The following is a 57,671-nucleotide window of genomic DNA, read 5'->3' on the forward strand; positions in this document are numbered from 1 at the left end:
TTTCTTCCCTGTCATGATAAAGGTGTTTTGCCTGAATTTGTGCATTTATACCCCCCTCTTTTAATTGCAAGTTCATTTTCTGCAAATTATGAGCAACTTCTTCATAACGCTTTTTCATGGGTAATTTAAGATTAAAAATAGCTTCCCGGCACCAGCCATTAACTAACCAATCTGCCATTAGCTGCGTCACTTTTGCTGGTTTTTCCACCATGTCGCATACCAGCCAATAAATGTTTTTTGTCGAAGGCTCAAACTTAAAACCATCAACTTTGTGATGTTTAACTTGCCCCGTATCCATCAAACTTTTCGACATCGTGCCATTATCTACCGCATGAACCATCATACTACGTTTCACCAGTTGGTAAGTCCAACCACCAGGGCATGCACCTAAATCAACCGCATACAAACCGCTAGCCAACCGCTCTTCCCATTCATCATGTGGGATAAAAACATGAAAGGCTTCTTCCAGTTTTAATGTTGAACGACTTGGTGCATCCGAAGGAAATTTCAACCGAGGAATACCCATATAAAATGGCGAATTATTGTTACTGTAAGAATAACCAACATAACAGCAACCCGGAGCGATAAAGAAAACGTGTATCACCGGGCGATTAACGTTTTCCCGAATCTGCAAGATCTTTTCCTGACGCATAGCATTACGCAACGGAACAGTAAATTTTCGACAGAATTTTAATAACTCTTTACTTTCATTAGTATCAGGCACCTCAACCCGTAACTCACCGGCACGCTCAATGACACCATGCAGCATACCTACAATCGGGCTTATCCGATCTTCAGGAGGTAAATCTCGCAATAATTCACCCACGACCAGCATCTGGCGGGCAAAAATCAGCTCCCGAAATGGGATCTCACGAATCAGCCGATCGGCGTCTTCATATTGATAACACTCAAACAGGACATAACCACTGTTGTCTTTCACCCGGGCAAAACCGTAAATCTCTTTTTGACCCGCCTTATCAGTGATTTCTGCTGCACACTCTTTTTCAAAACCAGGGCGGCAATATAAAGCAATTTTATTCATGGCGAAGCGCCGATTTCCTTAGACGCAAAGCGCCAATTAATACTAAAAACCAGCCGATAAGAAAGCTAAATCCTCCAACTGGCGTAATATAAGCGAAAAATTTAACCTGCAATAAAGCCATACAATAGAGACTGCCACTAAACAACAAAATACCTACTGCAAAAAAAACGCCACTCCAGTAAAACCAGAGCACAACTTTACGCATTAGCATGGCAGACATCGCCATCATTGCCAGAGTGTGAATACCCTGATATTGCAGACCGAGATCAATCCAACTTATCTGATATTTTTCCATCATCGGAGATAATAAATGTGACCCTACAGCACCAAACGCCACATAGAAAAACCCACTGAAGCCAGCAAAGATAAGCATTAAGCGACTATTCACTGTTATCTTCCTTTTTCTTCTATCTGAGAGCTCTTACAGCTCGAATGCCTTATTCCACTCTTACTCATTGGTAATAAAGCCCAATTTCTCCTGCTCACTGGCTGCCTGTGCCAAAACCCATTGTCTGAATGCGGCAATTTTCCCCAATTCAGCCTGATTGTCATGACAAACAAGGTAAAATGCATTCTTACTCACTAACACATCATTAAATGGGCAAACTAAGCGCCCCGCATCAATTTCAGTCCGAGCCATGACATTATTTGCCAGTGCAATACCTTGCCCATGAACAGCGGCTTGGATCACCATTGCACTATGGCTAAATATCGGTCCTTGCTGAACATTTATCTGCTGCTGCATATCAAGCTGGCGCACATACGCTTGCCAGTCACGACGAGAAGAATCGTGTAACAACGTATGACGCGCCAAATCTGCGGGGGTCTTCAAAGGATTTTCTCCAGTCAGTAACGAAGGAGAACAAACGGGAAGCAAATATTCTGCGTAAAGGCGATCGGTGCGTAACCCCGGCCAATTTCCACGACCATAAAATATGGCAACATCAACATCATCGGCAAGCTTATCTTCTTCTCTGTCTACCGCCTGTATTCTGACATCAATGCCGGGATAAGCTAAATTAAAGCTGGACAGCCTTGGAACCAACCACTGGATAGCAAAGCTAGGTGAAAGGCTAACCGTCAAAGCACCTTTGGCACTTCGAGCTTGAAGTTTACGTGTTGCTTCATTTATCGCCGTGAATATTTCTTTAATGTCCAGATAGTAGCTTTGACCTTCTTCAGTCAACAATAGTGATCGATTGCGACGACGAAACAACTTCAACCCAAGAAAATCCTCCAGACTTTTCATCTGGTGGCTAACTGCGGCCTGCGTCACAAATAACTCTTCAGCCGCCTTAGTAAAACTTAAATGGCGCGCTGCGGCATCAAAAACCCGCAACGCATTAAGTGGAGGTAAACGTTTGGACATGTGAGCCCTTATGTAATGTTGACGATACCGGTAACTCTTTATATTTAGTTATTAGTTTTTGTAATCCGAATCATTATAAATTGTCCATTGAGGATACACCAGTAAATCCCTATAGTGGCGCCACTTCCTAAGCCGGAACGAAAAGTGAATCAGCTTAACGCTATGAAACTTTTGGCTTTGTGGTTGTGATGTTGTGTTTGCAAGTTGTCTGGGAAACCGGACCCTGTAGCTCAAGCTACTGTTTTTTCACTTCCTGTACATTTACCCTGTCTGTCCATAGTGATTTTTTAATGCACCGCAGTTGCGGTGCTTTTTTTTGGCATAAGGCGTGGAACATGGCAATATTATTCCATGTAATAACCTATCCATTTTCAGCCAGAAATAAATGGTTAAGCACCATCACCACCAAAACAAAATTAATACATCTATGAAAAAGTTCGAACCAGAACAGTTCCGCCAGCAATTTCCAGCGCTACAACAATTGCCATCACAACAATTTTCATCACAACAACAGACGGTATTTCTGGATAGTGCAGCCACTGCACTCAAACCACAAACCATGATAAAGGCAACTCAAGATTATTATCGAAACAGTAGCGCTACCGTACATCGTAGCCAACACAAAGCAGCACTGGAAATTACATCCCGCTATGAACAGGCCCGGCAACGAGTTGCTGAATTCATCAACGCCCCCAAAGCTGAAAATATTATCTGGACAAAAGGAACAACAGAATCCCTCAATCTAGTTGTTCAAAGTTATTTCCGCCCTCATCTCCAGCCCGATGATGAAATTATCGTTAGTGAGCAGGAACACCATTCCAATCTGATACCGTGGTTAATGTTGGCAGAGCAAATCGGTGCCAAGGTTATTAAATGGCCTTTAGGCAATGGCAAATTGCCTGATATCAACATCTTGCCTGAACTGCTAAACAAACACACCCGATTGATAGCCATCAGCCAAATGTCCAATGTGACTGGCGGAGCAGTTGATCTCGCTGCAATAACTGCAATAGCACACCAACATGGTTGCCTGGTCGTTGTGGATGGAGCCCAAGGCATTGTTCATAATCCCATTGATGTTCAACAATCAGATATCGATTTCTACGCATTCTCTGCTCATAAACTCTATAGTTCGAACGGCGTTGGTATACTTTACGGCAAAAGTGAGCTTCTTAATGCTATGTCTCCCTGGCAAGGTGGCGGGAAAATGCTCTCCCACACTTCATTCAGCGGTTTTATACCCGAAGCAGTACCTTTCCGGTTTGAAGCGGGCACACCGAATGTCGCAGGTATTATTGGTTTTTCTGCCACGCTGGAATGGTTGAAAGATATTGATATTGCCAAAGCCGAAACCCATGCAGTCGCACTTGCTGATTATACCGAAGCACAACTCTCCGCTTTACCCGGATTTATCAGCTATCGCATTGCCGGTTCCAGCTTATTGGCTTTTAATTTTACCGACATTCATCACAGTGATTTGGCAGCCATTCTGGCAGAACAAAATATTGCTTTACGTTCCGGTCAGCATTGCGCTCAACCCTTGATCGAAGCGTTAGGCATCAGCGGCTGTTTGCGCGCCTCCTTTATGCCTTACAACAACCAACAGGATGCCGATGCTTTAATTCAGGCAGTAAAATTTGGCCTTTCTCTATTACAGAATGAATGAATTACAGAATGAATGAATTACAGGATGAATGAACTACAGGACGAATGACATTATGACTCAAACCGCTGAAAACCGGATTGCACCACACCCATTTGGCCGGGAAATCAGCCAACAACAGCTCATTGCAACCTTTGACCAATGCCGCCAATGGGAAGATCGTTATCGCCAGTTAATCTTACTGGCAAAGAAACTGCCCGCATTACCAGAGAACTTGAAACAGCAAGACACTGAAATGTCCGGCTGTGAAAACCGGGTTTGGTTAGGGCATCAATTACTGCCAGATGGCTATTTACATTTTTATGGTGACAGCGAAGGCCGCATTGTAAAAGGCCTGCTGGCGGTAATCTTAACTGCCGTAGAAGGCAAAACACCGGAACAAGTTTTAGCAACTAACCTATTGGCACTGTTCCACCAACTAGGGCTGGAACAACAGATAAGTGGCTCACGGTTGAACGGCGTCAAATCGCTAATCAATACTGTGCAGAACGCCGCAACATCTTATATATCTATGGATTTCAAGATGCATCGCGACGGCAAGGGAGTAAATCCCCCGGAGCATGGGTAACTATGTGACCGGGGTGAGCGAGTGCAGCCAACAAAGAGGTAACTTGAAAGATAACGGGTATATCAAAGATCACCCTGACGTTGCGCTTTAGCCACCATTTTTTTCAGAGCATGGGAAACCGCAACAAATCCAAATGTCGCCGTGACCATCGTTGCGGCACCAAAACCAGAAGCGCAATCCATACGCTTAGTTCCCTCTGCGGTACTTTTCGCGGCACAAACAGAACCATCACTCTGCGGATAAACTAATTGCTCGGTTGAAAACACACAATCAATGCCTAATTTACCCTTGCCATTCTTTACAACACGATAATCAGATTTCAGCCTTTCGCGCAGTTTAGCCGCTAAAGGGTCCTGAACCGTTTTTGCCAAATCAACAACCTGAATCTGTGTAGGATCAAGTTGCCCTCCTGCTCCACCGGTTGTCACCAGCGGAATTTTATGGCGACGGCAATAAGCCAACAGCGCAGCTTTCGGCCTGACACTATCGATAGCATCAATCACATAACTGAATCCAGCCGCCATCATCTCTTCAACATTATCGGGTGTAAGAAAATCATCAACACAAGTCACTTTGCACTCTGGATTAATTGCCAGAATACGCTCGGCAATCACTTCAGTTTTTGGTTGCCCAATATGCTGTTTTAAAGCATGTAATTGGCGATTGGTATTGGTGATACAAACATCATCCATATCAATCAGAGTGATCGCACCGATTCCTGTACGAGCCAGAGCCTCAGCCGCCCAAGAGCCAACACCACCGATACCCACAACACAAACATGAGAATGGCAAAACAAAGAAAGCGCTTTTTGACCATATAAACGGGCAGTCCCCACAAAGCGCTGCATATATGCATCAGAAAGAGAAGTTTGCATTACTGAATATCAATCCTGAAAACCTGTTATAAAATTTATGAAAAGCAATCACTGATTTACCATCAACATGGTAGGCTGCGCTTTTTTTAACACCCAAACCCGACCATAGTGGTTATAGAAACCTGCCGCTATACCCGCCGCCCCACCAATACCATGATAGATATCGAAATGATGTCCCTTTATCGCCCCACCAACATCCAATGCAACCATCAGCCGCATCTGGTACTGACCGGTAAATTTACCCTCTCTATCCAACAGAGGTATCTCTGCTAACAGGGTTGTTCCTGGTGGAATAAGCATTTTATCAGCGGCCACAGAAGCTTTTGCAATTAAAGGAACACCACTCGCACCTCGTACCGGCGCATAGTTTTCAGGTTTAAAGAAAACAAATGATGGATTCTGCTCCAACAGCTCACGGACTTCTGCCTCACTGTGAGATTCTGTCCATTTACGAATCGCCAGTATAGAGATATCTTCCTGCGCAATTTCTCCGCGCTCAATCAGCAATTTGCCAATGCTCCGATAAATATGCCCATTCTTACCAGCATAACCCAAAAGAGTCAGTGGCTCACCATCACCAAAATCGACATAACCACTCCCTTGTACCTCCATAATATAATTATCAATCAATGAACGACTATAACCAATAATCAGACTGGGGCTAAGAGCGCCATTGTCTATTTCAGTTCGGCTTGGTAAACGGTATTTACTCTTAGGCGGCATCCGGTACAGAGGATATTTAAATTCCCCCTGTTTAACACGACGAGCTTGTAACACTGGCGTATAGTAGCCGGTAAATTGGACGTTACCGTAATGATCCACACCTTCCATCTGGTAAGCGCGTAAATTAAACAGATTCAACTTACTGGTTTCACCACCCGCTAGCATCCAGTTTTGAACAGCGTCAAAAGTTAAGCTATTACGATTATACAGACGAGGAGCAGACTGGCTAATCAGCGCAACCTGCTCTGAAAAATCCTTTGCATTAACTGGCTTACCCTGCGCATTAGGTTGATTAACCAGCCGTAAATCCTGAGCAATATGACCATCTCTATATTGTTGGCCCTGTTCTGTTGGGCGAGAATGACATCCAACCAACAGTGAAATCACGGTTCCACACAACAGATACTTACCCCAGTATTTCATTGTTGTTTTCTCTCTTACCAACATAACTCTGTGGCGAACAAAATACTAAACCAATAGAAACGATGAAACTTACCATAAAAAAAATAACTTAACAAAACAACGACACAAACGAATAGAAAAACATCGATACGCAGAGTAACTAATCAAAAACGTAACGAAACAAACAATAATTAATAAAAAAACTTGCAACAGATCTTATCCTGAGTATAGTGCCCGCATCGGACGCGGGATGGAGCAGCCTGGTAGCTCGTCGGGCTCATAACCCGAAGGTCGTCGGTTCAAATCCGGCTCCCGCAACCAACACTATAAAGTCGTTCAATATTTGCGAATGGAACCGATTCCAGCAGGCGTTAGTGATGCAGGAAAATACAAAGTAGGTTCTAATACGGACGCGGGATGGAGCAGCTTGGTAGCTCGTCGGGCTCATAACCCGAAGGTCGTCGGTTCAAATCCGGCTCCCGCAACCAATTTTCGCTACTCAGAATATCTATACGGACGCGGGGTGGAGCAGCTTGGTAGCTCGTCGGGCTCATAACCCGAAGGTCGTCGGTTCAAATCCGGCCCCCGCAACCAATTCTCTATGCGTTTCAGCGTACAAACTCCCAAAACAGTTTCTAGACGATTTATCACCGCCACATCCGTTATTCTGCGGCGATAATAAATGCAAGCAGACTCCGCTATAGCCCGAGCACATAAATATTGACGTGCATGGAAAAGCAGAAATAGATAGGAGGACAAGCAATGAAATGCAGATCACACGACGACGCAATGGCTAAGGTGTTCCGCAAAGACCCAACTTACGCGATCGAGCTACTCAATAGCATCCTTGAAGATGACGAACAAGCCGAGTTACTGATTGTTCTTCGCCAGATGACCAAGGCTTTCGGGGGGAGTTCGTAACGTGGCCAAGGAAGCTGAGTTGAATCCGAATCAGCTCTATCGCACCTTGTCAGCCGAAGGAAACCTGGAGGAAGACAGCTTCCCTTTCTTTTAACAGCAAAATTAACTGGTCGCAGTAGGCTCAAATTACCAAACTACCCCCATTCTTAAAATAAGCTTTGATACCCGCAAAAATTGACTCTGCGACTTGCTGCTGGAAACGTGCGGTTTTCAGTTTCCGCTCCTCTTCCAAATTGCTAATAAACGCAGTCTCTACCAGAATAGAAGGGATATCTGGTGCTTTCAGTACCGCAAATCCAGCTTGATCCACCCGATTTTTATGTAATTTATTCACTTTGCCCATACGCTTAAGCACTTCGCTACCAAATTTAAGGCTGTCATTGATTGTCGCAGTTTGTAACAAATCAAACATCGTATGATCCAGATACTTATCACCGCTTTTACTCACTCCGCCAATTTGGTCAGCTTCGTTTTGCGTCTGGGCTAGAAAACGTGCGGTATTACTGGTTGCACCTTTAGTCGAGAGTGCAAAAACCGAAGAACCACGGGCAACTCGGTTAGTAACAGCATCAGCATGAATAGAAACAAAGAGATCAGCTCGCATTTTACGCGCTTTTGCCACCCGGACTTTTAGCGGGATAAACACATCTTCATTACGGGTCATATAAACTTTCATACCCGGTTCACGCTGAATAAGCGTTTTTAATCGACGGGCAATTTGCAAAACAACGTCTTTTTCACGAGTTTTATATTTGCCAATAGCGCCAGGATCTTCCCCGCCATGTCCAGGATCGAGCATGATAACAATTGGCCTGTCTTTACCTGCTTTGCCTGACTTTGGTTTTTCTACTGGCAGATCTTCTGCTAAATGACCTTTATTATACTCTTCAAGTAGGGCAAGCAATGGATCATCATCCGTATTAACCCTCTCTGCCGGATAAATATCCAACACCAGACGATGTTTAAATTTCGCCACCGGTTTCAAAGTAAACATATGTGGGCTGACCGATTGCTTAACTTCAAACACCAAACGAACCGTTTTAGGATTAAACTGCCCTACCCTCACCAGTTTAAGATAAGGATCACGGGATTGAATCTGCTCCCCCATCCCGCTTAGAGTATGATTCAGTTGTATACCTTCAAGATCAACCACAATTCTATTTGGATTTTTTAGCACAAACTGGCGATATTTGAGTGGAATATTGGATTCAAGAGTCACACGGGTATAACTGGATGCTGGCCAAATACGTACCGCTATAACTTTTGCTGACGCTGCGTAACCCACCTGGCTAACACTAAGTAACCACATCGCCGCGGCTCCCTGCAACAAACGACGTCGTGACAGACTATGATCTGAATGACTCATCTACTTAATATTCCATTCATAAAATACAAATACTCAGGTGATATTCACCAAAGAAACGATCAAATTAAAAACTTTAACCAATCGGCATTATGCTGTCATCAATAAACAGCATTTTATATTTTGCAAATTATTAACGTCCACAGGTATATGAAAATGTTTTTATCTGAATTGCCTCTTGCCATTTTCTCTCAAAAGGAATAAAAAAGCATAAATTACGAATAAAAATTCAATCGAGAGTCTGTTATGAAAGAACGCAGCACCGAATTAGTTGAAGGATTTCGTCATTCTGTTCCGTACATCAATGCACATCGTGGTAAAACCTTTGTGATTATGCTCGGTGGAGAAGCTATTGCTCATGAAAATTTCTCTAATATCATCAACGATATAGGATTACTGCATAGTTTGGGTATCCGCCTAGTCGTCGTTTATGGCGCCAGACCTCAAATTGAACAAAATCTTGCAGACCATCATTACAAACCGGTTTACCACAAACATACCCGTGTAACCGATAATAAAACATTAGAATTAGTCAAACAATCCGCTGGTTTGCTGCAACTGGATATTACCGCACGTCTTTCTATGAACCTGAATAATACCCCGTTACAAGGAGCCAATATTAATGTTGTCAGCGGTAACTTCATTATTGCTCAGCCTCTTGGTGTTGATGATGGTGTGGATTATTGCCACAGCGGAAAAATTCGCCGTATTGATGAGAATGCCATAAATAGTCAATTAGACAATGGCGCAATCGTGCTAATTGGCCCTGTCGCGGTTTCTGTCACCGGAGAGAGTTTTAATTTGCCATTTGAAGATGTCGCCACCCAATTAGCTATCAAATTACAGGCTGAAAAACTGATCGGTTTCTGTTCTACTCAAGGCGTACAAGACAAAGACGGAAACATTCTATCGGAAGTTTTTCTTAATCAAGCACCAGAGCTGATTAAAGAGCTCGAAGTTAAAGGTGACTACTATTCAGGTACAATCCGTTTTTTACGGAGTGCAGTAAAAGCTTGCCGCCGTGGCGTTCGTCGCAGCCATTTATTAAGTTATCAGGCAGATGGTTCTCTACTTCAAGAACTATTCTCCCGAGATGGTATTGGCACTCAAATAGTGATGGAAAGCGCAGAACAAATACGCCGGGCTAATATCAATGATATTGGTGGTATTCTCGAACTCATTCGCCCACTGGAACAACAAGGTATTCTGGTTCGCCGTTCAAGAGAACAACTTGAGAGAGAAATTGATAAATTCATCATTATCGAACGCGATAACCTGACTATCGCCTGTGCTGCGCTCTACCCTTATCCTGAGGAGAAAATTGGCGAAATGGCTTGTTTAGCGGTGAATCCTAAATACCGCAGCTCTTTAAGGGGTGAAGTATTACTGAATCGCATTGCGGAACACGCCAAACAGCTCGGACTGGAAAAACTGTTTGTTCTGACTACCCGCAGCATTCATTGGTTCCAAGAGCGAGGTTTTGAGCCCGCAGAACTCTCAATGCTACCGATTCAGAAACAAGTGTTATATAACTATCAGCGCCGTTCTAAAATTCTTATGCTGAATTTGGAACCACAGCCTGGATTCACATAATAAGTGCAACACCGTTAATCTGTTTTTAATTCCACACTGACTGACATACTTGGCGATTAAATAAATGGTTATTTTGTATTTTCCATTCATATTAAATTGTGAAACGCGCCCCAACAGTTAGACATTTTGCCTGTCGAAAGGCAGAAGTCCCCATATGGGGCGCTTACATTTAAACGGCGCAATTCACCTATTTATAAGGCCCGCGATAACCATCGCGGGCCTTGTCACCGATCAGTGCCAGTTGGCTGCCAGCACAGGTTGCAGCCGCTGTTGCTCAACATCGCCGAGCATTGCGGTCGCAGGCGCCGGTGGCGCGAAGGCAGCCATCGCCTGGACAAGATTTTCGACATTACGGTCCATCAACCGATGACCGTCACCCGCCATGATGCTACCGGGTCGTTCGGAAGGACTGGCATACCAATTATGCAGTGTGACCTCCTGCTTGCTGCCAATGACCGATATTTGCAGATCCTGCCCTTCATGCTGGAACCACAGACGCTCAGGGCTGATGTCCTTTCCGAACACCAAGTTCCCCATCTTACCGCTAAATTCCAAATCGTTGTCCCCATGCCCGACTTCTACCGTCGACATAGTACCACTAGTCACAATATGGTTATTACCCTCCCCGACTTTCACTTTCGACATAGTACCGCTGGTCACGATATGGTTATCACCATTCCCAGCTTCCACTCGCGACATGGTACCACTAGTCACGATATGGTTATTACCGTCCCCTACCTTCATTGTCGCCCTCCCTCCTGTACCAGTGATACTATTGTTACCATGTCCGACGGTGAGTTTGTCGATATCTCCGACAATGACGTTATTACCATTACCCAGCGTAATATTTGACATCGATTCTGCCACATTGACTGTATTGTCACCGTTACCCGCAACCATTTTGACACCTACAGCTTTCACATTGACAGTCTTGCTCTCGTCCCCCAAGGTAACCTCGCCAAAAGTTTTTTGGACCGTAATGGAATTAGGGTCAGTGGTCACCGGTGTAGGTTCCACTGCTGGCTCAATTTTCGGAACGTTAAGCGTTGTGCGCGGCTCAACAGGAGGAGTGCTAATCGGCTTCCGGTCAATCAGTGACATCCGGTCAACATTCTGGTTTAAACGCGACCTCAGGTCGACAAGGCCAGTGCCAATTCTAATCGGCTCCAGCTTAACAGGGGTAACTTTAATCATATCCCGGTTAATAGGTGACATCCGGTCAACATTCTGGTCAATACGCGACCTCAGGTCGACAAGGCCAGTGTTAATTCTAATCGGCTCCAGCTTAACAGGGGTAACTTTAATCATATCCCGGTTAATATCAGTAGAAGAAACTTTAGTCAGATTCCAGTCTATAAGGGGAATGCTAACCGGCTTCCTTGGGGGAATACTAATCGGCTTCAGGTCGATAGGGGAAAGTGGTAAAGGCTTATCAACGCCAAGGGGGTCGACAATTGGTGTCAATGAACCCGGTACAGTAATCGTTGGTTTATCAAGAGATTGCGTCACCACTGGCTTGACCGTTGGAACCAAATCCGGCATAGGCTCCGCAAAAAGAAAATCGGCCGCATCGACCTGCGAAATATCCAGAGTATCGAGATACAGCAACTTCACGTTTGAATCAGTACCGCTGGCCCCATTAAAGATCACTTCAACGCCATGAATTTGTGACAGGCCGTTGATCGTGCCACGATTACTCTTAGCAATGGTGAGTTGGCTGAAATCAGTGACGCCGGTTTGACGCAAATCAATTTTATCAATGCCGTGACGGAACCCACGTAATGCATTCTTGTAGTCCTTAACACCCGGTTGGGCTGCCACCACAAAAACGTCTGACGCCGCACTGTCATGGCTATAGATCGTCCCATTCAAGCTAAATTTCATCTGACCCTGAGCATCGCTAGTGAGCATGACGCCCTTGCCGCCGCCCTTAAGGATCACGGTTCCCAAGCCTTCTTGCGGCTGGAGCGTTGAGGCGTCGCTACTCGTATAAGCCACCGGGGCGATAAAGGTGTCCTGGAACTTGAAGTTCGCCGCACCGATCCCGGCGAGTGTCTGATTTTTCAGGACAATGCTCTGCCCCTTACCCAGATCGACCTTAACATCCGCCCCCTGCTGCGTCAGCAACAGATCGGCAAACGTTTTTCCACGAAATCCGACCAGATCGATGATCTCGCCACGAGCCGCCTCGAAGTTGCTAATGATATCGCTACCCGCCTCACGGCGGTGGACCACAAAGAAGTCCTTGCCCGCGCCACCTGCCAGTGTGTTGTTTCCACGCCCGCCATCAAGCAATGCATCGGCATTACCAGCAACCAGCGTATCGTTGCCATCGCCGGTGACGATGTTCTGAATGCCCGATGGATTCTTTATCGTCAACGCTGTGCCGCCAATGCTGGCAACACCTGTCAGCAAGTTGACCGAGGTATCCCGCGAAACAGCCGCCGCATTGAGGGTATTACGCCCTCCCGCCACGCCATTCACCGCATCATCCAACACCGCGCGGTTGGCCTGCCCGACCACCGATTGGATATATTCGTCGGTGTAAAAGTAAGTGTCATCCGGGGTGCTCTTGCTGCCGTACAAACGTAGCGACCAGGCATTTAATGTGACCGGCAGGCCGGAATTCGCATCGCTCACCTGTAGGGTCCAGTTGCCAGCCGAGCGTTCACCCAAATCATGGGTCGACATAAAGCTGTATTTGAACGTCCCCGACTGGCTACTACCTAGATCAGTCGCGCTCGCGCCCGGCATACCGTCTGGAACCTTACCCTGACGATTGAGCAATATGCTCTGAGTGCCATCAGGAGAGATCAGTTTGAGCGTCAGATCGCCAAGACGGCCTACCTGAGCGTCAAAATCGATCTCGACATGTTCGACATTCAGACCGGCATTCATGGCGATGGACGATGTTAGCGTTTCCCCCGCCGCCAAGGTTTTCCCCAGAGGGCCGCTGGATGCGCTATAGACAAACTCGTTGGCAGCGGTGCTTTGAGTCATCCAAGACTCAGCCAAGCGAACAGCGGCTCGCGCATCGATTTGACCGAAACCGTAATCGTTGCTGGTATGCATACCGCCGCCATTCCAGCTATGACTGCTATTATCACTCCATGCGGTAGATGGGTCATTGATCTTGCGAGCGGATAGAGCAAGGATCTGCTGCACATCCCTATAGCCTAAGTTCGGGTTGGCCTCAAGCATCAACGCAACAACACCGGAGACTATCGGCGCGGCAAAGCTGGTGCCTTGCATGCTGGTGTAGTCATTGCCGAAAGTTGAGCCACGTTCGGTTTTCAGCATATAGCTGGTAGACACGACATTGCTGCCCGGCGCCGAAACCAACAGGCTGGCTCCCGGATTGGAGAACGGTGAGGAGCCAATCTGCAAAGTCGACAAATCGCCCTGCGCGTTGATTGCACCGACTTCCACCGAAAAGCGGTTGTTATTGGTCAACGACCCTTGGGCATTGCCGCCTTCCGCACGATTATTGCCGCCCGCCGCCACGATGACGGTACCCAATCCGCCACGACCATTAGCCGCCGCATACTGCGCATTCAGGCTCAGCGACGCGGCAGTATTTATGGAACCGCCCTGAAAGCTGCTGAGCGCGAAATCGTTGGCAAATCCCCAGCTATTGTTGGCAATATCAAAACTGACCATATGCCCCAGTCCCGCAAGATCGGCACCGTCATTGGCCAGATAATAGCCGCCCAACGTCGCATCATGGGCAACCCCGACACCACCTGTATTATTTTTCGCCGCAACCATCACACCCGCCACCATCGTCGCGTGGTTGGAGACCACATTCGGCAAGGCGCCATTGGTTTGTTGAGTCTGCAACCAGGCTTTGTCGACATTCGCCGCAAGGTCGGGGTGATTGATATCAAATATTTCAGGCGCGGTGGCAAACTTACCGCCCGGCTCGAACTGACCAATGCGTACCCCTTTACCGGTGTAGTCCTTCCAGACCGGCAGAATGTTGGCATCGCTCAGATACCATTGTTGAGCAGCCAAGGGATCGAGCGGGACTTCCGGGGTCAATAATGTCGCAACGGCGCGCATCGGCGCGGTTTCCCCACTGCTTAGATCGACTACCGATGCTGATGGATTACCGGCTGCGTCAGTTACACCATATTTAAAGCTAATGACACCGGTGTAATCTGCATCCGGCGTAAACAAGACATCACCCTGGGCTGTGAGGCTGACCGTACCGCCTATCGCATCCCCAACATTGGCAATGCGCAGGGCACCCTGACTGTTAAGATGTTGATCGTTAGCCAACAGACTTTCTGCGGCAATCAGATGTGGCTGAGTACGATCAAAAACCTTGCCGTCCTTGTCGTGAGTGAGGACATCCTCGACAGGCATCGCATTGGGTGTTTGTAAATCAACCGCCGAAATATCTGAAAAATTGAGTTTTTGGATATTTTTCAGCGTAACCGTGCCGTCACGCCCGGCGACCTTATCGGCCACCACATACCCACTGTCGGTACGGGTAATTTGATAGTCGCCGTGGTTACCGTGCAGGCTGACGATGTTGACCCCTCCGTCCCCATCAATCCTAGCATTGCCGTGACCCACTTCGATTACGTCGTCACCAAAGCCTCCAAAAATCTTATCATCGCCGCCACCAGCGTGAATAATGCTGCCGCCTTCGGAAGCATAGATTGTGTCGCCCTGAGGACCGGCATAGATAACCGACTTGCCACTGCCACCAATGATAGTGTTGTGCCCGCTGCCGCCGACCAGGACGTCGTTACCCATGCCACCGACCAACACCGAATCGCCGGAGCCGCCCTTGATAAAGACACCATTGGCTCCACCGCTTCTGATGACATCACTGCCACTCCCGCCTTGAGCCATAGTTAAACCGGCTTGAGCCATGTTCAGCTCTACACCTTTTTTGCCGACAATGATCGCCGTATCGTGCCCGCCATTGCCGTGAATGTTTTTCGTATCGTCAGAAGCGCTGATGACAAAAACATCATCGCCAGCACCACCGACATAGGTATTGCTCCCTGCGCCCCCGACCAGCCAACTGCCAGTTTTTGCCGCAATCAACGTATCATTGCCGCTGCCACCATACAGATTGCTTACTCCCAGTTGCTGCGCATTTAGGATTTCATCTGTTTCACTCTGGCTGGCGTAAGCCGTGGTTGTGATATCGTTGTGAGTGGAGGTCACTCGTGTGCCTGCTCCCTGAGTACTCAAGGTATTACTAACGGGGTCACCAAGAAAGTCGACGGCCAGCACTTCCTGAGTTTTACCATTGATAGTAAACGACCCACTGGCAACGACCTTATTCCCATCACGGACGTCTGTTTTGTTCGAAGCCCGGACGTTTATCTGAGTAATACCCCATTCTGCCAGTGTTTTGAGTTCGCCCGCATCGACTTTTGCATCGTGGGTGCCATCAACCCAGACCCGTAATTTACCCCAGATCGGATCACGTTCATCAATCACGCCATCCTTGTTGGCATCTTCACTGGCTAAAGCACCGAAACCCTCCTTGAATTTTTTCTCGCCAGCGACTCCGTTTATTCCGGCCTTGCCACCGTAGTATTCGGAAAACATCTGGGCGGCATTTTTTATCTGACCACTACCATCGTCGATCACCAGTATTCCCGTATTGCGATCCGCCCAGCCGCTACGCTTAAGCGTGCCACTGTTGTCCATGTCGAACAGCACGCCGTCACGAATGTCAGTCATATGCACACCATTGCCGCTCAGATCCAATAACAGCGGGTCAACATAAGTGTTAAACGTTGTCATCGCCGACAAGCCATTCAACGTCACAGCGTTGCGCAGGCCGAAGTCCAGCTTGCTGATGTCTCCGGGTTGGTAGAAAGGCTTGTAGAATTCCGACAGATAGCTGTTGGGTTTGACATTGGGGTCGAGCTGCATTTCACCGGGACGAATACCACCGGTGGCAAGGCTGGCCATTTGGGTTGAAGTGAAGTCTGTTTTATTGAGCATATCCCCGCGGGCAGATATTTTATGTGTTGCAGAATTTTGTATAAACCCATTGGCAACATCCTGCTGCGCTTTGTTTTCGCCCTGAATATGTTTCTGCGGCTGTGGGGAGGAATTGATATCAATATTAATCAAGTTTGTCGATGGCGGGCGAGGATGTATATCGTCTACGCCAAGCCATAAACATTGCATACCACCTTTTTCTTCATAATACTCACCATGACGAGTCAGGTTGTCACGAATGATTTGAGCTCCATTAACATCTAACAATCTCCGCAAAGGAGCAACATTGTTATTGGGGAACAGATTTCCTTCAAAATCTCTATGATTGTATCCAATGACCTTTAATGATGAAAACACGAAATCTACGCAACTGTTGGTAAACAGATTATAGCGTTTATTATCAAATCTAAATCCAAATTCACCTGACTGCGGGTCTTTTGAAAAATCTTCTAACTTGTTGTACTGATCTTCAGTCAACTCTATGGTGGTTTCATAAGAGGTCTGTTGGTAGGCGGCATTATCAAAAGGCGTTATTCGCCCGGGGCCAAACGCTTGATCAAACTGTGACTCAAAACCGACACTTTTTTCATTCCCGTTCCCGTCACTTAAAACATACCACATATGACCGCCAGTTGAAGAATGTACGTCTCCGGCTTTGTGCTCGTTCTTATCGGCCTGATAAACATACTGAGACCCCTGCGGGGCAACTTTATAGGTTACGGTATATTTCTTTCCCATACTTGTTATTTCCTTGTTTTTTTACAGATGTTGATCAAATTTTTGGATTAAAATAGGTAAACTCGATAAAACTCTCAATGCCATCAAATTCAGGGACATCTTCCAGAGTAGTAATGACAGCAGAGTAACGTCCGGGGGGTAACGAAAATGTTTTAATTTCTCGCACCGCCGTAGTTACCGTTCTTTCTTCGTAATCAAAGGAGTGCCCCCCATCGTATCCCCCTGCGTTTATTTTTTCGTCAAAAAAAACCTGACCGTTTCTAACCAGATGAAGCGAAACGGGAGTTGTCACCCCGTCATCATAAATACTCCCAAATAACTCATCTCGCCTGTTCATTTCATCATGACCATGCCCTCTAGCAAACAACAGGGCAAACTGATAGTCTCCCTTCTTGCTGATTTCAAAATCAATTTTGACTGACTGGTCAGAATGCGACACATCAATCGGTCTGTATATATTAATGGGCTCAGAACATGCCATTAATAATGTACAGCTCATAAAAACAACAATATTTCGCCAATTTTTAAACCTTTCGTGTATACGCAATACTTTCATTTCATCACTCCAAATTTTGATATTTCCTTTGTTTATACTGATACCATTTTAAATCTTTGGATCGTAATGGTTGAATTCAACAAAACTCTCAATACCATTAAAAACTGGCACATCTTCCAGGGTGGTAATTACCGCAGAGTAACGTCCGGAGGGTAACGAAAGTGTTTTAATTTCTCGCACAGCCGTATTTATCCTTCTCTCTTCGTAATTGACGGCACGCCCTCCTTCGGATCCCGCAGCATTTATTTTCTTGTCAAAAAAAATCTTGCCATCTTTAACGATATGGAGTGAAACGGGGGTTATTACTCCGTTTTTATAAACTCTCCCAAACAACTCAAACCTCCTTGCCATTTCATCGTAATCATCCGTAGTAGCAAACAGCAGGACAAACTGATAATTGCCTTCCTTGCTGATTTCAAAATCAATTTTGACTGATTGACCAGACTTCGATATGTCAATCGGTCTGTATATATCAATGTACTTAGAGCAGGCCATTAATAATATACAGCTTATAAAAACAATAATATTTCCCCAGTTTTTAAACCTTTCGTGTACCTGTAATACTTTCATTTCATCACTCCAAATTTTGATATTTCCTTTGTTTATACTGATACCATTTTAAATCTTCGGATTAAAATATGTGAACTCGACAAAACTCTCAATGCCATTAAAAGCAGGGACATCCTCTAGGGTGGTAATTACCGCAGAGTAACGTCCCGGAGGTAACTCAAGTATTTTTATATTGCGCACCGTGGTATTTATACTTCTCTCTTTGTAATAGAAGGATTGTATCCAACCACTGCCCACTGCGTTTATTTTCTCGTCAAAAAAAACCTTACCGTCTTTAACCAGACGAAGCGAAACGGGAATTGCAATCCCGTTCTTATCAATACTTCCGAACAATTTATCTCGCCTTTCCATTTCATAAAAAACCATTCCCATTAGCAAACAGCAGAGCAAACTGATAATCTCCAGCCTTTCTCTTGCTGAGTTCAAAATTAATCTCAACGGATTGCCAAGAATGCGACACATTAATCTGTTTGCGTATAGTCTCAATGTGCTTAGAGCATGCCATTAATAAGGTAAAACTCATAAAAACAATAATATTTCGCCAGTTTTTAAACCTTTCATGTACCCGTAATACTTTCATTTTGTCACCCCAAATTTTTATATTTCCTTTGTTTATACTGATACCATTTTAAATCTTCGGATTAAAATAGGTGAGCTCAACAAAACTCTCAATATCATTAAAAACAGGGACATCCTCCAGGGTGGTAATTACCGCAGAGTAGCGTCCGGGAGGTAATGAAAATGTTTTAATTTCTCTCACAGCCGTATTTATACTTCTCTCTTCGTAATTGAAGACACGCCCTCCTTCGGACCCTGAAGCGTTTATTTTCTTATCAAAAAAAATCTTGCCATCTTTAACGATATAGAGTGAAACAGGGATTATTACTCCATCTTTATCAGCTCTCCCAAACAACTTAAACCGCCTTTCCATTTCATCATAACCCTCCCCAGTTTCAAACAGTAAGGCAAACTGATAATTACCTTCCTTGCTGAGTTCAAAATCAATTTTGACTGATTGACCAGACTTCGATACGTCAATTGGTCTGTATATATCAATGAACTTAGAGCATGCCATTAATAAGGTGCAACTCATAAAAACAATAATATTTCGCCAGTTTTTGAACCTTTCGTGTACCTGTAATACTTTCATCACGTCACTCCAAATTTTGATATTTCCTTTGTTTATATTGATACCATTTTAAATCTTCGGATCGTAATAGGTGAATCCAACAAAACTCTCGATGCCATTAAAAGCGGGAGCATCCTCCAGGGTAGTAATAACCACAGAGTAACTCCCGGGGGGTAGCAAAAATGTCTTAATTTCTCGCACCGCCGTATTTACATATTTCTCTTCGTAATAGAAAGCCTGTCCCCCATCGTATCCCCTAGCATTTATTTTCTTGTCAAAAAAAATCTCGCCATCTTTAACGATATGGAGTGAAACAGGGATTATTACTCCATCTTTATCAGCTCTCCCAAAAAACTTAAACCTCCTTTCCATTTCATCATAACCCTCCCCAGTTTCAAACAGTAAGGTGAACTGATAATTACCTTCCTTGCTGAGTTCAAAATCAATTTTGACTGATTGACCAGACTTCGATACGTCAATAGGTCTGTATATATCAATGAACTTAGAGCAGGACATTAATAAGGTAAAGCTCATAAAAACAATAATATTTCGCCAATTTTTAAACCTTTCATACATACGTAATAATTTCATTTCTTCACTCCAAATAAAGTAAGGCGGCGAAAAACATTAACGGTCATTTATCTCAAACCCGGAAAACGGTGAGTATAGCGAGCCGGGTTCACAGAGCTGCCCTCACGAACCTCCGTTTTCTCACCGCTCTCTCAAACTTTCATCCAGATGCTGCTGCAATGGGCTCAAGAAGTAATCGATTACTCGTCGTTGATCGGTTTTTATCTCTGCCGTGATCGACATGCCCGGAGCCAGTGGGACTCGCTGACCATTGACCATCACGTGATCAGACTTCAAACGAATGCGGCTGCTATAGATGAGCCCATGCTTTTCGTCCTCGATGGCGTCGTTCGACACGTTGAGCACTTCGCCGTCAACGGTGCCGTACTTGGTGAAAGTAAAAGTTTCCACTTTGACGGTGACCGGTTGACCAACATGGACAAAACCCACATCCTTGTTTTCCAGCCTGGCCTCCACTTCTACCGATTGGTCTGCGGGGACGATGACCATCAGCGGCTGAGCGGGTGTCACCACACCACCGACAGTATGGATAGCGAGTTGTTGAACTGTGCCGGCCACCGGGGCTTTGAGGCTGGTCAAAGTTTCTTGATAACGGGCCTTCGCCAGCTCCTGAACCAAGGTCGCTGCCTTTTTGTTGGCTTCCTGTTGCAGGTCGAGCATGGCGCGGCGATTTTGCGCAACAACAGCCTCACGCCGACGCCGCGCCTCGTCCTGAGCGGCGGTGTACTGCAAGACACTGGCCTGTTGTACGCTTAACTGGCGTTGCAGATCCAGCCGCGTCTGCTCTTTTTCCAGATATTCATGCCGCGACACATACTGTTTCGTCAATAACCGTTGGTAATCCTCGGCCAATTGTGTAGCAATCGGCAGCGTTTTTCGCAGGCTAGCCACCTGAGATTGGGCTGACTGGATTTCGGCGCTGCGTTGGAGAATTTCTGCATCCACCAACTCCAGGTTGCTGCGGTATTCCTGGTATTGTCCTTGAAGCCAGCGTTGGGCACTGAGCACCTGCTCAGGGCTGGCATTGGCAATCGTTCCTACCAGCGAAGCCGGCGACTTTTGTTGATTGATCGCGTCGAGCATGGCGGCACTCCGCGCACTGTCGATACGAGCAGCCAACAGCTCGCTCTGAATCCGGCTGACGTCGGCGCTCGCCGCCGTCGGGTCGAGCTCGACTAACAACTCACCAACTTTCACCGTCTGACCGTCATTGACGTGGATCGCTCTGACCACCGCCGTTTCACTGGGTTGAATCAACTTGGTCTTGCCATTGGGAACAACCTTTCCCGGAGCGATAGCCACTACCTCGATTTTGCCGATGTAGGCCCAGAGCAACGCCAATACAGCAAAACCCAGAATGGTCCAGGTGAAAACTCTCGGTGCTGGGTGAACCGGTGTTTCCTGCAACTCTAAAGCCGTCGGTAAAAACTGTAATTCATGAGCCAGTCGCGGCGACACGTCCATGTTTTTACGTTGGTGCCAAGACTCACGCCACGCGTGACGATAACGCTGCAATAAGGAAAGGGTAGCGCTCATTTGAAATTATTTTCCTTGAATCGGAGTATGTTTATCTTGGTCACATCTGCCTCTGATGGTGTTATTAACCATTGATTATGTTATTAACCATTGATTGCGTGATTAGCCGTTTTGATCGTACTTTCCAGAAATGGAAGCCTGTCATCCCTGCTGCATTCGATGCAGTCGTGAATAGTGGCCGTCCTGACGTGCCAGTAACTCGGCGTGGGTGCCCTGTTCAACGATCTGCCCGCGATCCATCACAAGGATACGATGCGCGTCGCGTACAGCGGACAACCGATGAGCGATAATGATGACCGTGCGCCCCTTGCAAATGCTTTGCATGTTCTGCTGAACCACCCGCTCAGACTCGTAGTCCAACGCACTGGTCGCTTCGTCGAAAATCAAAATGCGAGGATTGCCGATCAAGGCGCGGGCAATGGCTACCCGTTGCCGTTGACCGCCTGAAAGTGACGCGCCGTGTTCTCCCACAATGGTGTCGTAACCTTCGGGCAGTTCAAGGATGAATTCATGAGCTCCAGCCATGCGGGCGGCGTGCATGACCACTTCGAGCGGCGCCCCCGGATCGCTCAAAGCAATGTTTTCGCGAATGCTGCGGTTGAATAGCATATTGTCCTGCAACACCACGCCGATCTGCCGGCGCAGCGAGGACACATCAGCCAATGCCAAGTCCATGCCATCGACCATGACCCGTCCGCGCTCCGGAACATAGAGCCGCTGCAATAAGCGGGTCAAAGTGCTTTTGCCGGAACCAGAGCGGCCCACCACACCAATGATTTCTCCCGCGCCAATGACCAGATTGACGCCGCGCAGCACCTCAGAACCATCAGCCCGATAACGAAAATGCACCTGTTCGAACTCTACCTGCCCCTTGAGCGGCGGTACTGTGCTACGTGTAGCCTGAGACAATTCCGTACGGGAATTGAGGATATCTCCCAGGCGCTGCACTGAGACCCCGGTCTGCTGGAAGCTGGTCCACAGTTGCGCCAAACGCATGATAGGGCCGCTGACACGGCCAGCCAGCATATTGAATGCGATCAGTTCCCCCACCGATAGCTGCCCCTCTATCACGAGGCGGGCACCGAGCCAGAGTGTGGCAACCGTCACTAACTTGCCGATAAGCGAAACACTTTCATTGGCGATAGTGGATAAGGTCTGTGTTTTGAAACCGGCGGCAACATAAGCCGCCAGTTGGTTGTCCCACTTGCGGATGGCCTGCGGTTCAACCGCCATTGACTTTAGGGTATCAATGCCATTGACCGTTTCGACAAGGAATGCCTGATTCTCAGCGTTGCGGGTGAAGCTATCCTGTAATCGCTTACGCAAGAGAGGTGTAACCAACCCCGAGACGAGTGCATAAAGCGGCAATGATAACACCACAATGAGAGTCAGCCAGCCGCTGTAATAGAACATCACAAGGATGAACACCAGAGAAAAAAGCACGTCGAGCATCAGGGTAATGGCGTTGCCAGTAAGGAAGCTGCGGATGTTTTCCAGTTCACGTACACGAGCCACAGAATCACCGACTCTCCTGGCCTGGAAGTAAGCCAGCGGCAGATTAATCAAGTGCCGAAAAAGACTCGATCCCAACTGCACATCAATACGGCTGGTCGTATGAGCAAACACGTAGCTACGCAAACCGCTCAAGGCCGACTCGAACAGCATGATGCCCAGCAATCCCGCCGCGACAACATCCAGTGTGGTTAGGCCGTGGTGCACCAGTACTTTGTCCATAACCACCTGAAAGAACAACGGCGTCACCAAGGCAAACAGCTGCAAGGCAAAAGACCCTAGCAAAACTTCCCCCAACAACTTGCGATATTTGACGATAGCCGGGATAAACCAAGTGAAGTCAAAGCGAGAAGTCTCTCCGGACAGACTGTTACTGGAACGCACAAGCACCAGTTGCCCTGTCCAACGCTGCTCAAGCTGCTCGAAGCTGATAACTTCGGGACGCGCCGAACGTGGGTCTTGAATCAGAGCCTGTTCTTTGTCCAGTTTAGCCAAAATAAAAAACCGCCCATCTCGGTCAATGGCAATGGCGGGCAAGGGAGTATGTTCAAGTCTGGCAAGTGTTGTGTGTACAGCCTTGGCTTTCAGCCCTGAATGACGGGCAGCCAGCAGTAGCTCCTTCAGGGTAAGACCTTGGTTGGAAGTGGAAAATTCGTGTGAAAGTTGTTCAGTCGATATAGCTATATTGTGAAACCTGGCCAACATAGCCAGGCAAATCAAGCCGGTATCCAGCTCCGGAGAAGAGTGGGGTGACTCAGTACTCATTTCATTATCCTGCATCAGACAACTTTATCCTTTAAATCAAACACCTGGATATTCATCTCACCCCTAGTAAGCTATCCAGAAATATCCGCAATCCGTTTAGTAAACAAATCACAATTCATGTAATTAAACATTTATATCATTAATTAATAATAAATTTCACTTAAAATATTAACAAATAGTGACATTAACCACAAAATAATATTAACATTTGCTAAACTTATAACGCTGTTGTTTGTATCGAATGAAAAATATAAGCATCAACAATCTGATTCAATAATTGCAACGACTCTTGAATCAGTGAAAATAAGATATCGATCAGTTATTAGCCATCATAATGAAACCAATCGGTATTACCGATCGGATATCACGGCTAATAATTAATCAACCAAAAAACCAAGAAAAGAAATTTCAATTAGAAATTAGCCAAAATTTGGCATACAGGCAGGTTAAAGACACATTCTTCTTGCATAGGTTAGTATAATCGCCAGATCACTACACAAAAACTAATCAGTCATCTAAACGATAACTTTTTACAGAAACAAAAAGATGTATTTACCGAAGTTAGCTCGGCAAATCAGAAAATCCATCAAAGATATTGATAATTTTCTTGTTCAGTTCAAAAGTTTTAGCTCATCACTCGTTCAAATATTGAACAAAAAACGCCATAAAAGATATGACTACATCATTAACATATAAATTTTTTTGCATACGTCAGTCTAACAGAGCAAACGCTAATACCCCTGTAAGTTAAGCCGCTCTGCTAGCCCGCTTCGCCTTTGAGTTGGCGTCTGGATTGCCTGACGCAATACCGTTTCATGTGCATAAAGGGTCAGGTTTTCTCTAGCACGGGTTATCGCTGTGTAGACCAATTCACGGCTGACAACCGGCACAAACTGCGTCGGCAATACCAAAGCTGTGTGGTCAAATTCTGAGCCCTGTGATTTATGTACGGTCATCACATATGCAGTTTCATGTTGTGGTAAACGACTTGGCTGGATTCCTTTAATCTGTCCATCAGGCAACTGAAAATAAGCACGCAGTTCATGATTTTCGTCTCTGAGCATAATACCGATATCACCATTAAACAGGCCCAGTGTGCTGTCATTACGCGATATCATGATGGGCCTGCCTGCATAACCTCGGCTGAAAGTCCCGACCGGGCGACGAATAAACCCCTGACGATGCAGTAGCTGTTCTATACGCTCATTAAGCCCAGCGACACCAAATGGCCCTTCTCTAAGTGCACACAACAAACGATAGCGGTTAAATTCATCTAAAATCTCTTTGACAGGTGCCTGCTTTGCCACCAGACACAAGTAAGCGTGATAACCCGATACCGTTTCTGTCAGCAACCGCTGATAATCTTCATCGTCGGACAATGGGTAAAAACAGATATCCTTCAACGGTTGCTGCAAAATAGAGAGAGCTTGCCGACTCTTTCCCTGATTAACAGCCGCAGCCAACCGACCAATTCCAGAATCTACATTAAAGCGGTAACTTTTGCGTAAAAGACATAAATGTTCACGAACCTCTGGAATATTTTGCTGATCACCCGCAACTAACCAACATCCTGTCAATCTGCTTAGTTGTTGTGCCCTCGTTATGCTGTATCCCAGTTCAGCAAAACGACAAATATCACCCAACACCGCTCCAGCCTCCACTGATGCCAATTGATCTCGGTCACCAAGCAGAACAATTTTCGCTTTCGGTGGCAATGCATCAATCAACCTAGCCATCATGGGTAAATCCACCATTGAAGCTTCATCCACCACCAGCACATCCAGACTAAGTGGATTATCTCGATCATAGCGTAATCGCTGGCTATCAGGCTGCGCTCCTAGCAAGCGATGAATCGTCTGCGCCTGATCCGGCATATATGCAAACTGTTTCTCCGTCAGAGGCAATTTTCTGACCGCGCTATTAAGAGATTCGGTCAATCTGGCGGCTGCTTTTCCAGTCGGAGCCGCCAGTTGGATAACCTGCTTTTTATCAGGATTAAGTTTGATTAAGGCAGCCAATAACTTAGCAACTGTCGTTGTTTTCCCAGTTCCCGGTCCGCCAGAGATAACCGAAATTCTGCTAGTCACCGCGACAGCCGCAGCCACCTTTTGCCAGTCCACCGTTTCCTCAGGCAGCATGAATAATTCATCTAAAACAGTTCTCAGTTGCTGTTCCTGAATATTATCGGTTGGTTGATTGCCGGAAAAGAAAGCCGCCACCTGACATTCACTTTGCCACATTCTCTGCAAATAAAGCCGGTCATGGGAAAGCACCACAGGCGTTGGTTGAAGCCCATCACTAACCGCAGCACAATTTTCCAGCGCTATCAGCAAACTCTGCTCATCAGGTTTTCCCGCAGCTCGCCATAATTGCTCTGCAAATTCACGATGTCGCCCATCAAAAAAATATTCTGGCGTTATCCGATTAACCGGCAGGCAAACATGGCCGGTACCGGTTTCAGCGCTTAACAGCGCCATCACCAACAACAAAACAGGATCTTTATCCTCAATCAATACATGAGCAAACTGTAAGTCCAATGAACGCAAAAGCCTGAGGTTTACTGCTTGTTGTAATAACGAAATCATCAATTTTTCTCTTTCTCAAGCTGTTCACTACCACTGAAAAGCAGATCCAAAGCATCAACAAATTCAGCCGATGGCCGACAATTGAAAATACCATTCCCCGGCTGTTGTTTATCTATCCCCCTGAGAAACAGATAAATCACACCGCCGAAATGTTGTTGGTAGTCATAATTAGCCAACCTGTGACGTAAGTAACGATGTAATGCCAGTGTATAAAGTTGATATTGCAGGTCATAGCGATGCTCAATCATGGCTATTTCCATTGCCTGGCGGGTATAAGATTGACTCTCTTCCCCCAACCAGTTTGATTTGTAATCCAGCACGTAGAATTTGCCTTGCCAACAGAAGACCAAATCAATAAACCCTTTCAGCATTCCTTTCACCTGCTGAAATTCCAGTTGGGGGCAACGAGCAGAAATCGGGTCATAACGACGCATTACCATATCCAATTCCTGAGATCGCAAAAGTTGCTCAACAGGCAGATAAAACTGCATTTCATCCTGTTGATGATGCAGCGGAATTTTTGCCAGTTGCACTCCTTCATCATTCAATGGAATGGTAAAAATGTCGGTCATCCATTGCTGTAATGTCCCACTCCAGCGTTCATCAAATCCGGCTGATTGCAGTTGTTCTGCCAACCATTTTTCATCAGGTCGTTGGCTGAAACTAATTTCTTCTAAAATAGCGTGTAAAAAAGTCCCTGCCGAGGCTCCCCGAGGAAATGTATGTGGCGTCATTTCAGGTTGTTCTGCTAACTGCTTTTCACCACTAGCATCAACATCAAGCTTTGGCGCAATAGACTGGACAATCACGTCAATAGATTCTTCTCCCGCAAAATAAGCAGAAGCATTACCACGATGAACCACAGAGTTTCGTAAACCAGAATAACTGGTAATACGCCACTCATCCTGAACTCTGCGTTTAAATTGCCTGGCCGATAGGACTAAATCATTTTTACTTTGCAATTGCCAGGGATGACCATCTGTCTCATTAATTGATGATACAACAATGCCATCCCCGCTTAATTCTTTAAGCGATGTCGCCAGAAAATCAGCATCCCCTTTCACCCCCTTTTGCAACAGGTAGCCTAGAGCACACTGATGCAGATCCGTATCCCCGATCTTTTTCTTATTGCCTTTTATCAGCGGAGCCACGCCGACACTACAATGGTAAACAGAGCGCGTCAATGCGACATAGAGTAAACGCAAATCCTCTGCCAATCGCTCTTGTTCCGCCAGCTTAATCGTCTCGTCGTCAGGAAAGATATCAAGGCAAGCATTAAAGCTTGTCCGATCATGATATATCGCCCGCTTCTGCTCCCTGAAATTACAGATAAATGGCAGCCATACCAGCGGATATTCCAGACCTTTAGACTTATGGATAGTGCAAATTTGTACCAAATGACGATCGCTTTCCAGCCGAATCTGCTGATTTTCAGATTGTGGATCAGGATGAGAGATTTGCTGAGCCAACCAGCGGGTGACGGCATGTTCACTATCAAGTTGTAAAGATATCTCCTGCAACAACTCACCAATATGCATCACATCTGTCAAACGCCGTTCACCGTCATAACTGGCAAGCAGGTTCTCAGCAATATGATGGTTGGCGATTACCGCTCGTAACATAGGTAACACGCCACGGCGTTGCCACAGACGAAAGTAGCCATCAAACTCATCAACTAACTGATCCCACGCCTTCTCATCATGATTTAGTTTGTCTATCTGTCGAGCGGTCAAACCAAACAAACCACTGGCAAGCGCACTTCTCAAAACCCGCTCTTTCTCTGGTGATAACACCGCTTGCAATAACCAGAGAATATCCTTGGCTTCCGCGGTAGCAAATACACTTTCTCGGTTAGAAAGAAATACAGAAGGAATAGATAACAGGTTAAGTGCATTACGGATCAGTGTAGCTTCCTTCCTACTACGCACCAAAACCGTAATATCAGCAGCCGTCACAGGTCGAGAACCTTCACTTTTATGTAACAAAGCCCGCCCTTCACTACCTGCCTGTAACCAATCTCGAATTTGCGCAGCACAAAGTCGTGACATCGTTTGCTCATAATCTCCGGTAGAAACGCCTTCTCCCGGTTGTAACCAGAAATTCAGTGCGGCCTGTCCTTCACCATCATAGCTAAAAGATAGCTCTCGGTTTTTTTCTGCCGCGGAAACCTCAATAAAAGGGATCTGCTCAAACAAAAATGGGTTTTCCGAACACATAAATAGCTTATTTACTGCCTGTACCATTGAATAGGCTGAGCGCCAGTTTGTTTCCAGAGTATAGTGAGCACTTACCTGAGAACGGGCACGAATATAAGTGAAAATATCTGCGCCGCGAAATGCATAAATAGCTTGTTTAGGATCGCCGATAAACAGCAGCCCATTTTCAGACTGACTGCCATAGATGGTATGAAAAATCCGGTATTGCTGTGGGTCGGTATCCTGAAATTCGTCGATCAACGCAACCGGATAGCGTCGGCGAATTGTCTCAGCAAGCAAATCACTGCCAGGGCCTCTCAGAGCATCATCAAGACGGGTTAATAAATCATCAAACCCCATCTGACCACGCGTTAATTTTTCCTGACAGATTGATTGGCGAATCTCAATAATAGCCTTGGAGATAATCAAATCACGTAAAGTAAGTGGTTGCTTATATAAATCATCTATCGCAACAAAAAGTGAATGTTCAGGCACCTCACCTTTTTTTGTCTTTTCTGCCAATACCGACTGTCGGAATTTCTCCAATGCTTTTGGCAACAGATAATCCTCTGTAGGCGCTTGAGCCCAATCCGAGACACTATTCAACCAATTTGGTAAGTGCTTACTACTGTAACTTCTTTTATCAACACCAGAGCCCGCCATTAAATCGTGCAATTCTCCAGCAACTTCATTCCATTGGTATTTAACATCGCTGATCAACTGGATAATTTTTTCATGGCGACTTAACAACGTTTCATCACTGTCCGGTTCATTAACGATATATGGCATATCCCCTTGTAAATAAGGGTGTAATTCAGCCAACAAGGCTTCCGGCCCACTCCACTCCTGACTGATTACCTGTGCCATTGATAACGGCAATGGATAACAATGGCGCCGCCAGAAATCGGCACACCCCTGTCGTTCTAATGGCTGTTGATCCTGAATTAATGTCTGTTCAAACAAGATCCCAGCTTCAAAAGCATTATGCGCCAACATCCTCTGACAAAAACCATGAATGGTATAAATCGCGGCTTCATCCATTTGCCGCTCTGCGGCCAGTAACCAGATAGCCGCCCTCCCTTTATCTGGGATTTCATCCAATAGCTGTTGATAGGCTGGTTCTGCATCTTCTACTTCGTTTCGAATACAAGCGAGGCGAAGTTTATGAATATTTTCACGGATACGCCCACGTAACTCATTTGTTGCTGCCTCAGTAAAAGTAACCACCAGAATCTCTTCCACACTCAAAGGTCGTGAAAAAGCGGCATCTTTCCCCAGTCCAAGTAAAAGACGCAAATATAAGATACCGATAGTGTAGGTTTTACCCGTCCCGGCCGATGCTTCGATCAGCCGCTGACCATTCAGCGGCAGAGTTAATACATTAAGCCTGTGAACAGATATCTCTGTGATCACTGCTCTCTTACCTCAACAGGTAACCGTTTCTGAAATTCAGTCACATTCTGATAGGTTTTCCAACCTTTCAATTTCGCATATCCATCCAAGTTTCCTGATTTACCAATCACTTGTGAAATTAATGACAGCCCCCGATGTTCGATTACCGCATTCCGATAGAAATTAATCAGTTGCTGCTGTGTAGTTTTCTTTAGAATCTCAAGCATTTTATCTCTGCTATCAAAATTAAAGTTATTGCGGCTGAAATCACCAGAGAAGCGGGCAACTTCGGCATAGAAAGTTTGTGGCGGTTGCTGCTTTTCATTAATCAGCGCACTCTTGTACTGCTCAAAATCAGCTTGAGACATTGCTTTCAATTTATTACCGGCGTTCTGATAGAAATCTTGATAACGCTGATTCAAATATTTTGGTTGCCTACTATTACTTTGTAACAGGAACCCCAACCCCCACTGTTCCCCCACACTGGTATTGAAAGCAAACACCGCATATCCCAGTTGCTCTGTTGTTCTTAATTGATCATAGAACCACGGCTGGAGCATATTGCTTAACAAACTAGAATAAACATAACCTTCTATACGGTTATAACCCGTCGGAATATAAACCTCTGCTAAAGCACCATCTGTGCTGCTGCCAACACGCTGGAAATTAACCGGGTAATTTTTATCAATCACCACCTTATTCCCAATCCACCAGCCCGTTCCTTGATTAGCCAGTTGGTTATGGGCAGATTCAGCAATCACTTTGCTCTGCTGTTCGGTCAAGTTCCCAATGATCATCATCTGCAAGGCAGCGTTTTTTATCATTTCATGACGATACGTAACAATATCCTGAACCGTGATAGTCTCCAGCGCTTCCAGGCGAGTGGATTGTTCTGTGTAAGGCACCACAGAAAGGCGCTTCAATGGCTGCATAGCCATGTCATAAGCTTTAGCGTTATTAGAAACCGCTATCTGCTCACGATACCAGGACTTAGCCTGTGCCAGTTGCTCCTCAGTTGGCGTGAATGCCATGTAATTACTGATTAAAGAGGTTAAAAGCGCTGGCAGATTCTGAGTGTAACCACTTACTCCCAATTGCAGCCCCTGGGATGAACCCGTAGAAATATTCATTCCTGCAACAGAAGCCTGATAACTAAGCTGGTCAAGGGAAAGCCCTGCCAAATAATCAAGTAAAGAGGAAGTGACCTGCTCACGAGCGTTATTCAAACCCTCTGCGTTGTGCAAATTAAGCGTAATGCTGGCTTTAGGTTCATCAGCAAAATATTGGCTCGGCATGTAGAACAGGCGGACATTCTGCTGTTCAAGGATCATGTCTGGATGTTTTTGATTTTTACCGGCTTTTATCAGCTTCAAATCGTCAGGAATATAAGGATTTAGCACAGGCAAAGAAAAGTTCATCCGCGCCTTTAACTGCTGCCATTCCATTCGTTGCCGTGATGTGATTCGATCAACCTGATAAGGCGCCTGAACAAAATAAGCCTGCTTATCATGCGGCTCTTTTGGACTGATATACCAGATTCTTGCATTTTCAGGCGTCAACTCGGCAAGCCGGTTGGCGATTGCTTCCGGATCATAGTTATCAGCCAGATAACCGGCATTAAGTACATTGGAAACAGGAACTCGCAACATAGCATCCGATAACCATTCAATATAATGCATATCACGAACAATGGAGCCATATCGGAAAGACAGATTCAAAACCTTTGCGATCTCATCAAAATAACTTTTCTGGATGCCTTTTTGTTTTAACAAATTAATATAGGCAAAAATGGCCGCAATAACCTGATCCCGTTGTGCAAGCCCTTTGTCTGTCAACGTCACATAAATAAAAAAGATGCCTTTGTTGCGATCAACCATAGGTTCCGCGCCAGCACTGATACTTTCCGCTAGTCCTTGAGTTTGCAGCCAATCTGATAATGTATTCAGGCTACGGTTGCCTATCATATAACCGAGATATTCATCAGTTTTACTACGGAAATCAGTACTGTTGTTGTCAATACTGAACTCCAATTGCAATGCCTTCTGCGGTTGGGCAGGAACATAATGGATGATAATCCCTTTCTCTTTTTCCGTTACTGCCGGCACAGTAATCAGCGGCACACTCGCTTTTCTGTCAGGTATCCGACCAAAAGTATCAACAGCAATTTGAGTCAGTTTATCGATAGGCTGGTTACCGTAAATGACACCTTTCATCAGATTGGCTGAATAATAACGCTGATAGAAATCCACCAGTTCTGTCTGTAATTTACTCCCTGGTTTATCTTTCAATGTTTCTAGATTACCACCAGAAAAACGGGCATTGGGATGTTTAGGATTCAAGGTTTCTGCCCGTATTTGGGCAACCCGCATCCCATCACGCGAACGCGCCATTGTCAGCTCTGCGTTAACAGCGTTTCGCTCCCGATCTGCATTCACTGGGTCAAGTAACGGCTCAGCCAGTGCATCAGCCAGACGATCTGTGGCTTGAGCTAACGCTTCATTTTCTACTTCAAGATAAAAAGCCGTGCGGTAAGAAGCCGTGCTGGCATTATAGCTACCACCATGTTTTTGCAAAAATTCAGATAAATCACCTGATTGTGGATAATGTTCAGATCCCATCAGAACCATATGTTCCAGATAATGTGCAAGCCCGAGCTGGCTGTCAGGGTTTTCCATACTACCAACCGGAATTGCTACCGCTGCCAGAGATTTGGTTGCCTTCTCATCAGATACCAGCAAGACCGTCATATTGTTTGCCAATCTGATTCCCTGATACTGACGATGATCATTTTCGCTTTTATAAATTGTCTCTTGCAGTAGCTGCCACTGTAGTTGTGGTGATTGTGGTGTTTGCGCATAACTCTCCGTTCCCCAAAAAAGCAGGAACATCACAGTTATCATGCGAACAAAATGTTTATGCATTATTTGATATTCTCCCTATGTATTCTGATATCGCGCTATCGGTAACAAATAACTGAGCGCTTCCTGTTTAAGTTTTGCCAAAAATGATTTATCCACTTGCCTGAAAGCCCTCTGAATATAAGGATCATCCCCTTCGCCTCTGCGTCCTTGATCTCCAAGCCATGCTTTCAATAACTGGCTTTCAGCTTTTGATTGAATTTCATCACTATCATCAATCTCACCAGTCTCTTTATTCATACATGCTGAAAGCCACGCCCAACCACTTTTACAAAACAGCGGTAAAGGCGCGGATATTCCTCGCTGATAGCCTTCAATCAATTGATTAAGATAATCTTTAGCTTGCTCTGAAGGTACAGGAGCAAAACGCCATTCGTTGCCATCACGCCCATAGCTGCGACTTTCACCCTCACCACCTGTCAGACAATAAGCCAGATGCTCAATCCACAATTGCATACCATCATTGGCTGTCAAACTGGCAGGCCGCCAACGTAGCAAACCATCTGGTTGTACCTTATTAATACGCCCCGTCAGAATCACCTGGCCTAAATCATGATGTAAATCGACAGATAAAGTTTCCATTTGTTGTTCACGAATTTTATCCGCCAAAGGCTGCATCTCTTTTTGCTGTCTTAACCAATAAACCTCACCAAAAGCACCAAAAGGTAATCCTCCAGCAGCACGCAGCCGATTGAAAAGTGGTTCAGGCGATTGCTGTTCAATTAACGTATTCAACAATAGCTGATTAAACTGATAACGTTGAAGATTATCTAAAACGAAAGGTTCTTCCTCTGGTAATTCCGTTTCTTCAATAACGAAATTTACTTTCAAGCAACGTTGGAAAAAAAACCGAACGGGATGGCGGTAAAAACTGCTCAAATTATCAAGTGTAATTTCTTGAATTTGCACTATTTCAATAGATTGGCAAAATTCAGCGTATGCCGCACCTTGCTCAGTTGCCGCTGGTAACCACTCCCCGGCATAGCTTTGCTGATAACTGCCCGGTATAAAATTTTCCGGTGCAAATGGAACGCGGGCATGAAGATACAACAGATGTTTTCTAACATGGGTAGCACTTTCATCAACATTCAGTTTTTCATTTCCCGGTAAACAAAAACTTTGGCAAACATAGTCCAGTAATTCATTCACCAACACGGAAGGATTACATTCCGTATCATCACGAATAGACTTACCAATATAGCTGATATAGAGAAACCGTTCGGCAGATATCAAGGCTTCGAGGAATAGATAACGGTCATCATCCCGCCGTTTTCTGTCTCCCCTCTGACCTTTTTCCGCCATCAGATCAAATCCAAGCGGTGGAATTGAACGGGGGTAGATACCATCATTCATTCCCAATAAACAGACAACCTTAAAGGGAATAGAACGCATCGGCATTAGAGTGCAAAAATTGACAGATCCGGCGAGAAAACGCTGACTGATTTTTTCATTATCAAACTGAAGCGCCAATTCATCTCGCAATAAAACTAATGGCACACTTTCCTGATAACGGGCATTCAAGCCATTGACTATGACTTTTTGCCATTGCTGTTCTATCATTGCCAGTACTAATTCAGTCTCATTATCTGATACAAAAAATGTTTCCAGCAACTGCTGGCAGACAGGTAACCAACCTGTTAATGCTCGGCTCTCAGCAAGAATTTTGCGCCAATAGCTTAATTGCATTAAAAATTCAGCCAATTGGCCGGCAAGCTCCGCAGCTAAACCACTGGACTCATCATAAGGCAATACCTCTTTCCAAGGGCCCGACCGGCTATCCATTGCATAACCCAATAACATTCGGGTCAGTCCAAAACGCCATGTATGCTGGCCTGTCACCGGTAAAGATAGCTCTTCGACATTATCGTCATCCAGCCCCCAACGAACGCCTGATTCTTCAACCCAACGTCTTAATAAACGCAAACCATCTTCATGTATGTCAAATTTATTCGCCAGCGCGGGTACTTCCAACAATGCTAAAACCTGTTCTGTTGTAAAACGGCTTTGAGGTAAATCAAGCAGTGTAATAAATGCCTGTAAAATCGAATGTGCCTGACGGGCTTTACGATCAGAAATAGCAAATGGAATATAGCGTTCAACAGAGACATTACCAAATACTGCCTGAACATAGGGAGTATAACTGTCAATATCCGCGACCATCACAATAATATCCCTTGGCGTCAGCGATGGATTATCTTCCAATAATCTCAATAGCTGATCCTGTAAAACTTCCACTTCACGTTGAGGGCTATGGCAAACATGGAAAGATAAAGAACGATCCAACGGATCAAGTACTCTTTTTTTCAAACTGTTTTCAAATGTTTCTTTTGTTGAACCAATTTGGGCATGATCTTCCAGATAGAGAATATCCCTTTGCAATTGATGTAATAGATTATCCTGTTCTAATTCAACAAAAGCGTGAATATCCGAACTCTGCTCAAGCTGCGACAATAAATAGAGATTATCACGGCCCAACCGTCCCCACGATGCCAACAAGGGATTACTTACATCTTGTTCACCGTCATCGTTAAACAATGATTGAGCATTACCAGGATCTTTAAAATATTCCAGCTCCTGTTCGCTCTTATAATGACGTGGTTTACGGCTACTCAGTTTTGCCAAAAAAGCATAATTCTGAATATCTCCCCAATAATATTTACATGGATTGGTAAACATTAGGTGAATATCAATGTGCCGTGCCAATGCCTGTAAAGCTTGTAAATAGACCGGTGGTAAGGCAGAAATACCACAGATAAATACCCGCTTCGGTAAACAAGCTGAAAAGTCAGTACTATTTTCCAGTTCAGTATTATTTTCCAGCATCGAAATAAAACGCTGATACAAATTAGCACGATGCCATTGGGGTTGTTGTAACTGGTGAGTATATTTCGTCAGCTCCAGCCATAATCTTTTCTGCCACAACTGATTATCACTCAAGCCATCAATAAGCTGACCTTGCTGCCAACTTTCCAACCATTGCGGACGATAAACGAGATATTGGTCAAACAGATCAGCAACCCGTCCAGCTAATTGATGAATCTTCCGTTTATCAAAATCTTGATCAAGGTAGTGCCTAAGTGCGACAAACTCCGCTTCCGGCAATAATTGAGGCAATAACGCCATCAATTTCCATGTCATAGCATCTTTACTAAAAGCACTCTCTTTAGGAATATCAGGCAATACTTTGGCAAACATATCCCAAATAAACGTAGCGGGAAGCGGAAATGAAATATTAGCTGATATGCCTATTCTCTCGGCTAGTTGGATTTGCAGCCACTGTGACATACCTGGGCTTTGTACCAAAATGACTTCCTGCGCAAATGGATCAGTCAGTGGGTTACCCCCGATCAATATTGCTATCAATTCCTTAAGAAGATCTAATTGATTAGAATGATAAACCTTAAACATCAGAACTCCCATTTGAACAAATCAATCGGCTTGCTTTACTTTGCTGATTATAAGGCGTTGTCACTATAACTGTAAGCTGATAGCAGCCAGACAACGGATAGGCTGTCTGAAATTCAGCATGCCATCCCGGTGGCAATGTTATTTCTGGTAAAGCATTTTGACCTGCAATTAATTCATATTGTTCCAGATATCCATAAGATAATTTATCCGCCTTTGATTGCTGCCAATGTTGCTGAAACCCAAATAATAACGCCTGATGATAACGCATTAATCCCAATAAAGAGACCGAAAAGACCATAACAGCAATCATTACTTCGGGCAAACTCATGCCTGCTTGATGCTCATAAAAAGGCTCTGACTTCATGAACAAAATCCCACATCTACCTCAGGACAAAAATCCAGCCAACCACTCTCTACCGGAATAAGGGAATCACTTCCACCAGATGAGTGTAATTTCATCCATTGATATAATCCAACAGATTGCCCGGATGCCACATCAGCCATACCTTTCAGTAGAAAAAAATGGCTCGATTGCCTTTTTAAACAACTGGTCAAATGAAATTCTTGTTGTTGCTGGCAATACCACTCTTCTGTTTTATTACTATCAAGTGACCATGACTGAGCAATTCCCCATGCCAATGAAGATTCTGCTTGCTGAAAAGCTTTTAGATATCTGCGTTCATCGACCATCATGATTAAAGCGTTATCCAGATGATGATGCAAAGCCTTTAACATCATCAGGCTAACGGCCAGTAATATCAGCACTGAAATGAGCAATACATTACCTTGCTGATATTGAAAACAGACATGTGGAGAATGCTCAGCCACGGTACTTATCCCCTGATATTGCGCAAACGTATTACTGACTGATATTGGTAGTTTATCGATGGATGTTTAAACCAATGTGCAATAAGCACCAATTTGATAAAAACTAAGCCATCTTTTGCCGGTAATTTTTCAGCTTTAAAGGAATCTACCACTATTTCATTTGGATCAAACAGCCTTTCCCAGCCATTTTCCTGACAGTTACCCGCCCCCCTTTTCCACTCTACTGACTTATTGCTAAGACGATAGCCAAAGAATTCTGATTCACTGTGTTCTGGCGGCTCCCATTGGTTATTGATGTTAAGATCGTATGCAATAATCAGGCATGAATCCTCACTCTCATCACTTTTATTATCGATGAATATTGGTTTTCCATCACAATAATGCTGACAATATCCAGCACGGCGAATATCCTTTTCTATAATATGTAATGTTTGTTTAATAAAATAACCTAAACGATATCTCTGATATAACTCCATTACTTGTTTAGTTAAAATAGGATAACTTTTAGCAATCGCTAGTAAGATAATACTACCAATAGCCATTGCTACAATAACCTCTAATAATGTCATTCCAGATTGATTTTTATTTTTCATTATTCCAATAAAGTATCTCTTATTTAGTGGAAAAAGTATAATTAATCACAAGCTGGAATTTGATTAAACTTATTATTACTACATGATCTCATCCTACCTCGTGAAGAAAAAATAATGGATATTTCACCTGCGGAATTCGCCAAAGTAAAACTCGCAGGTATCATGGTGTTTCTTATTCCATGAAACTCTATCTGATCCTTAGTTGCTGAACTAATAATAACATCCTGATAGGGGGAACTTATTCCCTCAACATTTTCTAAATCACAATTAGCCAATACCGAATTAGAGAGCGCTATGCACCAGTTTTTTCCAGTTTTCAACCACAATATCACCCTTTTGTTCAAATAATTTGCCAAAGATTGTTGCCTGGATATAAATGTCAATATCTTCTGTGCTGATTCCTGTAACCTGGCTCTTTCCTGGTGATCGCCCCATTCCTGCACACCCCATAAGGAAAATATTGAAACCAAAACAATAACGATCATCAATTCCAATAAAGAAAAACCTGATTGATTATCAATATTATAATGACCGATTATATTCATATTATTTACCATTGATAATTCCTTATTTCCTTTCGTAAGACATTCTATTTATTTTCAAAACAAGATAAATATAAATTTGAATTTTATGCGAGAGTGCATCAATAAAAAAATAATAGTTTATCATTGTTACATTTAAATTGCGTAGAGCTTCGCAAAAACCAATAAGAATAGCGATTTTTATTTATTATTATTGTCATGCGTTGTAAGCTTATATGGCTATGAGGAAGAAGTTTCATGAATATAATAAAGAAAAGATTGAGTGCTTGACATAAGGATGTTATTACTATTAATTTATTCTATAAAAATAAATAATATCAGACCAGAAAATAATTAATTGAGAATATTTTATTAAGTATAGCGTTCAATGTTTTAAATATATACCCTATGGATTTCAAGATGGATCGCGACGGCAAGGGAGCGAATCCCCGGGAGCATAGATAACGATGTGACCGGGGTGAGTGAGTGCCGCCAACAAAGAGGCAACTTGAAAGATGACGGGTATAGCAATCAATAGTGGTGTATCAATATTGGTGGTAATAATTCCGGTTACCACCCTTTATCGAATTTTCAACGGGGGCACTGTTACATCAAACACATCGTATCCCACGCAGAATACGACAAGCTAACCAACTGTTTGTGAAATACAAGGTTCAGGCGGCAGGCATTCAGGTTAAATATGTTAACCCAGCTTACAGCAGTCAAACCTGTTCCCGCTGCGGTGGTATCGGTAGACGTAACAAACATCGTTTCGAATGTCCTCACTGTGGTCTCCGCGCACGCAGCGACTTGAATGCCAGTCGGAATCTTGCGAGGATTATCAGGACAGCGGTTGCGACAAGGGCGTTGGTAAATATGCCTGATGTTGGGTGCCAGGAACTGACTCTACAATAAGGCTCGGTGCCGTAGTCGCAGTTAAAAGCCTGCGACTTCAGTCGTGGGTTATTTACATATCACATCCGATATTCCCTGCGTCTACGAAGTACTTCTCCAGGAGGCATTTTTCTACCTTCTATAATGTCTTTCTTAGACAACATGGCGATTTTAAGCAACGCTATCGCCTGCTGTTCTGCGTTTATATCGGTTTGATCTTTCTCACCTTTCAATTCAGATATCTCATTTTTCATGATAAACATCCTACGCTCCAAATACTCTGAGTTGCCAAGCAGATCTCTGACGTTCTTCTGAGAAATCTTCTTTTGAAAAATAGTTGATGGCCTTTTTTCTCTACTTCTGCATGTCTGTGTTTATATCATCAAAATTAAAAGAGAGACAATTTATACTCAATAGTCTCCCTCCAGATTATTGCTAATAACCAAACAACTAAATAGCAACCGGAGCCTTTATTCCTGGATGCGGGTCATAATCGACTATTTCAAAGTCATCAAATTTATAATCAAAAAGTGATTCCGGTTTACGCTTTATCACCAACTTTGGCAGTGAACGCGGCTCACGGCTGAGTTGTAACTTTGTCTGCTCCATATGGTTGCTATAAAGATGGGTATCACCACCAGTCCAGACAAAATCACCCACTTCTAGATCACACTGTTGCGCCATCATATAAACCAGCAATGCATAGCTGGCAATATTGAACGGTAAGCCAAGAAATACGTCACAGGAACGCTGATAAAGCTGGCAGGAAAGTTTGCCATCCGCGACATAAAACTGGAAGAAAGCGTGGCATGGCGCTAATGCCATGTTATCTAGTTCACCAACGTTCCAAGCTGAAACAATGATCCTACGTGAATCTGGATCGCTTTTAAGTTGTTCCAGTACGGTTTTTAGTTGGTCAATCTGGCGACCATACGCGGCCCCCCATGCGCGCCATTGCTTACCATATACCGGCCCTAAATCACCATTTTCATCCGCCCATTCATCCCAAATAGTCACTCCATTTTCATGCAGATATTTAATATTGGTATCACCATTCAGGAACCAGAGAAGTTCATGAATAATTGAGCGGATATGGCAACGTTTAGTTGTGACCAGTGGAAAACCATCCTGTAAATTGAAACGCATCTGATGCCCGAAAATCGAGAGTGTCCCCGTCCCAGTGCGGTCTGCTTTCGGAGTGCCCTCTGCAAGCACTCTTTTCATTAAGTCCAGATACTGTTTCATTTTACCTCTTGTACCTTATTACCTTGGTGTTTGTATGCCCATATCATCATTAATATTCCCGCCAGGATCATTGGTATAGAAAGAATTTGCCCCATACTGATCCCGTCGAATAAGCCCAGTTGTGCATCTGGTTGGCGGAAGAACTCGACTATCACTCGGAAAATACCGTAGCCAATTAAGAATAAACCGGAAACACTGCCCATCGGCCGAGGTTTACGGATATATAAATTCAAAATAATGAACAGAACGATCCCTTCCAACACCATTTCATAAAGCTGTGAAGGGTGACGAGGCAGAACACCATATTGTTCAAGTACTGATAACAGTGAGGGATCTGTTGCAGCCAGTGCAATATCTTCACCACGGGAGCTTGGGAATAACATCGCCCACGGCGTATCCAATGTGACACGTCCCCACAACTCGCCATTAATAAAATTACCGATTCTCCCCATGCCTAAACCAAAAGGGACTAACGGGGCAATGAAGTCAGCAACTTGTAAGAAATGGCGTTTCGTTCTGCGGCCAAACCACCACATTGCGCAGATAACCCCCACTAAACCACCGTGGAAAGACATCCCACCATCCCAAACTTTAAACAAATAAAGGGGGTTATCGAGAAATGCCGGGAAATTATAAAACAGGACGTAACCTAGACGGCCACCGACAAATACGCCAGCAAACCCCGCATAAAGCAAGTTCTCTACTTCGTTTTTCGTCCAACCACTATTGGGTTTCGCTGCCCTACGTGTCGCTAGCCACATGGCGAATACAAACCCAACCAGGTACATGAAACCATACCAATGGAGGGCTATTGGACCTATTGAAAAAATGACCGGGTCAATATTAGGAAATGCCAGGTAGCTGTTACTCATCTTTCCCCACTTAATATTTAGCGTTAATGCCCTAAGGCAATTGATTGAGAATCATAGCACAGGCCGTTAAACGGATTAAATGCCACCTCTGACCAAACCGCCCACCCCATGCTGCTCCATAAACGTTGCTGACAGCTCCTTTACTCTTAGGCTGGTTTCAGCTTGTAGTATTTCGGTCATTAATTTTTCAACCTGAGCCAACTCCAGATGACGTAATAAATACTTAATTCTTGGCACACTACAACCACTCATACTCAAACTGCGATAGCCAAGACCAATCAATAACAGCGCTCCCATAGGGAAACTTGCCATTTCACCACAAATGCTGATCGTAAGACCTGCCCGCTGGCTATTTTCAAATACCAGTTTTAATGCCCGAATCACCGCCGGATGTAAGCAATCATAAAGTGAAGCGACGTGAGTGTTATTCCGATCCACTGCCAATAGATATTGTGTTAGGTCATTGGTGCCAATAGACACAAAATCGACTCTGTTTTTGAGTTGTGGCAACAGAAAAATCATCGAAGGAACCTCAATCATGACACCGAGCTGAGGCATAGATATTTGGCGCGCCAGCATTTGCTCGACTTCCTCTTTCGCTCTGTCTACCAATCGCTTAGCTTCATCAATTTCTTCTACACTCGTCACCATTGGCAGCAGGATTTTCAAGTTACCCATATCAGCGTTAGCTCTGAGCATTGCCCGCAGTTGGATAAGAAAAATCTCCGGTTGATCCAGCGTCACTCGTATACCACGCCATCCCAAACAAGGGTTCTCTTCGCTGATCGGCATATAGGGCAGTTGTTTATCCGCACCAATATCAAGTGTACGCAATACCACTGGCTTATCGGGAAATAATTGTAACATCTCCTGATAACGCGCTTTTTGTTCATCTTCTGATGGAAAACCACAGTGCAGCATAAAGGGTATTTCGGTGCGATAGAGTCCAACACCATCAATACTATTACTGATCTGCAACTCATATTTCAGGCTCAAACCCGCATTAAGCTGAACCAAAATGCGCTCGCCACTTTTTAACCGTGCTTCCTGCTCAACATCTCCCTCAGCCAGTCTGCTAAGTGCTTTTTCTTCTTCGATAATCTGTTTATATTCCTGCGAAATCAGTGGCTCAGGTTCAATGAAAACTTCCCCACGGAAACCATCAAGAATTAGCATACGATTGTTCAGGAGTTCCGGCTGGATATCCGCCCCCATAATGGCCGGAATACCCATTGCTCGAACCAATATGGCAGAGTGTGAATGAGTGGCGCCATCACGAACAATAACCCCTGCTAACCTTTCCTGCGGCATTTCTGCCAATAGGTTAGCACTCAGTTCATCTGCAACCAGAATGAACCATTCAGGCCATTGATGGCTGGCAGTAAGTGAATCATCCAGATGAAATAATAATCGCTGTCCAAGTGCCCGTAAATCTGATGCTCTTTCCCGCATATAAGCATCCTGCAAGCAGGAAAATTGTTCTGCGTATTTCTCAATAACTTGTTTAACAGCCCATTGCGCAACAGAGCCCTGTTCAACACAGGAGAACAGATCTTGTTTCAACTGGGGATCATTCAAAAGGTAGGAATAAAGATCAAAAATCGCGGCGCTCTCTTTTTGAGAACCCGCGGTAAAACGTTTACTGAGCCGACGACATTCTGCTGTTGTATCTTCCAGTGCCTGAATTAAACGAGAACGTTCTGCTGCATGATCAAGGGTTGAGGCTTCAAAAATTTGGTCAAGTGAGGGTTGGGAGCAATCTTGCCACCCCTGAGCCATCACGATGCCATTGGAAATCGCCAATGCTTTAATTCTGGTCTGCCGATATCGACCAAACAAGCCTTTAGTCTGAGCTTGAGCAAGGATCACCGCGAGTTGTGTCGCAAGCGTCACCATAAAGGACTCTTCGGTTTCATTAAACAAGCGTTGTTCCTGCTGCTGAACGACCAAAACACCTTGCAACTGACGGCGGTAAACCACGGGAACGCCCAAAAAAGCGCGAAAGCTATCCTCTTTAACTTGAGGCAAGTATTTGAAACTTGGATGGCTGCGGACATCCGCCAGATTAATCAGTTCAGATAATTGGCCAACTTGCCCGACAACTCCTTCACCAAAAGCCAAACTGATAGTCCTTCCTCGGGGTTTCCTCAACCCTCGGGTTGCCATCAGGTAATAACACCGCCGTTGATGATCAGCAAGATAGATAGAACAGACATCCGTGCTCATTGCCAGACAGGTCTCGTTCACCAATAGCTCAAGCGCTTCGGCCAGATTGGTTGCCATAGCAACTTTTTCAACAATTTCCCGTAAACGCATGAGCATGGAACTCACCTAACTTCTTTTACGACGGTAAAAATACGAAGAACGTGGCAGAGATACGCTTTCCTGCATTGGCATTACAACCGAAGCAAACTCTTTCATCACGCGCCGATAAACATCACGCTTAAAAGAGACTACCTGCCGAACAGGATACCAATAGCTGACCCAACGCCAACCATCGAACTCCGGGGTATTACTGTGTTGCACATTAATATCTTCTTCATTACAGAGCAGTTGTAATAAAAACCATCGCTGCTTTTGACCAATACAGACAGGTCGTGTATCCCAACGCACCAAACGCTTGGGTAATTTGTAACGTAACCAATTACGAGTAGAGGCCAGAATGCGTACATCTTTCCGACCTAACCCCACTTCTTCATACAGTTCCCGGTACATAGCCTGTTCTGGTGATTCCCCCGGATTAATTCCCCCTTGAGGAAATTGCCAGGAATGCTGCCCATAACGCCGGGCCCACAAAACCTGACCTTGCCGATTACAAATTACAATTCCTACATTCGGGCGGTAGCCATCATCATCGATCACCAGACTACCTCGATAAACTAAATTTGAAAGATGACTAATTGTTTCACACTACCCTCAAGTGGTAAACCTCTATCATTGGACTTTGCAGTCGCTAGCTAAATCTCTACAATAGCGCCATCTCAACGGGGTGCTGGCTGTTTAAAACAGCCTTGCTGAGAGTAAACCCGCCGAACCTGATCCGGCTAATACCGGCGTAGGGATTTGAGCTGCTAACTATTTCACAGACGTTATCTCGCCGTTTAGCGCTTCCTCAAATCCTTTGCCAATCCTCTTAATTTAAGGAGAGCAAAGTGTTTAAGACGTTATTTTCCAAATTAATCGTACTGACAGTTCTAGCCGCTCCTGCGTTGCTATTAAGTCAAGTTGTACAGGCCAAGCCAGTATTAACGGTCTATACCTATGATTCTTTTGCCACTGAATGGGGACCCGGGCCCGCAATTAAAAAAGCGTTTGAAGCTGAATGTCACTGTGAGCTGAAACTGGTTGCTCTGGAAGACGGTGTTTCCTTGCTCAATCGCCTAAGAATGGAGGGCAAGCGTACTGCTGCCGATATTATTCTTGGGTTGGATAACAATTTGATTCAAGCAGCCCAACAAACGGGGCTGTTTACTGAGAGTCAGGTGGATACCAGCAAACTGACACTGCCGGTGTCATGGAATAACAAGGTATTCATTCCTTATGACTATGGCTATTTTGCCTTCATTTACAACAAAAAGACTTTACCAAACCCGCCAAAAAGCATGGATGAGCTAATTAACAGCCACAATAACTGGAAAGTGATTTATCAAGATCCTCGCACCAGCACCCCGGGGCAAGGTTTGCTGTTATGGATACAGAAAATTTACGGTGATGATGCTCCACAAGCCTGGCAAAAACTGGCAAAGAAAACGCTGACCGTTACCAAGGGCTGGAGCGAAGCTTATGGTCTGTTCCTCAAAGGAGAAGGCGATCTGGTGCTGAGTTACACCACTTCACCGGGTTACCACCTGTTATCTGAGAAGAATGACAATTACGCTGCGGCTACATTCAGTGAAGGTCATTACCTTCAAATCGAAGTGGCCGCACAACTGGCCTCCAGCAAGCAACCGGAACTTGCTCAGAAATTTATGCAGTTTATGCTGACTCCAACTTTCCAACAGGAAATTCCAACCACTAACTGGATGTATCCGGTCATTGATATCCCACTCCCGGAAGTATATTTGCAGCTTTCCATACCCGCAAAATCTCTACAATATCGCGCGGAAGAAGTCGCAAAATACCGTAACCAATGGATTCGTACATGGCAAAGCGCTGTCAGCCGCTGATAGCCGGATGGCTGTTACCGGGGGCGATTGCCGCCGGTTTTTTACTGTTGGTCGCCTTACTGGCATTCGGAACGCTCTGGTTTAATTCACCGGCAAGTGACTGGTATTTATTGATAGAAGATCGCTATTTGTGGCACGTGGTACGCTTCACATTCTGGCAAGCCTTTTTATCAGCACTATTTTCTGTTATTCCGGCTATTTTTCTTTCCAGAGCACTCTATCGCCGTCATTTTCCAGGTCGAACCCTCTTTCTGCGCCTGTGTGCTATGACGTTGGTTTTGCCCGTGCTAGTCGCTCTATTCGGCATTCTGACGGTTTATGGCAGAGCCGGCTGGCTGGCTCAGTTCTGCAAATGGATCGGCATCGATTACCACTTCACCCCTTACGGTTTACCAGGCATTTTGCTGGCGCATATTTTCTTTAATATGCCACTGGCAACACGGCTTTTACTGCAATCGCTGGAAAACATTGCGGTGGAACAACGGCAATTAGCGGCGCAGCTAGGTATGAATGAATGGCAACATTTCCGTTTTGTTGAATGGCCTTATCTACGCCGCCAGATCCTGCCCACTGGCGCACTGATTTTTATGCTCTGTTTCGCCAGTTTTGCTACTGTGCTGGCGTTAGGTGGCGGACCTGCTGCAACAACTGTCGAACTGGCAATCTATCAGGCGTTAAGCTATGACTACGATCTCAGCCGTGCCGCGTTACTGGCGTTAATTCAGATTACCTGCTGCCTTGGCCTTGTGCTCCTCAGTCAGAAACTTAACAGTGCTCTATCTGTCGGCTACAGCAACCAACAACAGTGGCGTAACCCACAAGATACTTTGTTGAGAAAAATCTGCGACAGCTTGTTAATTATCGCCGCATTATTACTACTCGTGCCACCATTGCTGGCGGTTGTCGTGGATGGCCTTAACAGCGGGTTGCTTAACGTATTGCGCCAGCCTGTATTGTGGCAGGCATTTATCACATCCGTTGTGATTGCGTTAGGTGCCGGATTATTGTGTGTTTTATTTACGATGATGTTGCTGTGGAGCAGCCGCGAGCTGTACCTGCGTTATTCACCCCGCTGGGGACAAGCGATGGAAATAAGCGGTTTGTTGATCCTGGCTATGCCCGGCATCGTGCTGGCAACCGGTTTTTTTCTACTCCTTAACGACACCATCGGCTTGCCCCACTCACCCTATGGTCTGGTGATTTTAACCAACGCACTGATGGCAATTCCCTATGCACTGAAAGTTCTGGATAATCCAATGAAAGATCTGGCGGCCCGCTATAATCCACTGTGTCGCTCCCTGAATATTCAAGGTATTAACCGACTGCGCTGGATTGAACTAAAAGCACTGAAAGTTCCGCTGGCACAAGCACTGGCCTTTGCTTGTGTCCTTTCCATTGGAGATTTTGGCGTTGTCGCGCTGTTTGGTAATGAAGATTTCCGTACCCTGCCCTTCTACCTCTATCAGCAAATCGGGGCTTATCGTAGTCAGGATGGCGCGATCACTGCTTTATTGCTGTTATTGTTATGTTTTACGCTGTTTAGTTTACTTGAACGCTTACCGAGACCACGTAATGCTCAAACTTGAAAATCTGACTTACCGCTATGAACATCTGGTGATGCGCTTTGACTTGCAAATTCAGGCCGGAGAACGTATCGCAATCCTAGGCCCTAGTGGGGCCGGTAAAAGTACACTCCTGAACTTAATCGCCGGCTTTCAAACAGCAGAAAAAGGCTCCCTATGGCTGAACGGAGAAAATCATACCAGCACATCACCTGCTCAACGCCCGGTTTCCATGTTGTTTCAAGAAAATAATCTCTTCTCTCATTTGACAATTGAGCAGAATATCGGGCTAGGTTTACATCCCGGATTACGTCTCAATAGCACGCAGAAACAGACATTACAGCAAATAGTATCTCAAGTTTCACTGGAAGATTGTCTGCCCCGTCTGCCAGCTCAACTTTCTGGTGGACAACGGCAGCGGGCAGCATTAGCCCGTTGTCTAGTACGCCAACAGCCCATTTTATTACTTGACGAGCCCTTTTCTGCCCTAGATCCGGCACTGCGTAATGAAATGCTGGTATTGCTGGAACAAGTTTGCCATGAACGCCAACTTACATTACTGATGGTTTCCCACAATTTGGATGATGCCGTTCGTATAGCGAATCGCGCTTTATTAATTGTTGACGGCAATATTCATTATGACGGATCAACAAATGCACTGGCTGCCGGTACTGTTCCTGAAGCAGCTATTTTGGGGAAGAAGGTCGCTTCCATTTAGGCGTTATTAATGTCATCGCTATCAGAATAAATGGGAACAGGATATAGCTTAGTATTTAGATTATTTCCTTCTGTGACCAAAGTCTATATTTTAAAAATAAAACTGGGCAATATAAATCTTTTTTGTTATAAGTATTTTTTATGTATTAATTTTTCATAAAGGATTTGATAATGTCTAATTTGATTTATGCGACCATAAAAGGAAAGAACCAAGGGTTAATTTCAGCGGGCTGTTCTACTTTTGATTCTATTGGTAATAAATATCAAGAGAACCACCGGGATCAAATACTAGTTTACTCCGCCACACATTCCTTAACTCGAATACAACATGTAAGCCATCATCCTTTTAATATCATAAAACCCATCGATAAATCCTCTCCTTTACTTGGACTAGCAATTTCAAACAACGAAGAACTTCATATCCTGTTAGATTTTTATAGAACTTCATCAGAAGGCGCTCAAGAAAAGTTTTATTCAATAGAATTAACAAAAGCAAAAATAAATGCTTTTCATACTAATTACCCCCACTCTTTAACTCATGCAGAAAATCAACCAGAAGAGAGTATCTCTGTCATTTATCAAAATATAACGTGGAGTCATCACATTGCTGGTACTTCTGCTTATAGCATCAGAGATGATGAGGTTTATTAAGAATGAATAAATTGCGGGACAGGGTATTAAGTAATAATTTTTGTACATATAACCCAAGTTCTAGGCCATCTTTTAGGCGATGGGATGAAATAGATGCTTCAATTTATCTTCTTAATCAATTTATTCCAGGCTCAGTAAATTATCTGGATGGTTATAAAGATGCATATGTGAAATATAACAGAAACCTAATTTTAAAATATGCCCATATAGAACAAATCCCACCAAATCTTTTGGCTGGTGTTGCCAGAATAGAAGCGGGCGGTAAACCAGATATGTGGAAGTTAAACACTATTACAATGAGGCAATGGCGTGAACAGGCTTTTAATCTTGATAAAACTCGCTCAAAAGGCTCAAATGAAACTTCTACGGGTATAGTTGCAATACAGATAAGACATGTAGCAGATATGATGGGTTTCGACTCAAATACATTAACAACAACAGACCAGTTAGAAATTGCAACTTGCCTTCAAATTGATGAATTTAATATTAAAATGGTTGCTCGTCATTTAAGAGATTTAATTCTCTATGATTATCCTAATGCAGATACCAAGAACTTAACAAAAGAACAATATATCATGGCTGGTTCTAGATATAACCGTGGTATAACAAGAAAAAAGGGAGATTTCATAAGAATAATGAATACTCCGCCTAAATTAAGCACTACTGATGAAAAAAAATGGATTTCTTACGGAGTAAGTATATATAAGCGGCTGGATTATTTAGATAATTTACTTAAAGGATAAAAAATGAAAATACCAGATATATTTACATTTTTTATGTTAAGTTTTTTATCCTTTGGATTAATTAACTCATTCGCTTTTCCTAGGGTTACAGACTTTTTTGACTTCAACTCAATTGATTGTGATATATGGCAATATGAAGATGGAGGTATTGATATAATCACTTCCATATTTATATTAATCCCACTTAGTCCTTTTTATATAGCCTGTTTTTACAAGTCATATGCTTTATTTAAAAACAATAAAATTAGATCAATAAGCTATTTTATTTTTGCCTCCACTTTTATTCTTTATTGGTTCTATACTTACTACGCTAGATTTATGTTTTATTGCTAGATAAGATAAGAAAAATAGCTCTGGTTGAATTATGAAATATAAAAACCTATCTCAATAGTGATTATCCATCGTAGATTATCATCCATAACTCATTTCTGGCGAATTTTTGTAAAATGAAACATTTTATTCCTACCCATAAAGCCAGCCGCTCTCTCGAACGTTACCAGATGGGTTACTAGTCAGATAAAATCTAAATATTCTCAAACAATTTTTTCTACTAATAATAACCATATTTTAATAACCATGATTTTTAACAATTTAAATAAATAGTTATTTAGAGTATTAAATATTTAGGTTCGTCAGACGTGCCTGCAAATATTTCTATTCTATATTCCGCCGTGCCCTGTGCCGGCAATGCTTATATATTAGCCAGACAAATGGGCGGTGACCATGAGGCAATGGCATCTATTATCACATGGACTACGTTATTATCCATCATTACTGTAACTTTAATTCTTGGTAGTATGGAATTATAGAAATACACTTAAGAATAAAGCTATATAATATTAAAAACGTATTGCTAATAACGAATGCAATACGTTTTCTATTACTATACTCTTACAGATATATACCTTATGGATTTCAAGATGCATCGCGGCGGCAAGGGAGCGAATCCCCGGGAGCATAGATAACTATGTGACCGGGGTGAGTGAGTGCAGCCAACAAAGAGGCAACTTGAAGGATGACAGGTATATTCAATAATACCTGCCTATCTCGTTAGAACTATTTTATTTTCCGTTCTTTGCAATAAAGAGATAATTTCGGCAAAGCCTCGATTATCATTTATACACCACATCACGATATAGTCAGATTAGGCAACTGTATAAATAACCATTATCCAATGCTATAATTGTAGTTATTTTCAACAAATATAAGCGCCTGCCTCTATATGCAACAGAATCATGCTGAACAAGGTTTTATACTGACACGCCATTGGCGGGATACTCCCTCGGGTATTGAGGTGGAATATTGGCTGGTGACAGATCAGGAGCCACGTCATATAAAAATTCTTCACCAACAAGCTGTTGCTTTTATCTTGCAAGCTAATATGCCGCAGGTGGAAAAAATTCTGGCGCAAGAGCGCAACTACCATCTCCGCCCACTTTCATTGAAAGATTTCAATCGCCAGCCTGTTGCCGCGCTTTATTGCCAGCAATATCGCCAATTACAACGGATTGAGAAAGTGCTACAGCAACAGGAAATTCAGGTTTATGAAGCAGATATCCGTCCACCAGACAGGTTTATGATGGAACGTTTTATCACAGCTCCCATCTGGTTCAGTCAAGCACCTAATGGCAGCTATCAGATGAAACCCAACCCGGCTTATCGCCCAACACTGAAATGGGTATCGCTGGATATTGAAACCAGCCAGCATGGAGAACTTTATTCCATTGGATTAGCAGGATGTGATCAGCAAAAAGTATTTATGCTTGGCCCTGCTAACGGTAATGAGCACCGGGTAAATTTCGATTTGGAATATGTAGCAAGTCGTCCGCAAATGCTGGAAAGACTTAACGAGTGGCTGGAAAAATATGACCCTGACGCCATTATTGGCTGGAACCTGATTCAGTTCGATCTGCGGATTTTACAAAAACATGCTGAACGCTACGGCGTTCCACTGAAATTTGGACGGGCCGGAGGGTTACTGGAATGGCGGGAGCACGGCTTTAAACCGGGACACTTTTTCGCTTCCACCGCCGGTCGATTGATTATTGATGGTATTGAAGCACTGAAAACCGCTACCTGGAATTTCCCTTCTTTCAGTCTGGAATATGTCTCGCAAGAACTATTGGGCGAAGGCAAAGCCATTGATACACCCTATCAGCGTATGGATGAGATTGACCGTCGATTCCAGCAAGATAAGCCCGCACTGGCACAATATAATCTGCAAGACTGTATTCTGGTAAACCGGATTTTCGATAAAACCCACTTAATGGAGTTCCTGTTGGAAAGGGCAACAGTTACCGGTCTCGCCGTAGATCGCAGTGGCGGTTCAGTCACCGCTTTCACCCATCTTTACATGCCAAAAATGCACCGCATCGGTTATGTTGCCCCAAATCCAGGCGGGAAGCCTGAAGATAACAGCCCCGGAGGTTTCGTGATGGATTCTCGCCCCGGCTTGTATGATTCAGTGCTAGTGCTGGATTATAAAAGTCTGTATCCCTCGATTATCCGCACTTTTCTTATCGATCCTGTCGGTATGGTGGAAGGTCTGGCACAGCCGGACAGCGAGCATGCGGTTCCCGGTTTTCGCAATGCCTTCTTTTCCCGTACTCAGCACTGTCTGCCTGATATCGTGACGCAAATCTGGCATGAACGTGACGCAGCAAAAAAACAGCATAACGCCCCATTGTCACAAGCATTGAAGATCATCATGAACGCTTTCTATGGCGTTCTTGGGGCGGAGGGCTGTCGTTTCTTCGACCCACGTCTGACGTCTTCCATTACTATGCGCGGCCACGAAATTATGCTCCAGACCAGAAAGCTGATTGAATCTCAAAACTATCAAGTTATCTACGGTGATACAGATTCTATCTTTATATGGCTGAAACAGGCGCATGAAGAAGAACTGGCTCTCAGTATCGGCAAAGAACTTGCGCGATTCGTTAACCAATGGTGGCAAAAACACCTGCAAGAACATTTTGGGCTTAAAAGCACCCTTGAGTTGGAATTTGAAACTCACTATCGCCGTTTTCTGATGCCAACCATCCGTGGAGCTGAACAAGGCAGTAAAAAGCGTTATGCCGGTCTCAGTGGTGACCGCATGGTCTATAAAGGTCTGGAAACAGTACGCACTGACTGGACACCTCTGGCGCAAAATTTCCAGAAGCAACTGTATTCACTGATTTTTCATGAACAACCTTATCAAGAGTTTATCCGTGGTTATGTTACCAGTACCCTAAAAGGAAAATTTGATGATAAACTAATCTACCGTAAAAGGTTGGGCCGTAAGTTGTCTGACTATCAGCGCAATGTACCACCCCATGTGAGGGCAGCAAGGCTGGCAGATGAATACAATCTGCAACATAACCGGCCCTTGCAGTACCAAAATGGGGGGTGGATAAGCTATGTCATGACACAATCCGGGCCGGAACCACTGGAAAATCTGCATTCATCACCAGACTATGATCACTATATCAATAAGCAACTTCAGCCTATCGCTGATGCTATCCTGCCGTTTTTACAGGATGATTTTATAACTTTACTCACCGGACAGATGGTAATGCCTTTTGGCTAATTACTATTTGGCTGATTACTATTTTTTGCAGGTGACGACCGGCTTTGCTTCCATTAACATATCGCCCCTTTGACGAGTGATAAGGGGATTGACGGGGTGTCTTACTGTCTACCCATTATCTCCGTGAGATCAAATAAAAAGCTGTCGTCCTCCACCTATGAATAACATTATCTAACAGAAACTGAGTTAAAATTTATGCCATTTACCCTCGGTCAACGCTGGATCAGCGATACAGAAAGCGAACTTGGATTAGGAACCGTTGTTGCACTGGACGCACGAATGGTCACTTTGCTCTTTCCTGCCAGCGGTGAAAACCGCCTCTATGCACGCAATGATTCTCCTATTACCCGTGTTATGTTTAACTCGGGAGATGTTGTCACCAGCCATGAAGGCTGGCAACTCAAAGTAGATGAAATCCAACAAGAAAATGGCCTGCTGATTTATACAGGCACACGACTTGATACTCTGGAAGAAAATATCAGTCTGCGCGAAGTGTTACTTGACAGTAAACTTACCTTCAACAAACCACAGGATCGCCTGTTTGCTGGTCAGATTGACCGTATGGACCGCTTTGCCTTACGTTTTCGCGCCCGTAAATACCAAAGCGAACAATTTAAACTGGCTGAAAGTGGTTTGCGGGGTATCCGCGCAAGCTTGATCCCTCATCAACTTCACATCGCAAATGAAGTCGGCAAGCGCTACGCACCAAGAGTTCTATTGGCCGATGAAGTCGGTTTGGGTAAAACCATCGAAGCCGGGATGATCATCCACCAGCAATTGCTGGCCGGTCGTGCTGAACGTGTTCTGGTGATTGTGCCGGATAGCCTTCAACATCAATGGTTGGTAGAAATGCTGCGCCGTTTCAATCTGCGCTTTGCCCTGTTTGACGATAGCCGCTATATCGAAGCACGGCACGACAGTGACAATCCATTTGAAACAGAACAATTGGTACTCTGTTCACTGGATTTTGCCCGCCGTAATAAACAGCGTTTTGAGCATATGCTTGAAGCCAGCTGGGATTTGATGGTGGTGGACGAAGCTCACCATCTGGCCTGGAGCGAGGATACACCTAGCCGTGAATATCAGGTTGTCGAACAATTAGCTGAACAGATCCCAAGTGTACTGCTATTGACTGCAACACCAGAGCAGCTAGGACAGGAAAGTCATTTTGCCCGTCTACGCCTACTTGATCCAAACCGTTTCCACGATTATCAGACTTTTATCGACGAACAACAAAAATATCGTCCAGTTGCCGATGCTGTCACACTGCTGTTATCAGGTAAACAACTTAATAATAATCAATTAAACCTAATGGGTGAGTTGATTAGTGAGCAGGATATTGAGCCTCTGTTGAAAGCCGCCAATAGTAATAGCGATGAAAGTGAAACTGCACGACGTGAACTGATTTCCATGCTGATGGATCGCCACGGCACCAGTCGTATTCTGTTCCGTAATACCCGTAATGGTGTGAAAGGCTTCCCCCATCGGGAATTGCACCAGATAAAGTTGCCTCTGCCATCCCAATATCAGACCGCCATTAAAGTCTCCGATATTATGGGCGCTAAAAAATCGCTGGAAGCACGCGCATGGGATATGCTCTACCCAGAACAAATTTATCAAGAGTTTGAAGGCGAAAACGCTACCTGGTGGAACTTTGATCCCCGCGTAGAATGGCTACTCGGTTTTCTGATGGCAAATCGCCATGAAAAAGTGCTGGTAATTTGTGCGAAAGCAACCACCGCTCTGCAATTGGAACAGGTACTACGTGAGCGAGAAGGGATTCGTGGTGCTGTTTTCCATGAAGGTCTATCACTGATTGAACGTGATCGCGCCGCAGCCTATTTTGCTTCCGAAGAAGAAGGAGCTCAAGTATTACTATGCTCCGAAATTGGCTCAGAAGGCCGCAACTTCCAATTCGCCAACCAATTAGTGATGTTCGATTTACCATTCAATCCGGATTTACTAGAACAGCGTATCGGACGTCTGGATCGTATCGGCCAAAGCCGTGATATCCAAATTAGTGTGCCTTATCTGGAAAATACCGCCCAAGCAATCCTGATTCGCTGGTATCACGAAGGTTTGGATGCATTCGAACATACCTGCCCAACGGGTCGTACTATTTACGATCACTATTATGAAACTCTGCTGAACTATCTTGCCAAACCCAACAACCAGGAGCAGGAAAAATTTGGTGAATTTATTGATCAGTGCCGTCAGCAACATGAGCAACTCAAACAGCAACTGGAGCAAGGCCGTGACCGGCTGCTGGAAATGAACTCCAATGGCGGCGAACATGGTTTGCGGCTGGCAGAAAAAATTTCAGAGTATGACAATGATACTGATTTGGTGAACTTCTCTCTCAATCTATTTGATATCGTTGGTATCAATCAGGAAGATCGCAATGACAATATGATAGTGCTGACACCATCCGATCATATGCTGGTCCCAGATTTTCCTGGATTACCAAAAGATGGTTGTACTATCACTTTTGATCGTGAACAGTCACTGTCCCGTGAAGATGCCCAGTTTATCAGTTGGGAGCACCCAATTATCCGTAATGGGTTGGATCTGATCCTTTCCGGTGATACAGGTAGCTGTGCGGTATCCCTTTTGAAAAATAAAGCATTACCTGTTGGAACTCTGCTGGTAGAGCTGATCTATGTAGTTGAAGCACAAGCCCCTAAACGCCTGCAATTGACCCGATTCCTTCCACCAACGCCATTGCGGATACTGATGGACCTGAAAGGCAATAATCTGGCTGGTCAAGTGGAGTTTGAAAGCTTTAACCGCCAGCTTAATGCAGTGAATCGTCATACTGCAAGTAAACTGGTCAATGCGGTACAAAAGGAAGTTCACGCTATTTTGCAACAAGCCGAAGGTTTAGTAGAAACTCAGGCAAAATCATTGATTGAACAAGCAAAACAGGAAGCAGATGAAAATCTTGCCGCTGAACTTTCCCGTTTGGAAGCATTGAAGGCGGTCAATCCAAATATTCGTGATGATGAATTGGAAGCCATTGAAACCAATCGCCAACAGTCACTGCTTAACTTAAATCAAGCAAGTTGGCGTCTGGATGCTATTCGCCTTGTTGTCGTTACACACCAGTAAATATTAGCAATACCTGGAGGCTGGACCGGGATAGGGTAACCTTTACTAAGAACCCTATTCCCGCGCCTCCCCTGATATTCAGCTACCGGAGCCTTAATGGAAGCTTATAATCCTCCTACCGATCCTTGGTTACATGTGCTCTATCAGGATCAATATATCATTGTGGTCAATAAACCCAGTGGGCTACTTTCTGTTCCCGGTCGGGCAGAAGAACATAAAGACAGCATTATGACGCGGATACAACAACAGTTTCCAGCGGCAGAATCTGTTCACCGGCTGGATATGGCAACCAGCGGCGTAATGGTAGTTGCACTGACCAAAGATGCAGAGCGTGAACTGAAACGTCAGTTCCGTGAACGAGAACCGGAAAAAACCTATATTGCGCGGGTTTGGGGACGTCTGGAACCAGAAACGGGTCTTGTCGATTTACCGCTGATTTGTGACTGGCCGAACCGGCCAAAGCAGAAAGTGTGTTTTGAAACCGGGAAATCAGCCCAGACTGAATACGAAGTACTCGCTTACGAAGATGAGGCAACTCGAATAAAACTCTCACCGATAACTGGTCGTTCACATCAGCTCAGGGTGCATATGCTAGCACTTGAACACCCAATTTTGGGAGACCGGTTTTACGCTCATCAGCAGGCAAGAGCAATGGCATCTCGCCTGCAATTACATGCACAAGAGTTATATATCACACATCCGGTCTATGGAACGCCAATGCATTTTCAGTGTAAAGCCGATTTTTAATTAATAGACAAATACGGTAACCGAATCCAATGAAGCCAATATCAGACACAAGGCCAAGCCACAGCAAGCCAAAAGAACACGGATATTTGCCATTTTTTGCATTCCTCCTAAGTTAAAACAAAATAAAACATAAAATATTCTAATATTTTAGAGGAATAAAAAATAAACTCAACAGCCGTAGGGGATATTATTCCCCTATACATTTAGTGACATGTTTTTAAAAATAAAAAATGGGCTATTTAAAACCCTTCTCTTTTTTAATGAAATCATAGGCAGCCTGAATTGACTGGGCCTTTTGTTTAGCAATCTCCATCATTTCCGGTGGTAAACCTTTTGCTACCAACTTATCCGGATGGTGTTCACTCATCAATCTACGATAAGCACGTTTAATTGTCGTCGCATCATCCTTTTCACGCACCCCCAACACTTTACAGGCGTCCGCGAGTGTTGGCCCCTGCGCAGCCTTCTGATAACCGCCATACTGCCGTTGCTGCCACTCTCCTCCATCACCGAAATTGCGGCCACCTTCCATCATGGCAAGGAATTGTTCGAATTGGTTACGAGAGATCCCAAGTTCATCAGCAATAATAAACAGCACCGTCCTCTCGTTCGGATGCAATTGACCATCAGAAAATGCCGCCTGTAATTGGATCTCCAAAAACATGCGAATTAAGTCAGACCGGCCAAAACAGGCACGACGCAATTGTCTTAGTGTCTCACGCAAAGGAAAATTAGGCTCTTTACCTTCACGAAAAGCCTGCTGTGCTGCAATCCTGGCTTGTCCGTGAAGTTGCATTCGTTCCATTAACTGGCTCGCAAGCCGGATATCCGTTTCAGTCACCCGCCCTTTTGATTTAGTAATATGGCCCATCACCTGAAAAGTACTGCTGAAAAATAGCAGTTGGCGAGACTGATTATTTGCAAAAAAACCTTGGTTTCTCCGTACACTGGCCCTATCAAGCATATGGCCAATAAATAGACCAATGACAATACCCCAGAAGCCTGCTCCAGACACAACACCAAAGATCAGCCCAAGCAATTTTCCCCAATAATGCATATACTC

General features: G+C 44.5%; 44 protein-coding genes, 3 tRNA genes and 1 riboswitch (1 of these 48 only partly in view). Of the genes, 17 read left to right on the plus strand and 30 right to left on the minus strand.

Annotated elements, in window-relative coordinates:
* The 3 genes in view from rlmM to CKY02_RS08220 are tightly spaced (at most 60 nt apart) and all read right to left on the minus strand, a layout consistent with a single transcriptional unit that may run on beyond the window.
* Positions 1-1,042, minus strand: partial view of a 23S rRNA (cytidine(2498)-2'-O)-methyltransferase RlmM gene (rlmM, locus tag CKY02_RS08210; RefSeq protein WP_112876497.1) — the 5' portion only. It extends 59 nt beyond the left edge of the window; 1,042 of the gene's 1,101 nt are visible here — the first part of the coding sequence; its start codon is at positions 1,040-1,042; its stop codon lies beyond the left edge, outside the window.
* Positions 1,035-1,430, minus strand: a complete 396-nt coding sequence (locus tag CKY02_RS08215; RefSeq protein ID WP_112876496.1) for a DUF423 domain-containing protein — start codon at positions 1,428-1,430, stop codon at positions 1,035-1,037. Before CKY02_RS08215 ends, rlmM begins: the two co-directional genes overlap by 8 nt.
* Positions 1,431-1,490: 60 nt before the next feature.
* Entirely contained in the window at positions 1,491-2,411 is a 921-nt protein-coding gene (locus CKY02_RS08220; protein WP_112876495.1) for a transcriptional regulator GcvA, read from the minus strand.
* A 427-nt stretch (positions 2,412-2,838) separates the two neighbouring features.
* On the opposite strand from CKY02_RS08220, the gene csdA reads away from it, so the two are divergent.
* Positions 2,839-4,077, plus strand: coding sequence for a cysteine desulfurase CsdA (csdA, locus tag CKY02_RS08230; protein WP_112894916.1), 1,239 nt, complete (start codon positions 2,839-2,841; stop codon positions 4,075-4,077).
* Positions 4,078-4,129: 52 nt separating this feature from the next.
* Positions 4,130-4,642, plus strand: coding sequence for a cysteine desulfurase sulfur acceptor subunit CsdE (gene csdE, locus CKY02_RS08235; protein ID WP_112894917.1), 513 nt, complete (start codon positions 4,130-4,132; stop codon positions 4,640-4,642).
* Positions 4,643-4,704: 62 nt separating this feature from the next.
* Here csdE and tcdA read toward each other — a convergent pair whose 3' ends face one another.
* Positions 4,705-5,517: a tRNA cyclic N6-threonylcarbamoyladenosine(37) synthase TcdA gene (tcdA, locus tag CKY02_RS08240; RefSeq protein WP_112894918.1), complete on the minus strand. Its 813-nt coding sequence runs from the start codon at positions 5,515-5,517 to the stop codon at positions 4,705-4,707.
* A gap of 48 nt (positions 5,518-5,565) precedes the next feature.
* Entirely contained in the window at positions 5,566-6,663 is a 1,098-nt protein-coding gene (gene mltA / locus CKY02_RS08245; RefSeq protein ID WP_112894919.1) for a murein transglycosylase A, read from the minus strand.
* A 223-nt stretch (positions 6,664-6,886) separates the two neighbouring features.
* On the opposite strand from mltA, the gene CKY02_RS08250 reads away from it, so the two are divergent.
* From CKY02_RS08250 to CKY02_RS26680, 4 genes are all read left to right on the plus strand, one after another.
* A tRNA-Met gene (locus CKY02_RS08250) sits at positions 6,887-6,963 on the plus strand.
* Between the two features lie 90 nt (positions 6,964-7,053).
* Positions 7,054-7,130 (plus strand) — tRNA-Met (locus CKY02_RS08255).
* Positions 7,131-7,159: 29 nt separating this feature from the next.
* Positions 7,160-7,236: transfer RNA gene (locus CKY02_RS08260), tRNA-Met, on the plus strand.
* Between the two features lie 195 nt (positions 7,237-7,431).
* Entirely contained in the window at positions 7,432-7,563 is a 132-nt protein-coding gene (locus tag CKY02_RS26680) for a hypothetical protein (RefSeq protein ID WP_420800847.1), read from the plus strand.
* Positions 7,564-7,684: 121 nt separating this feature from the next.
* Here the strand turns inward: CKY02_RS26680 and amiC are convergent, their stop codons facing one another.
* Positions 7,685-8,929: an N-acetylmuramoyl-L-alanine amidase AmiC gene (amiC, locus tag CKY02_RS08270; RefSeq protein ID WP_112894920.1), complete on the minus strand. Its 1,245-nt coding sequence runs from the start codon at positions 8,927-8,929 to the stop codon at positions 7,685-7,687.
* Between the two features lie 243 nt (positions 8,930-9,172).
* On the opposite strand from amiC, the gene argA reads away from it, so the two are divergent.
* On the plus strand, positions 9,173-10,519 hold the full coding sequence (argA, locus tag CKY02_RS08275) for an amino-acid N-acetyltransferase (RefSeq protein WP_112894921.1): 1,347 nt from the start codon (positions 9,173-9,175) through the stop codon (positions 10,517-10,519).
* A gap of 231 nt (positions 10,520-10,750) precedes the next feature.
* On the opposite strand, the gene CKY02_RS08280 is transcribed toward argA, so the two are convergent.
* The 18 genes from CKY02_RS08280 to CKY02_RS25180 all read right to left on the minus strand — a co-directional run bounded on the left by CKY02_RS08280 (position 10,751) and on the right by CKY02_RS25180 (position 38,909).
* Positions 10,751-17,233, minus strand: coding sequence for a S8 family serine peptidase (locus CKY02_RS08280; RefSeq protein ID WP_112894922.1), 6,483 nt, complete (start codon positions 17,231-17,233; stop codon positions 10,751-10,753).
* A gap of 34 nt (positions 17,234-17,267) precedes the next feature.
* The gene (locus CKY02_RS08285) at positions 17,268-17,789 is read right to left on the minus strand and encodes a DUF5625 family protein (RefSeq protein WP_112894923.1); all 522 of its coding nucleotides are present in this window, start codon (positions 17,787-17,789) and stop codon (positions 17,268-17,270) included.
* 48 nt (positions 17,790-17,837) lie between these two features.
* A complete protein-coding gene (locus CKY02_RS08290; RefSeq protein WP_112894924.1) occupies positions 17,838-18,359 on the minus strand; it encodes a DUF5625 family protein in 522 nt (173 codons plus the stop codon).
* Between the two features lie 48 nt (positions 18,360-18,407).
* Positions 18,408-18,692: a DUF5625 family protein gene (locus tag CKY02_RS26535; RefSeq protein ID WP_338015650.1), complete on the minus strand. Its 285-nt coding sequence runs from the start codon at positions 18,690-18,692 to the stop codon at positions 18,408-18,410.
* Between the two features lie 19 nt (positions 18,693-18,711).
* Positions 18,712-18,939 carry a hypothetical protein gene (locus CKY02_RS26540; RefSeq protein WP_338015649.1) on the minus strand — a complete coding sequence of 76 codons (228 nt, stop codon included), beginning with the start codon at positions 18,937-18,939 and terminating at the stop codon, positions 18,712-18,714.
* 48 nt (positions 18,940-18,987) lie between these two features.
* On the minus strand, positions 18,988-19,509 hold the full coding sequence (locus CKY02_RS08300) for a DUF5625 family protein (RefSeq protein ID WP_112894925.1): 522 nt from the start codon (positions 19,507-19,509) through the stop codon (positions 18,988-18,990).
* 48 nt (positions 19,510-19,557) lie between these two features.
* Positions 19,558-20,079 (minus strand): DUF5625 family protein, encoded by a 522-nt coding sequence (locus CKY02_RS08305; protein WP_112894926.1) that lies wholly within the window; start codon positions 20,077-20,079, stop codon positions 19,558-19,560.
* A 120-nt stretch (positions 20,080-20,199) separates the two neighbouring features.
* On the minus strand, positions 20,200-21,615 hold the full coding sequence (locus tag CKY02_RS08310) for an HlyD family type I secretion periplasmic adaptor subunit (protein ID WP_112894927.1): 1,416 nt from the start codon (positions 21,613-21,615) through the stop codon (positions 20,200-20,202).
* Between the two features lie 141 nt (positions 21,616-21,756).
* Positions 21,757-23,892: a type I secretion system permease/ATPase gene (locus tag CKY02_RS08315; RefSeq protein ID WP_167405283.1), complete on the minus strand. Its 2,136-nt coding sequence runs from the start codon at positions 23,890-23,892 to the stop codon at positions 21,757-21,759.
* A gap of 731 nt (positions 23,893-24,623) precedes the next feature.
* Positions 24,624-26,477 (minus strand): exodeoxyribonuclease V subunit alpha, encoded by a 1,854-nt coding sequence (gene recD / locus CKY02_RS08320; protein WP_112894929.1) that lies wholly within the window; start codon positions 26,475-26,477, stop codon positions 24,624-24,626.
* Entirely contained in the window at positions 26,477-30,082 is a 3,606-nt protein-coding gene (recB, locus tag CKY02_RS08325; RefSeq protein ID WP_167405285.1) for an exodeoxyribonuclease V subunit beta, read from the minus strand. Before recB ends, recD begins: the two co-directional genes overlap by 1 nt.
* Positions 30,082-32,985, minus strand: a complete 2,904-nt coding sequence (gene ptrA / locus CKY02_RS08330) for a pitrilysin (RefSeq protein WP_112894931.1) — start codon at positions 32,983-32,985, stop codon at positions 30,082-30,084. Before ptrA ends, recB begins: the two co-directional genes overlap by 1 nt.
* Before the next feature lie 15 nt (positions 32,986-33,000).
* Positions 33,001-36,390 carry an exodeoxyribonuclease V subunit gamma gene (recC, locus tag CKY02_RS08335; protein ID WP_112894932.1) on the minus strand — a complete coding sequence of 1,130 codons (3,390 nt, stop codon included), beginning with the start codon at positions 36,388-36,390 and terminating at the stop codon, positions 33,001-33,003.
* A complete protein-coding gene (locus CKY02_RS08340) occupies positions 36,383-36,754 on the minus strand; it encodes a prepilin-type N-terminal cleavage/methylation domain-containing protein (protein ID WP_112894933.1) in 372 nt (123 codons plus the stop codon). Before CKY02_RS08340 ends, recC begins: the two co-directional genes overlap by 8 nt.
* On the minus strand, positions 36,751-37,218 hold the full coding sequence (locus CKY02_RS08345; protein ID WP_112876476.1) for a YgdB family protein: 468 nt from the start codon (positions 37,216-37,218) through the stop codon (positions 36,751-36,753). Before CKY02_RS08345 ends, CKY02_RS08340 begins: the two co-directional genes overlap by 4 nt.
* A 5-nt stretch (positions 37,219-37,223) precedes the next feature.
* Entirely contained in the window at positions 37,224-37,811 is a 588-nt protein-coding gene (locus tag CKY02_RS08350) for a prepilin peptidase-dependent protein (protein WP_112894934.1), read from the minus strand.
* A 41-nt stretch (positions 37,812-37,852) separates the two neighbouring features.
* Positions 37,853-38,368 carry a prepilin peptidase-dependent protein gene (locus tag CKY02_RS08355; protein ID WP_112894935.1) on the minus strand — a complete coding sequence of 172 codons (516 nt, stop codon included), beginning with the start codon at positions 38,366-38,368 and terminating at the stop codon, positions 37,853-37,855.
* 379 nt (positions 38,369-38,747) lie between these two features.
* Positions 38,748-38,909: a hypothetical protein gene (locus CKY02_RS25180; RefSeq protein ID WP_193493090.1), complete on the minus strand. Its 162-nt coding sequence runs from the start codon at positions 38,907-38,909 to the stop codon at positions 38,748-38,750.
* On the opposite strand from CKY02_RS25180, the gene CKY02_RS26685 reads away from it, so the two are divergent.
* A complete protein-coding gene (locus CKY02_RS26685; RefSeq protein WP_420899233.1) occupies positions 38,883-38,996 on the plus strand; it encodes a type II toxin-antitoxin system HigB family toxin in 114 nt (37 codons plus the stop codon). The two genes, CKY02_RS25180 and CKY02_RS26685, sit on opposite strands and share 27 nt — an antisense overlap.
* Positions 38,993-39,247 (plus strand): zinc ribbon domain-containing protein, encoded by a 255-nt coding sequence (locus CKY02_RS08365; RefSeq protein ID WP_240002026.1) that lies wholly within the window; start codon positions 38,993-38,995, stop codon positions 39,245-39,247. Before CKY02_RS26685 ends, CKY02_RS08365 begins: the two co-directional genes overlap by 4 nt.
* Before the next feature lie 59 nt (positions 39,248-39,306).
* Here CKY02_RS08365 and CKY02_RS08370 read toward each other — a convergent pair whose 3' ends face one another.
* The 5 genes from CKY02_RS08370 to rppH all read right to left on the minus strand — a co-directional run bounded on the left by CKY02_RS08370 (position 39,307) and on the right by rppH (position 44,205).
* Positions 39,307-39,480, minus strand: a complete 174-nt coding sequence (locus tag CKY02_RS08370; protein WP_238399103.1) for a hypothetical protein — start codon at positions 39,478-39,480, stop codon at positions 39,307-39,309.
* 196 nt (positions 39,481-39,676) lie between these two features.
* Positions 39,677-40,471 (minus strand): thymidylate synthase, encoded by a 795-nt coding sequence (gene thyA / locus CKY02_RS08375; protein WP_112894937.1) that lies wholly within the window; start codon positions 40,469-40,471, stop codon positions 39,677-39,679.
* Entirely contained in the window at positions 40,468-41,343 is an 876-nt protein-coding gene (gene lgt / locus CKY02_RS08380) for a prolipoprotein diacylglyceryl transferase (protein ID WP_112894938.1), read from the minus strand. Before lgt ends, thyA begins: the two co-directional genes overlap by 4 nt.
* Positions 41,344-41,418: 75 nt before the next feature.
* Positions 41,419-43,665, minus strand: coding sequence for a phosphoenolpyruvate--protein phosphotransferase (gene ptsP / locus CKY02_RS08385; RefSeq protein WP_112894939.1), 2,247 nt, complete (start codon positions 43,663-43,665; stop codon positions 41,419-41,421).
* Positions 43,666-43,674: 9 nt separating this feature from the next.
* Positions 43,675-44,205 (minus strand): RNA pyrophosphohydrolase, encoded by a 531-nt coding sequence (gene rppH / locus CKY02_RS08390; RefSeq protein WP_112876470.1) that lies wholly within the window; start codon positions 44,203-44,205, stop codon positions 43,675-43,677.
* A gap of 113 nt (positions 44,206-44,318) precedes the next feature.
* A riboswitch (TPP riboswitch) is annotated at positions 44,319-44,423 on the plus strand.
* A 99-nt stretch (positions 44,424-44,522) separates the two neighbouring features.
* Between rppH and thiB the strand changes: the two genes are divergently transcribed.
* The 8 genes from thiB to rluA all read left to right on the plus strand — a co-directional run bounded on the left by thiB (position 44,523) and on the right by rluA (position 56,608).
* Positions 44,523-45,509 carry a thiamine ABC transporter substrate binding subunit gene (gene thiB, locus CKY02_RS08395; protein ID WP_193493097.1) on the plus strand — a complete coding sequence of 329 codons (987 nt, stop codon included), beginning with the start codon at positions 44,523-44,525 and terminating at the stop codon, positions 45,507-45,509.
* Entirely contained in the window at positions 45,485-47,095 is a 1,611-nt protein-coding gene (thiP, locus tag CKY02_RS08400) for a thiamine/thiamine pyrophosphate ABC transporter permease ThiP (protein WP_112894941.1), read from the plus strand. The genes thiB and thiP overlap by 25 nt, the downstream gene beginning before the upstream one ends.
* Positions 47,082-47,789 (plus strand): thiamine ABC transporter ATP-binding protein ThiQ, encoded by a 708-nt coding sequence (gene thiQ, locus CKY02_RS08405; protein ID WP_112894942.1) that lies wholly within the window; start codon positions 47,082-47,084, stop codon positions 47,787-47,789. Before thiP ends, thiQ begins: the two co-directional genes overlap by 14 nt.
* 170 nt (positions 47,790-47,959) lie before the next feature.
* Positions 47,960-48,439 (plus strand): Hcp family type VI secretion system effector, encoded by a 480-nt coding sequence (locus CKY02_RS08410; protein ID WP_036812208.1) that lies wholly within the window; start codon positions 47,960-47,962, stop codon positions 48,437-48,439.
* Between the two features lie 2 nt (positions 48,440-48,441).
* A complete protein-coding gene (locus CKY02_RS08415) occupies positions 48,442-49,182 on the plus strand; it encodes a hypothetical protein (RefSeq protein ID WP_112894943.1) in 741 nt (246 codons plus the stop codon).
* A 1,222-nt stretch (positions 49,183-50,404) separates the two neighbouring features.
* Positions 50,405-52,753, plus strand: a complete 2,349-nt coding sequence (locus CKY02_RS08430; RefSeq protein ID WP_112894945.1) for a DNA polymerase II — start codon at positions 50,405-50,407, stop codon at positions 52,751-52,753.
* Between the two features lie 195 nt (positions 52,754-52,948).
* On the plus strand, positions 52,949-55,861 hold the full coding sequence (gene rapA, locus CKY02_RS08435; protein WP_112894946.1) for an RNA polymerase-associated protein RapA: 2,913 nt from the start codon (positions 52,949-52,951) through the stop codon (positions 55,859-55,861).
* 96 nt (positions 55,862-55,957) lie between these two features.
* Positions 55,958-56,608 (plus strand): bifunctional tRNA pseudouridine(32) synthase/23S rRNA pseudouridine(746) synthase RluA, encoded by a 651-nt coding sequence (gene rluA, locus CKY02_RS08440; protein ID WP_112894947.1) that lies wholly within the window; start codon positions 55,958-55,960, stop codon positions 56,606-56,608.
* Between the two features lie 235 nt (positions 56,609-56,843).
* On the opposite strand, the gene djlA is transcribed toward rluA, so the two are convergent.
* Positions 56,844-57,665 (minus strand): co-chaperone DjlA, encoded by an 822-nt coding sequence (djlA, locus tag CKY02_RS08445; RefSeq protein ID WP_112894948.1) that lies wholly within the window; start codon positions 57,663-57,665, stop codon positions 56,844-56,846.
* Positions 57,666-57,671: the final 6 nt, after the last annotated feature.

Source organism: Photorhabdus bodei, assembly GCF_003287735.1.
Classification (GTDB): Bacteria; Pseudomonadota; Gammaproteobacteria; order Enterobacterales; family Enterobacteriaceae; genus Photorhabdus; species Photorhabdus kayaii.

Excerpts from the sequence above, each read along its gene's own strand:
- CKY02_RS08220 (WP_112876495.1), bottom strand. The coding sequence starts at position 2,411 with ATGTCCAAACGTTTACCTCCACTTAATGCGTTGCGGGTTTTTGATGCC.
- csdA (WP_112894916.1), top strand. The coding sequence starts at position 2,839 with ATGAAAAAGTTCGAACCAGAACAGTTCCGCCAGCAATTTCCAGCGCTA.
- csdE (WP_112894917.1), top strand. The coding sequence starts at position 4,130 with ATGACTCAAACCGCTGAAAACCGGATTGCACCACACCCATTTGGCCGG.
- tcdA (WP_112894918.1), bottom strand. The coding sequence starts at position 5,517 with ATGCAAACTTCTCTTTCTGATGCATATATGCAGCGCTTTGTGGGGACT.
- mltA (WP_112894919.1), bottom strand. The coding sequence starts at position 6,663 with ATGAAATACTGGGGTAAGTATCTGTTGTGTGGAACCGTGATTTCACTG.
- CKY02_RS26680 (WP_420800847.1), top strand. The coding sequence starts at position 7,432 with ATGGCTAAGGTGTTCCGCAAAGACCCAACTTACGCGATCGAGCTACTC.
- amiC (WP_112894920.1), bottom strand. The coding sequence starts at position 8,929 with ATGAGTCATTCAGATCATAGTCTGTCACGACGTCGTTTGTTGCAGGGA.
- argA (WP_112894921.1), top strand. The coding sequence starts at position 9,173 with ATGAAAGAACGCAGCACCGAATTAGTTGAAGGATTTCGTCATTCTGTT.
- CKY02_RS08280 (WP_112894922.1), bottom strand. The coding sequence starts at position 17,233 with ATGGGAAAGAAATATACCGTAACCTATAAAGTTGCCCCGCAGGGGTCT.
- CKY02_RS08285 (WP_112894923.1), bottom strand. The coding sequence starts at position 17,789 with ATGAAAGTATTGCGTATACACGAAAGGTTTAAAAATTGGCGAAATATT.
- CKY02_RS08290 (WP_112894924.1), bottom strand. The coding sequence starts at position 18,359 with ATGAAAGTATTACAGGTACACGAAAGGTTTAAAAACTGGGGAAATATT.
- CKY02_RS26540 (WP_338015649.1), bottom strand. The coding sequence starts at position 18,939 with ATGAAAGTATTACGGGTACATGAAAGGTTTAAAAACTGGCGAAATATT.
- CKY02_RS08300 (WP_112894925.1), bottom strand. The coding sequence starts at position 19,509 with ATGAAAGTATTACAGGTACACGAAAGGTTCAAAAACTGGCGAAATATT.
- CKY02_RS08305 (WP_112894926.1), bottom strand. The coding sequence starts at position 20,079 with ATGAAATTATTACGTATGTATGAAAGGTTTAAAAATTGGCGAAATATT.
- CKY02_RS08310 (WP_112894927.1), bottom strand. The coding sequence starts at position 21,615 with ATGAGCGCTACCCTTTCCTTATTGCAGCGTTATCGTCACGCGTGGCGT.
- CKY02_RS08315 (WP_167405283.1), bottom strand. The coding sequence starts at position 23,892 with ATGAGTACTGAGTCACCCCACTCTTCTCCGGAGCTGGATACCGGCTTG.
- recD (WP_112894929.1), bottom strand. The coding sequence starts at position 26,477 with ATGATTTCGTTATTACAACAAGCAGTAAACCTCAGGCTTTTGCGTTCA.
- ptrA (WP_112894931.1), bottom strand. The coding sequence starts at position 32,985 with ATGCATAAACATTTTGTTCGCATGATAACTGTGATGTTCCTGCTTTTT.
- recC (WP_112894932.1), bottom strand. The coding sequence starts at position 36,390 with ATGTTTAAGGTTTATCATTCTAATCAATTAGATCTTCTTAAGGAATTG.
- CKY02_RS08340 (WP_112894933.1), bottom strand. The coding sequence starts at position 36,754 with ATGAAGTCAGAGCCTTTTTATGAGCATCAAGCAGGCATGAGTTTGCCC.
- CKY02_RS08350 (WP_112894934.1), bottom strand. The coding sequence starts at position 37,811 with ATGAAAAATAAAAATCAATCTGGAATGACATTATTAGAGGTTATTGTA.
- CKY02_RS08355 (WP_112894935.1), bottom strand. The coding sequence starts at position 38,368 with ATGGTAAATAATATGAATATAATCGGTCATTATAATATTGATAATCAA.
- CKY02_RS08370 (WP_238399103.1), bottom strand. The coding sequence starts at position 39,480 with ATGAAAAATGAGATATCTGAATTGAAAGGTGAGAAAGATCAAACCGAT.
- thyA (WP_112894937.1), bottom strand. The coding sequence starts at position 40,471 with ATGAAACAGTATCTGGACTTAATGAAAAGAGTGCTTGCAGAGGGCACT.
- lgt (WP_112894938.1), bottom strand. The coding sequence starts at position 41,343 with ATGAGTAACAGCTACCTGGCATTTCCTAATATTGACCCGGTCATTTTT.
- ptsP (WP_112894939.1), bottom strand. The coding sequence starts at position 43,665 with ATGCTCATGCGTTTACGGGAAATTGTTGAAAAAGTTGCTATGGCAACC.
- thiP (WP_112894941.1), top strand. The coding sequence starts at position 45,485 with ATGGCAAAGCGCTGTCAGCCGCTGATAGCCGGATGGCTGTTACCGGGG.
- thiQ (WP_112894942.1), top strand. The coding sequence starts at position 47,082 with ATGCTCAAACTTGAAAATCTGACTTACCGCTATGAACATCTGGTGATG.
- CKY02_RS08410 (WP_036812208.1), top strand. The coding sequence starts at position 47,960 with ATGTCTAATTTGATTTATGCGACCATAAAAGGAAAGAACCAAGGGTTA.
- CKY02_RS08415 (WP_112894943.1), top strand. The coding sequence starts at position 48,442 with ATGAATAAATTGCGGGACAGGGTATTAAGTAATAATTTTTGTACATAT.
- CKY02_RS08430 (WP_112894945.1), top strand. The coding sequence starts at position 50,405 with ATGCAACAGAATCATGCTGAACAAGGTTTTATACTGACACGCCATTGG.
- rapA (WP_112894946.1), top strand. The coding sequence starts at position 52,949 with ATGCCATTTACCCTCGGTCAACGCTGGATCAGCGATACAGAAAGCGAA.
- rluA (WP_112894947.1), top strand. The coding sequence starts at position 55,958 with ATGGAAGCTTATAATCCTCCTACCGATCCTTGGTTACATGTGCTCTAT.
- djlA (WP_112894948.1), bottom strand. The coding sequence starts at position 57,665 with ATGCATTATTGGGGAAAATTGCTTGGGCTGATCTTTGGTGTTGTGTCT.